We start from the raw sequence: 53666 nt of genomic DNA, 5'->3' as shown, positions 1-53666 counted from the left end.
CCGCGCTTCGGGGACCAACGCAGACCTCATCACTCACGACCGCAACGCTGCGGTCGTCCAACTTCCAAGCGGCGAGGTCAAGCGCCTCGACCCGCAGTGCCGTGCTACCATCGGCGTTGTCGCCGGTGGCGGTCGCACGGAGAAGCCGATGGTCAAGGCAGGGAACAAGTACCACAAGATGAAGGCCCGGGGCACCAAGTGGCCTCGCGTCCGTGGTGTGGCGATGAACGCCGTCGACCACCCGTTCGGTGGCGGTGGCCGCCAGCACCCCGGCAAACCCAAGTCCGTCTCGCGGGACGCCCCGCCGGGACGGAAGGTCGGTGACATCTCGTCCCGACGCACCGGTCGAGGTGGCAACAAATGAGTCAGGAGTACCGAACCGGCCGTGAAGGTGAGTTCACCTACCGCGGCTACACGGTCGAGGAGCTGCAGGACATGGAGCTCGACGAGGTCGTGGAACTGCTGCCCGCACGACAGCGGCGAAGTATCGAACGCGGTCTCTCCGTCGAGAAGCAGAAGCTGCTCGAGGAGGCCCGCAATGCGGACGAGGAAGAGACGGCGAACGCGCCGATCCGAACGCACCTGCGGGATATGCCGATCCTGCCGGAGTTCGTTGATCTGACCTTCGAGGTCTACAACGGACAGTCGTTCGAGCGCGTCCGCGTCGAGCCCGAAATGATCGGCCACTACCTCGGCGAGTTCCGGCTCACCCGGAACTCGGTCGAGCACGGTCAGGCCGGTATCGGCGCGACCCGATCGTCGAAGTTCGTCCCACTGAAGTGATCCACGCATGGGAATCAACTACTCAGTCGACGCCGATCCCGACACGACGGCGAAAGCCATGCTTCGGGAGCGGCAGATGAGCCACAAGCACAGCAAGGAGGTCGCCCGCGAGATCAAAGGCCGCACCGTCGCGGACGCGCAGGCGTACCTTCAGGACGTCATCGACGAAGTCCAGTCGGTTCCGTTCAAGTCCCACAACGCCGGCGCGGGGCACCGCTCCGACGTCGACGGCTGGGACGCTGGCAAGTACCCGGAGAAGGTCTCCGGGGAGTTCCTCGACCTGCTCGAGAACGTCGAAGCCAACGCGGACAGTCAGGGCTTCGACGGCGCGTCCATGGAGATCGCCCACGTCGCTGCCCACAAGGTCGGCGAGTCCGTGGGCCGCAAGCCCCGCGCGATGGGGCGAGCGTCCTCCTGGAACACGCCGCAGGTCGACGTCGAGATCATCGTCGAAGAAGTCGACGAGGACGAAGCAGGTGATAGCTAATGGCTGACGAACACCAATTCATCGAGAACGGCCTCCAGCGGTCTCAGATCGACGAGTTCTTCCAGGAAGAACTCGGCCGCGCAGGCTACGGTGGTATGGACGTCGCCAAGACGCCGATGGGAACCCAGATCGTCCTCAAGGCCGAAAAGCCCGGGATGGTCATCGGCAAAGGCGGCGAGAACATCCGGAAGGTCACGACGGCCCTCGAAGAGCGATTCAACCTCGAGGACCCTCAGATCGACGTCCAGGAGGTCGAAGAACCCGACCTGAACGCACGGATCGTCGCCGACCGACTGGCTAACGCCCTCGAGCGTGGCTGGTACTTCCGGAAGGCCGGTCACACGACGATCGACCGGATCATGGAAGCCGGCGCACTCGGCGCGGAGATCGTCCTCTCTGGGAAGGTCACCGGTGCGCGATCGCGCGTTGAGAAGTTCAACCGCGGCTACATCAAGCACAACGGCGAACCCGCCGAAGAGGTCGTCGACCACGGCCAGGGCGTTGCGGTGATGAAACTCGGCACCATCGGTGTCGACGTCAAGATCATCCCGCCAGGAGCCGAGCTCCCCGACGACTTCCAGATCAACGAGGATCTCGATCCCGAAGAGCTCGTCCCCGATGCCGTCGAGGCCAACGAGGCCGAAGGCGTCGAGGAGCTCCTCGAGGGCGAACCCGAGGAAGCCGAGGCCGCCGAAGCTGGTGCCGAGGCTGCAGCTGAGGAGGCTGCCGAGACCGTCGACGAAGACGTCGTCGAAGAGGTCATCGAAGAGGAAGTCGAGGCCGACGAGGAGTTCGAAGAGGTCGAAGTCCCCGGCGGCGACGAAGACGTCGAAGAAGAGCTCGACGAGCTCGAGGAAGACGTCGAAGCGGAAGCCGAAGAGCTTGTCGAGGAAATGGAAGCGGACGACGACGACGAGGGAGGTGACGCCTGATGGCGATCCTCCACGTCGAAGAGATCCGTGACATGACGCCCGCCGAACGGGCAGAAGAGCTCGACGAACTTGAGACGGAACTGCTGAACCAGAAGTCCGTCCTCGCAGCCGGTGGTGCCCCGGAGAACCCGGGCCGCATCGGCGAACTAAGCCGCACCATCGCGCGGATCAAGACGATCCAGCGCGAGGAAGGCGACCTCGAGGACGAAGCATAAGACAACAATGGCACTGACACCCGAGACCCTGCCGCGACACGAACTCAACGGCCTGCCCGTACGCGTCGTCGAAAGCGACGACGCCTCGCGGGTCGGTCTGGAGGGACGGGTCGTCATCGAGACGACCAACACCCTCTCGGTAGAAGTTCGTGAAGACGGCGAGTCACGGGTGGTGATGGTGCCAAAGTCGGGCTCGACGTTCGAGTTCGCGATCACAGATGACGCCGCCGACTTCGCGAAGGAGTCGGGGACCATGTCCAAACTGGCCGACACTCAACCTGCAGCGACCGAGCAATCGGACGCCGTAGACGGCGCTGGCGAGGATGTGGCCTACGTTACGGTCGATGGATCGCGGCTGCTCTCACGACCCGCCCGACGCACGGAAACGAATGGTGATTCACCATGGCAATAGGACTAGACGTTGAAACCCCTCCGGAACCAGAAAACCCGGAGGAATACGACTACGAGAAGTGTCCGTTCTACGGCGACCTCGCCGTTCGAGGCCAGGTCCTCGAAGGTACCGTCGTCTCGACGGACATGGACAAGACCGTAGTCGTCGAGCGAGAGTACGACGTGGCGGTTCCGAAATATGACCGCCAGATGAAACGTCGCTCGCGCATCCCGGCTCACGTGCCGGGCGTGCTCGAGCCGCTCTCGGTCGGTGACACGGTCAAGATCGCAGAGACCCGACCACTGTCGAAGACGAAATCGCACGTGGTTGTCGAAGTAACTGAAGAAGCGACTGTGGAAGACATCGCCGAGTTGACCCGCGAGGTCGAACCTGAGCAGGAACTCTCGGACGATGACTTCGCCGCAGACGAGGGTGATCAGTGATGGAGGCAATGAAAGCCGACGTCACCCAGGGTCTAAAGAAGGGCTCGCTGGTCACGTGTGCCGACAACACTGGCGCGCGTGAACTCAAGGTCATCAGCGTCTCGGGCTACCACGGCACCAAGAGCCGCCAGCCGAAGGCGGGTATCGGTGACAAGGTGACCGTCTCGGTCACGAAGGGTACCCCCGAGATGCGCCGTCAGGTCCTCGAGGCCGTCGTCGTCCGCCAGCGGAAGTCGATCCGCCGGCCCGACGGCACCCGACTCAAGTTCGAGGACAACGCGGCGGTCATCATCGACGAGAACGAAGAGCCCCGCGGGACGGAGATCAAGGGGCCGATCGCCCGCGAAGTCGCAGAACGCTTCGGAGCAATCGCCAGCACGGCGACGATGATCGTATAGATATGACGGAACAACCACACAAACAGCGAACGCAGACGCGAAACGCGCCGCTGCACAAGCGACAGAAGCAGCTGCACGCGACGCTGTCCGACGAGCTTCGCGAGGAGTACGACACTCGACGCACCCGCGTCAACGCGGGCGACACCGTCGAGGTCATGCGTGGCGACCACGCCGGCGACGAAGGCGAGGTCATCCGCGCCATCCTCGAGGACGGCACGATCCACGTCGAGGACGTCACGATCGAGACGGCCGACGGCGAGGAAGTGCCCCGGCCGCTCGACCCCTCGAACGTCCGCATCACGGAGCTCGACCTCGAGGACGAGCGTCGCGAGGCGCGTCTCGAAGGTGATAACGAATGACGAAACACCAGAAGCGACTATCCGTACCGAAGTCCTGGCCGGTCGAGCGAAAGACCGATACCTTCACCGTGAAGGCCGGTGCCGGCCCGCACGGTGAAGACGGCGTGCCGCTCGTCGTCCTCCTGCGGGACGTGCTCGGCTACGTGGACTCACGCAAGGAAGCCCGCTACGCGCTCTCGGAGGATGCGATCCTCGTCAACGGGACCGCGATCAATGACGAACAGCGCCCGATCGGCATGTTCGACATCGTTGCCTTCCCCGGACGCGAGGAATACTACCGCGTCTTCCCCGACGAGGGCGGTCGGCTCGCACTGACCGCAATCGACGAGGACGCTGCGCAGAGCCGCCTCGGCAAGATCGAGGGCAAACAGCAGGTCCCCGGCGGACAGACTCAGCTGACGCTGCACGACGGGACGAACGTCCTCGTCGAGGACGACGAGTACAACGCGCGTGACTCGATCGTCATCGACAACGACGACAAGTCGATCGTCGCCCACTTCCCCTACGAGGAGGGCGCGCTCGTGACGGCCGTTCGTGGCAACCACGGCGGCAAGATCGGCGAAATCGACGCGATCGATATCACGCCCGGCAGCGGCTCGAACACCGTCGGTGTCTCGACGGACGACGGCGGCTTCGAAACGATCGAAGAGTACGTCGTCGTCATCGACGAGAACTTCACGGGTGATGATGAATGAGCGAAGCTGAGGCAGGCGAGTTCCACGAGATGCGCGAACCGCGCGTCGAAAAAGTCGTCGTCCACATGGGCGTCGGCCAGGGTGGTCGCGAACTCGGCAAAGCAGAAGACATCATCGAGGAGATCACGGAGCAGGAAAGCGTCCGTACGCAGGCAAAGCGGACCGAGCCTGACTTCGGCATCCGTCAGGGCGACCCGATCGGCACGAAGGTTACCCTTCGTGGCGACGACGCCTCCGACTTCCTCGAGAAAGCGCTGCCGCTCGCGGACATCTCCGCGACGCAGTTCGACGACACCGGCAACTTCAGCTTCGGTGTCGAGGAACACACCGACTTCCCGAGCCAGGAGTACGACCCGAACGTCGGGATCTACGGGCTGGACGTCACCGTCAACCTGGTGCGTCCGGGCTACCGCATCGCCAAGCGCGACAAGGCCACCCGCTCGATCCCCTCGAGCCACCGACTGACCCACGAGGACGCCATCGCGTTCCTCGAGGCGAACTTCGACGTCAGCGTGGAGGCCCCAGACGATGAGTGAAAGCGAAACCGAAAACGACCAGACGGGCGAGCACGCCGCAAAGCGGACGGGACAGATCGAGTCCTGTCAGCGCTGTGGCCGCGAGCAGGGACTGGTCGGCAAGTACGACATCAACCTGTGCCGACAGTGCTTCCGCGAGATCGCCCGCGACATGGGATTCAAGAAGTATCGATAACATGACTGGAAACGATCCACTCAGCAACGCGCTCTCGGGACTCGACAACGCCGAGAGTGTGGGTCATCTCACCCACGAGGTAACGCCCGCCTCGAACGAGATCGGCAGCGTGCTCGAGGTCTTCTACGACCGCGGGTACATCGACGGCTTCGAGTACGTCGATGACGGCAAAGCCGGTCAGTTCGAGGTCGAACTGAAAGGAGCGATCAACGAGTGCGGCCCTATCAAGCCCCGCTATGCCGTTGGCGCTGAAGACTTCGAGAAGTGGGAGAAGCGCTATCTCCCCGCTCGAGACTTCGGTGCGCTCGTCGTCACGACGAGCAGTGGCATCATGAGCCACTACGAGGCACGCGAGAAGGGTATTGGGGGCCAGGTGATCGCATACGTCTACTAACCATGCGAGTCGAACTGGAAATCCCCGAAAACGTAACCGTCGAGGTCGATCGATTCGACGTGACCGTCGAAGGTCCCGAAGGCACCGTTTCGCGGCGTCTCTGGTACCCCGACGTGACCGTCGCAGTCGACGACGACCTGGTGGTCATCGAAAGCGACGCCGAGGACGCGAAGACGAACTCGACCGTCGGCACTTTCGAGAGCCACATCAGCAACGCGTTCCACGGCGTGACCGAGGGCTGGGAGTACGAGATGGAGGTCTTCTACTCTCACTTCCCAATGCAGGTCCGCGTGGAAGGCGAGGACGTTGTCATCGAGAACTTCCTCGGCGAAAAGGCACCGCGACGCACGACTATCCACGGTGAGACCGATGTCACCGTCGACGACGAGCAACTCGTCCTGTCCGGCCCCGACAAGGAAGACGTCGGACAGACGGCGGCCGACATCGAGCAGCTGACGAAGGTCAGCGGCAAGGACACCCGTGTCTTCCAGGACGGGGTCTACATCACCAACAAACCCGCCAAAGGAGGTGTCTGATAGATGGCAGACGAGAACGACGAACCACAGGAACTCGAGGACATTAGTGGCGTCGGCGAGAGCAAGGCTGAGGCCCTGCGCGAAGCCGGCTTCGAGTCCATCGAGGACGTCAAGGAGGCCGACCAGGACGACCTGGCCGAGGCCGACGGCATCGGCAACGCACTCGCCGCCCGTATCAAAGCCGACGTCGGTGACCTCGAGGTCACCGAGGAGACGGAGGCCGAGATCGAAGACGAAGGCGTCGAAGAAGAAGCCGAGCCGGAAGAAGAAGTCGAGACGGAACTGCAACCCCGCGGGCTGACTGAGAAGACGCCCGACCTCTCCGAGGACGAGGAGCGACTCCTCAACCGACGCAAGAGCGAAGGGAAGCCGCAGTTCAACCGACAGGACTACCACAAGAAAAAGCGGACGCCGGAATCCTGGCGTCGACCCCGCGGGACGCTGTCCAAGCAGCGCCGCGGTGTCAAGGGCAAGGGCCCGAAGGTCCAGGCCGGCTACCGCACGCCGGAGGCCGTTCGGGGCAAACACCCCAGCGGCTTCGAAGAAGTCTACGTCGAGAACCTCGACGATCTCGAGGGTGTCGACGGCGATCGCGAGGCCGTTCGGATCGCGTCGGCCGTTGGCGCACGCAAGCGCGAACGAATCGAAGAGGAAGCCGAGGAACAGGGCGTCCGCGTCCTGAACCCGACCTACGAGGAAGTCGAGGTGGAAGCAGATGACTGATCTCTCCGCACAGAAGCGACTGGCAGCCGACGTCCTCGACGTCGGAGAGAACCGCGTCTGGCTCGACCCCGAGGCCCAGGGCGACATCGCCGAAGCGATCACCCGCGACGAGATCCGCGAACTCGTCGACGACGGTCGCATTCAGGCCGACGAACCCTCGGGCAACTCCCGTGGCCGCGCCCGCGAGCGCAACGCAAAGCGTTCCTACGGCCACCAGAAAGGCCACGGCAAGCGCCGCGGCAAGAAGGGCGCACGCCAGAACGAGAAAGAGGACTGGCAGAACAAGATCCGCGCACAGCGACGGAAACTACGCGAACTCCGCGACAAGGGCGAGCTGACGCCCACGCAGTACCGCGAGCTTTACAAGAAGGCTGGCGGTGGGGAGTTCCGTAGCGTCCGGTACCTGTTGAACTACATTGACGACAACTACGGTGACCAATAATGGCGACAGGACCACGATACAAAGTGCCGATGCGGCGTCGCCGTGAGGTCCGGACGGACTACCACCAGAGGTTGCGCCTGCTGAAATCGGGTAAGCCCCGCCTCGTCGCTCGCAAGAGCAACAAGCACACTACGGCGCAGCTGATCACTCCCGGACCTCAGGGAGACGAGACGCTCGCAAGCGCACACTCGAGCGATCTGGCGGAGTACGGCTGGGAAGCACCCACGAGCAACATTTCCGCGGCGTACCTGACCGGCCTGCTGGCCGGCACACGGGCCGTCGAGGCGGGTCTCGAGGAGGCAGTCCTCGACATCGGCCTCAACACGGCCACGCCCGGCAACAAGGTGTTCGCAGTCCAGGAAGGCGCAATCGACGCCGGCCTCGAGATTCCGCACAACGATAGCGTACTCGCAGACTGGTCGCGCACTCGCGGCGAGCACATTGCGGAGTACGCCGAACAGCTCGACGAGCCGCTGTACAGCGGTGACTTCGACGCAACCGAGCTCCCAGAACACTTCGACGAGGTACGAGAGGCGATTCTCGAATGAGCGCAAACGACTACAACGACGGCGGTTGGCAGCCCGTCACCCGTCTCGGCCGGATGGTCCAGGAGGGCGAAATCGAGGACATGGAGACCGCCCTCAACTCGGGACTTCCGCTGAAGGAACCCGAACTCGTCGACCAGCTCCTTCCCGGACTGGAAGACGAGGTGCTGGACATCAACATGGTCCAGCGGATGACCGACTCTGGACGACGCGTGAAGTTCCGTTGCGTCGTCGCTGTCGGTAACCGCGACGGCTTTATCGGCTACGCCGAGGGTCGAGACGACCAGGTCGGGTCTGCCATCCAGAAGGCGATCGGTATCGCAAAGCTGAACATGATCAAAGTGCCCCGCGGCTCGGGTTCGTGGGAGGACCGCTCGGACCGGCCGCACTCGCTGACCCGACGGACGACCGGCAAGGCCGGCTCCGTCGAAGTCGAGGTCATCCCCGCCCCCGAAGGGCTGGGTCTGGCCGCAAGCGACACCGTCCGTGCCGTCCTCGAACTAGCCGGCATCGAAAACGCCTGGACCAAGAGCCACGGCAACACCCGGACGACGGTCAACCTGGCGAAGGCGACGTTCAACGCACTCGAGAACGCCTCGCAGTCGCGCCAGCCACGCCGAAACGTCGGTGAGGAACGTGAGGTGGCCGATCAATGAAAGCGATCGTTCAGGTTCGCGGCGAAGTGAACCGACAGGAAGACGTCCAGGACACCCTGGAGATGCTCAACATCCACAGCGTCAACCACTGTGCGCTCGTCCCCGAGACTGACGCGTACAACGGGATGGTCGCCAAGGTCAACGACTACGTTGCCCACGGCGAACCCGAGGCTGACGTACTCGAGACGCTGCTTGCAAAGCGTGCCGAGCCCCTCGAGGGCAAGCAGGCAGACGTCGACGAGGAGTGGCTCGCCGACAACACCGACTACGACGACTTCGGTGCGCTGGCCGAGGCGCTGCTCGCCGAGGAGACGACGCTGCGCGACGAAGGACTGTCGCCGACGCTTCGACTCCACCCGCCACGTGGCGGCCACGAAGGTATCAAGAAACCGACGGCCGAGGGCGGCCAACTCGGAAAGCATACAACGGGAGAGATTAACGACCTCCTAGAATCGATGCGATAACCATGACGAGCAAAAAACGACGCCAGCGCGGCTCGCGAACCCACAGCGGTGGCAGCCACAAGAACCGACGTGGCGCAGGTCATCGTGGTGGCCGCGGCCGTGCCGGGCGGAGCAAACACGAGTTCCACAACTACGAACCGAAGGGCAAACACGGCTTCAAGCGACCGCAGGACATCCGTGAGGACGTCCTCGAGATCGACGTCCAGAAGCTCGACGAGGACGCCATCCTCTACGTCGCTGACGACCTCGCCGAGGAGACCGGCGACGGCTACGAACTTGACGCACGCGATATCGTCGAGGACGGCCACGAAGCCGACGTCGTCAAGGTCCTCGGCTCGGGACAGGTCCGCAACCAGCTGACGGTCACCGCGGACGCCTTCTCGGATGCAGCCGAGGAGAAGCTCGAGGCCGCCGGCGGTGAGGCGGTTCTCTCCGAGCGCGGCGAGGAACGAGCGGCCGAAGACGCTGACGCCGAACAGGACGAGGAATAACTATGGGATGGAAGGAAGCCGCTGAACCGGTCCTGACGAGGATGCCAGCAGTTCGCCGTCCGGAAGGGCACGTCCCCTTCAAAGAGAAGCTGATGTGGACGGCCGGCATCCTCATGTTGTATTTCTTCCTGACGAACATCACGCTGCTCGGCGTGCAGACGGGCCAGGGTGGCGACCTCTTCGGGCAGTTCCGCGCGATCCTTGCGGGCTCTCAGGGGTCGGTGCTGCAGGTCGGTATCGGACCGATCGTCACCGCGAGCATCGTCTTGCAGTTGCTTGGCGGTGCAAACCTGCTCGGGCTCGATACGGACGATCCACGTGATCAGGTCCTCTACCAGGGCCTGCAGAAGTTGCTGGTCGTCGTGATGGTTGCGTTGACCGCGCTCCCGATGGTGTTCGCCGGCGGCTTCCTGCCAGCCCAGCCATCGCTGCAACTCGGTGGACTTGCCCTCGAACAGACGCAGGTCCAGTTGCTCATCTTCGCCCAAATCTTCGTTGGCGGGATCCTCATCCTCTATATGGACGAGGTCGTCAGCAAGTGGGGAGTTGGCAGCGGGATCGGCCTGTTCATCATCGCCGGCGTGAGCCAGCGACTAGTCGCTGGACTCATCCAGCCCACGACTGGCGGGTTCTTCTTCGACTGGTACCGCATTCTAACCGGGCAGGTCGAAGTTGGCTCGCTCGTCTCGGGTGCCGGTCTGCAGACGCTGTTGATCGGCGACGGACACCTCATCGCGTTGCTGACGACGCTGCTGATCTTCGGGATCGTCGTCTACGCGGAGTCGGTCCGTGTCGAGATCCCGCTGAGCCACGCCCGTGTCAAGGGCGCACGCGGTCGCTTCCCCGTGAAGCTCATCTACGCGAGCGTCCTGCCGATGATCCTCGTTCGCGCAGTGCAGGCGAACGTCCAGTTCATGGGTCAGATCCTGAACCGGCAGTGGGCCGGGATGCCTGGCTGGCTCGGCTCCTATTCGGGAGGCCAGCCGGACGGCGGGTTCTTCTACTACGTGTCGCCGATCTACTCGCCACAGGACTGGATGTGGTGGACGGCGAACGTCTCCCAGGAGTGGTGGCAGGTGATGATCCGGATCGGCATCGACGTCACGTTCATGGTCGTCGGTGGCGCGATCTTCGCCATCTTCTGGGTCGAGACGACGGACATGGGTCCTGAGTCGACGGCAAAGCAGATCCAGAACTCCGGGATGCAGATTCCCGGCTTCCGACAGAACGTCGGCGTCATCGAGAAGGTCATGGAGCGGTACATTCCGCAGGTGACCGTCATCGGTGGCGCGCTGGTCGGCCTGCTGGCCGTCTGGGCGAACATGCTCGGCACCATCGGTTCCGTCTCCGGAACGGGGCTGCTGCTGGCTGTCTCCATCACGTACAAGCTCTACGAGGAGATCGCCGAAGAGCAGCTCATGGAGATGCACCCGATGATGCGCCAGATGTTCGGCAACGAGTAACCGCGTTCTCGCCGGTGCGGTTTTCGTTCTTTTTGTCACCCGTGAGCGACTGCACTCCGTCGATACCGTTTCGGTGTCGCCACCCTTGCTACACTATGGACGTGGGCACGGAGAGGGGTTCATTGATTATTGATTGAAACGATCGACAGTCACTACGTTCACTCCGAAAGCCGACGCAGTCTGTTGCTCTCGTGGACGGCTGCAAACTGGCGGGCGACTTCGAGCGGCGTATGTGATCCGACGAGATGTTCCTCGAGCGTTCGGTCGAGTGCAAGCGTTTCTCGGCAGATCGGACACTCGACTGGCGGCTGGAATGGCATGTCTTCCCCGTCTGAGTGCTCGAGGAAAACCGTTATCGGATGCATGTGCATGGACCCACTCGCAGCGAGTCGGTCTCGAGTTGGCGGTGTCGGATAGCAGCCGTGGCTGTGATGTCGCCCTTGACGAAATGTGGTTCGTTGAGACTACCGGATAAGAGTTAGCGCATACTCGATCGCGTCCCGACGGCCATCGCCGTCGGCGACAGCGTCTCGAGTGCGATCGACGTCTGAATCGGTTGGTCCGTAGACGTGGATGATCGACAGCGTGATCGACACGAGAGTAGCTCCTGACTATCAGCGTCCGGCAGATCGCACGATGGCTATGCGATCGGTGTGTAGTGACGTCTCATGACTGATATAAAAGAACGAGAACGGACCAATATGACATGATTTATTCGTACCCATATAGTATCTGGACGAGCTAACGATAGAAAAAAGGTCGATGACAACAACGACAGTGTGATGAGGGGTGACAAACGAATTGGATGAACCGCAGTCGAACGATCGGAGACTGCCGGCACGTGGTGCAGACTCGGCCGGGCGGTTTCCAAATAGATAAGTGCACCCAGAAACCATCGTCCGACGTATAACTGGCCTTCAAAAGAGATGAATACAATTTACAGCGCACTCATTGCCCCGATGCAGCAGACCCGCGTTGACGTGTTCGAGAGTATCTTTACGGTATTTCTCGGGCTCGGAACGCTCGTCGGCATCATCGTAGTCGCGTACACCTTGTACAACGCGTACAAGTATCGTGACAGCGACACGGCTGACGACGACAAGGATCGGCCGTCACTCGGGGAGTTACCGACAGGCGGAAAGGGCGGAAAAAAACTGTTTCTCTCGTTCGGCATCAGCGCCGTCATCGTCATTTCGCTGGTGATCTGGACGTACACGATGCTTCTGTACGTCGAAGATCCCAGTGCCGATGACGGTGGCCAGCAAGAAGCGCTGGAAGTCGATGTGACCGGCGAGGGATTCGCATGGTTCTTCGAGTACGACAACGGGATCGAATCGACGAGTACGCTTCGCGTCCCAGCTGACCAACGAGTTTGGGTCCAAGTAACCTCAGGTGACGTCTGGCATACGTTTGGCATACCCGATCAACGGGTGAAAGCCGACGCGATTCCGGGCGAAGTCGACGAGAGTTGGTTCGAAGCCGAAGAACCCGGCGAGTACAACATCAAGTGTTTCGAACTCTGTGGTGAAGCCCATACCTCGATGGTTGGGACGCTTAATGTCATGCCGTCCGACGAGTTCGACTCGTGGATGGACGACCAACTGACGATGGAGTTCGAGATGGTTGACGGCAACGAGTCCCCCGTGACGGACGGCTACGAGATGACGCTCGAAGGCCAGGAAACTGACTTCGAGCGTACGTACACCGCCGACGACTTCGACGAAAACGGAACGATCACCATCAACGATGTCGATCACGGTGGCAACTACAACGTGACAATCACGTCGACCGACGGTCAGTTCGAAACTGTCGAAGAGCAGTTCGATATGACTGGTCCGGTCAGCGAGACCTACACGCTCGAGATGAACGCAACGGAAAGTGATGCTACTGCAAGCGGTACGAACGACGGAGGTGACGCCTGATGAGTGATCTTCCGCCGATGCGGTCGGTCAAGCGATGGTTGGTGACGACCAACCACAAGGACGTCGGGATTCTGTACCTCGCGACGTCCCTGTTCTTCCTGATCTTCGGCGGCGTCCTCGCGTTGCTGTTCCGAGCACACCTGTGGCAATCGGGTGGCCTCATGCTCGGTGGTGAACCGCTGCTAACGAACGATCAGTACTACCAGTCGGTGACGGGCCATGGCCTGATAATGGTCTTCTGGTTCCTCTCACCGATCGCATCCGGCTTCGCGAACTACTTCGTCCCGCTTCAGATCGGGGCGAAAGACCTCGCGTTCCCACGATTGAACGCCCTGAGTTACTGGTTCTACCTGTTCTCGGGGATTTTGTTCGTTATCTCGTTCTTCCAGGGTGGGTCGTTCTCCGGCGGCTGGACGATGTACGCCCCGCTGAACGTGCCCATGTACACCTCGGTGATGGAAGCAACGGCAGGTGGTAACGCCGCGATCCTCGGCGTCGTCCTGTTTACCTTCTCGGTCACAATCGGGACGGTGAACTTCCTGACGACGATGCACCGCTCCCGTGCCGAAGGCATGGGGATGTGGAACCTGCCGATGTTCTCCTGGTCGTGGCTACTGACGGCCTGGATGATGCTGTTCGCGTTCGCCGCGCTGCTCGCTGCAGTGATGCTGCAGTCGATCGACCGACTGTTCCTCACGCAGTACTTCGCAACCAACGAGGGCTCGAGCCTGCTGTGGGCGCACATCTTCTGGTTCTTCGGTCACCCAGAGGTGTACATCGTCTACTTCCCCGCACTCGGGGTCATGTTCGAGACGTTCCAGACGTTCACCGGACGGCGACTGGTCGGCCGCAAGTGGGTCATGATCGCGATGGTCCTCGTTGCGGTCCAGTCGTTCCTCGTCTGGATGCACCACATGTTCCTGTCGACGATCAACCTCCCGATCAAGACGCTGTTCATGGCGACGACGATCGGGATCTCGTTGCCCTTCGACCTAATGGTGTTTGCGATGATCTACACCATGATCAAGGGCCGCATCCGGTTTACGACGCCGTTCCTGTTCTCGCTGGGGGCACTGCTGTTGTTCATCCTCGGCGGGATTACCGGTGTCTTCCTGGGTGCCGTCGTGCTTGACTACGAGTTCCGTGGCACCTACTGGGTCGTCGCGCACTTCCACTACGTGATGGTCTCCGGTGTCACCGCGCTGATCGGCGGCCTCTACTACTGGTGGCCAAAGATCTCCGGCAAAATGTATTCCGAACGACTCGGGAAACTCAGCTTCGCTGTGTACTTCTTCGGCTTTAATCTGCTGTACTTCCCGATGTTCCTCACCTGGGAGACGCCCCGACGTATCTTCCACTACAACGAAAGCGCACAGATCTACCACCAGCTCGCAACTGCCGGCGCGTTCGTTCTCGGACTCGGCTTCCTGCTCGTGTTCGTGACGCTCGCAAAGAGCTTCATCTCGGGTCCCGACGCACCCGACAACCCGTGGACCCACTCTCGAACCGCCGAATGGGCGATTCCCTCGCCCCCACCGCTCGAGAACTGGCCGGACCGGCCAAGCTACGCCAGTGGGAGCCTCGAGTTCGTCGACGACACCCCGACTGCAACCGACGGTGGTATCGCACAGGGTGCGACTGCGACGGCCACAGCGACCCACGAAGAAGAACACGCCGACCACGCCAGCATCTGGCCGTTCGGCATCGGCGTCGCGACGTTTACGTTCTTCCTTGGCATCAGTGGACTGACACCGTACGTCTACGACTTCGTTCAGTCTAACATCCACAGCGGTGACTTCGTGACCCTGTCCGAGGCACCGCCGAAGAGCGTCGTCTATCCGGCCCTGACCGGACTAGGGATCGTCCTACTCGGTATCACGCTGTTCCAGTTCGGCCGTGAGCAGTTCGAGGCACCTGAGATGGAGGTTGCCGAGCGCTGGCCGTTCGGCGGCATCAACAACGAGAAGCTGGGTGTCTGGTTCTTCCTGGCATCCGACGTCGTCGTCTTCGGTGCAGCGATCGGTGCCTTCGTCTTCATGCGCCTCAACATGGGCTGGAACAACTGGCACCTCGCTTCCATCACCGAAGCAGGACTGTTCAACACCTACGTCCTGTTGACCTCGAGTTTCGCGGTCGTCATCGCACATGTGATGGCAGAACGCGGGAACAAGAAAGGGCTACTCGGCGCGCTCACCACGACAGTCCTGCTTGGCTTCGTGTTCATGGGCGTCAAGGCCTTCGAGTACACCAGCAAGTTCGCTGACGGTCACTACTGGTTCAGTGGCCTCGAGTACTCGATCTACTTCGTGACGACCGGCCTACACGCACTGCACGTCATCCTCGGGCTCCTGATCGCCCTGTTCATGATCTACCGCGTCGTGACCGTCGACGCCTATCTCGAGGATCACATGCCAGTCGAGTACTTCGGACTCTACTGGCACTTCGTCGACATCGTGTGGGTCTTCCTGTTCCCACTGTTCTACCTGATGTAGCGGCCCGCCGCTACACAGGCTATCTTTCGTTTTTCTCACTGCGTTTCTACTCTGTACACGCCGGACAGCGACAGCATCCTTGATGACTCCTGTGACTGTGTCGTGAGCGTCCCTGACTGGACTGTGGCGTTGCAGACCCATATTCAGGGACCGATACGACACTCCTATCGCAGTGTATCAGGTTGATCTAATCGGGAACGCATACTGCTGGATACCACGGATCACACGTCGATCGAACGCGAGACGTAGCCGCTAGCGGTGTCGCTGCGAGTGCTGTAAGCCGACTCGTCGGACGAGTCCGACGGCAACAGGCGTCGAAACACGATCGACCCCTCTCTGACTGGTGTCCGACAGTATCATACTGGGCGACAGTCGGTGCTGTGTCCGAGCGAACAAGTTGCCATCGGACACCGAACGACAGATCAGAACAGCCACTGCGTCCTCGACAGACGTCTTCTCGTCTGAGAGACGCCACGGACAACAAATCCGTCGGCTATCGACTAGCCGGACCAGACCAGCGCGTAAATGAACGTAAAGAGGAAGTAGACCAGAAACACGGAGACGGCCGCCTTGAAGTGAAACGTGAACAGCTCGTACTCCTCGTCGCCGAGTTCCTCCTCGAATGCCTCGCGTTCGTCGTCGGAGCAGACCTCGGCGTGCTCGACGCCGATGTGGAACGTCGCGTATCGCTCGGATCGAAACGGCCGTCCACAGTACGGGCAGGTTGCGGCGGGCGTTTCATCCGGTGGCACCTCGTACTCCCGCTCGAGCGTTCGGTCAGTTACCATTCGATCGGCAGTTACAGGACCGCGAGGAAGTGTTTGCCGGTTCGGTGCGCCGATCGAACACGCGGCGACGACCGCTGTCGGAACGGGCGAACGCGTGTCGGTTCCGGCTCAGCTCGGGACGTACGGCGGGCTCATCGTTCCTTGCGAGACGAGATAGAGGCTCGCCATCGTGAAAACGATCATGACGACGATGAGCGGGTACTGGCTCCTGATCGCCTGAAGTTTGCCGGGGAAGAGTTCGAATGAGACGGTATGTGAGACCCACACCGCGAGGATGTGGCCGACCAGAATGCCGGCGATTTCGATGTACCCGAACCAGCCCGGCACTACGTACTGGGTTGGGTTCGGCGGCGGGGAAAGCGGCGACGCGAGCGCACCGGCGAGCGCCGGCCACAGCGAGATCGCAAAGGCGATGTAGTGGGCGAAGTGGTAGCCGGCCGCGATCGCAAGCAGTGGCGCAGCAAACCGAAGCCCGAGATACTCACGGGAGAGATACGTCTCGGCCCGCTCGCGGGTTCGGTCAATCGCGATCCAGTACACCTTCCAGAACAGGGCAAATCCACCAACGAGCAGGAACAGATAGACGAGCACTGGCGGCACACCGAGTCCGACGAGCGCTTCGACGGTCCCGACTCCAGCCGGCGTGACGATGAACCCACTGTAGGTCAGCTCCCAGACCAGCGCGAGCACGAAGGCCACGAGGGAGGTATCAGTGATCACGTCGTCTTCGCCCAGTTTCGACCCGGGATAGCGCAACTCGAGCCCATCATCAGTCCGCTGAATCGGCGCGACGGCGCTGTAGAGTCGAAACCACAGCGAAAGCGGATCACCGCGTTGGAACCACGTTTCCGGCGAGAACATAACTGCACTCGAGATGGTAAACAGCGAATACATGACGAGCATCAGCGCCAGCACGGTCGTAGAGGTAGTCAGAGGAGCGACGATCTCGAGCCAGACGAACGTCAACAGCGCCACGACGGCGGGCCAGGAGCCAAAGGCCGGCGGGTACGTTTCGAAGTCGTTGGGAAGCGCTGCAGCGATGCGTCGCCATGGGTTGAGCGCCGGCCATGGGTTTCCGACGGTATACGCAAAGATCGTCAGTAGCGCCCGCCCACCGACGAACGTTGCCAGCACCGTCACGCTGACCAGCCCGATAGCTGGGCCGACGAATCCAGCAACGAGGATGATCGCAAGCCCAAGCATACCGATCGCACCGAACAACAGCGAGCCCCCGGTACGGAGGCGATCAATAGTCGCCTCGAGTGTGCGATCGTGGTAGGTTCCGATCATGTCGCGGTCGGTGACGAGCATGGTCAACAGTGCTGATGCGCCGACGGTACCGCCGCCAGTTGCGAGGTACAGCCACGTTGGGATGGTTACATCACCACTGCCCTCCATGAGACCAGAGGCGGTCATACTCGCGGCGACGACACCGCTGCCCACAACGAGTGTTACGAGCGCGAACACGACCCCGATACCGGCTCGGCGAACCAAAGCCGAACGTCTACTCATTGTCGGCAATTCGAACCGGTGTTCCATCTACGTGTCGCTTCTGTGGAGTCACGGACGGACCCGCGTTCGTGCCGGATGGTCCCAAGCGGTCGTATGAGGAAGCTATAAGTATTCGTCTCTCACATTCCCCACCAATGGCGAGTGTTCGGAACTACGCATTGATTTACGTGGCACTGGTACTGCTGGCTACGGGGAAGTTCGTCTTCTTCCACTTCGACTTCTTCACCTACACGATGGCAGTAGGTGGCACGCTGGTGCTGGCAGCTATCAAGGTCGGACTGATCGCGGGGTACTTCCAGCACCTCAAATACGAGCCACGGTCGGTCACCTACACGATGGCCGTTGCGGCGTTTATGGTCGTCCTGCTTACCCTCGCAGCAGGCTATTCGATCCAGTAACGCACCGCGACCATCGGCTGACTGCCGACCTGTTCTCACCTCGTCGATCGATATTCACCGGCCAACGAGCTGCAATCTCATGACGTGGTTGCGATCTGTTTCTCGAAGCGACGTCGCTGTTTGAGCACTCGCCACGTTGCGAGTGGACCGGAACGCGTAGCCGGGATGCACCTGCCAATACAAACTGAAACGAGTGACAGATCGCTCGCACAGCGGTCGTACGATACGATCGGTGTATAACTCGCGTCAGTTGGTACGACGACCAAGTGCTTACACGTCGACGAGCCAGATACGAACCGTCGACGGGAGGTCATACACCTCGAGAAAGACGTCGTCGATGAACTGGGCGATCCGGTTTGCATCCGCCTTCGCGCTGACCCGAACGTTGATCCCAGCAGCGTCTTCGGGCCGCGTCAGGTCGTCGATTTTGAACGCCGGAAAGTCCTCGAGCAGGTCTTTCAGCGCCTCGAGTTCTGCGTCGGTACAGTCGAGATTGACCGTTCCATCACCGAACTGAATCCACGGCACGCCCAACTCCGCGGCGGACTGCTCGGCTGTGTCATCGCGTTCCTCGGAGACGGTGTCGTCTGCCTCGAGCGTCAGAAATCCGCTGGCACGCTCGCGATGGGCGGTAATCGCGTCGACGTACAGTTTCCGCCGCTCGACGGGTGTAGACGCGTCGAAGCGAGTCATACCGAATAGACGTGCTCGATTCTTTAAGCCTTTATGTGATGGGCATGAACGGTGCCATATGGCACAGCCACGAATCCTGATCCTGGGTGCACCCGGGGCAGGGAAGGGGACCCAGAGCGCAAAGATCATCGAGGAATTCGACGTCGATCACATCACCACCGGCGACGCGCTTCGGAACAACAAGGAGATGGACATCTCCGATATGGACACCGAGTACGACACGCCAGGTGAATACATGGATCAGGGCGAGCTCGTCCCCGACGAGGTCGTCAACGCCATCGTCGACGAGGCACTCAGCCAGGCCGACGGCTTCGTTCTCGACGGCTATCCGCGTAACTTAGAGCAGGCCGAGGAACTCGAGGGCATGACCGACCTCGATCTCGCACTGTACCTCGAGGTCGGCGAGGAGGAACTCGTCCACCGCCTGACGGGCCGCCGGATGGACCCCGAGACGGGCGACATCTACCACGTCGAATACAACCCGCCGGAGGACCCCGAAGTCGAGGAGCGACTCGTCCAGCGTGACGACGACACCGAGGAGACGGTCCGCGAACGACTGTCAGTCTTCCACGAGAACACCGAACCGGTCATCGAATATTACGACGAGCAAGGCGACCTCGAGCGTGTCGACGGCGAGCAGGCACCCGACGAGGTCTGGGAAGACGTGAAGGCGACAATCGAAGACGCGGTGTAGGAACGGATATACGAACTCAGTTGATTTTCAGGAGCTCGATGACGTCAACATCAGCCTGTGTTATTGAGAATTACAATTCGAGACTAATTAAACAATTGACTATTTCACTGTCGTTCAATTTGGACTTTATATTCTGCGATATTCAGATAATAGACATCAGGTGATAGTTTATATCCTCTTGGTAATAGGTCAATTAGCTCATCTTGGAACGCATCGTTGTCTTTGATCCCTCCCATACCATTACTCTGGGCGCAAACACCATATGCTACCACGGCTCCGTCGATCGTTACACCGTTTGCCTGGACGAAAGCTTGGCACTTCTCATCTGGATTCCCCTGTTGAATATCATTCCCCCATTTTTTATTTTCTCTAGACATGGCATATATTAGTCCCTCATAGTATCCTCCTTTATTTGGACTGCCGTCTATTGTTGTGTTTGACGTTCCGAAAGTCTGTATATGTTGAGCACCAGACCCATCTTTTGAACCATGATGAACGTCTCCACCAATAGTTATTTTGCTTGCGTTAGTATATATCTTCAAGTCATTATCGCCAGAAACTTCTATTTCACCTAGATCCATCTCACCGGCGACGACAAGAGTTGCATTCCCTCCGCTAAGATCAAACTCAAATTCATCACTCGAGTCTATTCCTTCAATATAATATTTTCCGTCATCTAGTTCATCATACTGTGATTCAGAGGGCGTTTCGTACTCACTACTATTAGAAGCTTTTTTAATAATGTCTTTTATATATTTATCTAGAACTGGTGGATTATCCACTGTCTTACTTTCAATTTGGCAGTTTGAGTTCCCGGGGCCGCCGGTACAAAAGTCATCTTCATAGCCGTTAGGAGCGATAATCGCTCCACCGCTCTCGAATAGGTACTCCCGGCTGATCCGGCCGAGCTCGGCGACTACTCTTCTTTCTTTTCCTTCGTTACAACTCTCTTGGATTGCGTCACCACCTTCCTTTGTCTCCTGTCTAAAGTAATTCTCCCAGCCAACGCAGTACTTGCTTGTAACATTGACTTTTATTGTACTATTTTTAAGCGGAGGAACATCCCTACGATCTGGAGGAATTGTCTGTGAAATCGCAATTTCACCCGAACTTATCTGTGTATCATCAGATACTTCTATGACTGGGAAAGTGAATGTCTCATCGTTTATTCCAGATCCCTTATCATAGTAGATTGGTGGCGCAGACACGACTTGAGTCTCGTTTCCGGTTTCCCGAAAGATGCCTCCTGCTTGATAAGCGATTTTGGTCCCATCATCACCGACATATTCAACCGTGCCGATAGAGATGTTTATTGGTTGATCAAGTTCGTCGCCGGTGCTGGTGATATTGATAGTTCCGGTGTCAGTCTTCACGATCGCACCTTTGTCACCAGCGTCGATAGTCATTGACCGCGACGTGGCACCACTCCTCGAAACTGTTGTCATCTGTTGTTTTAATTCAACGAACGACTGTTCGACGCGTTCGTTCTCAGTTCGTTGTTCCGCATCTTCCATCGCACTTCCGGCAAAGAGAAGGATACCGACGCTGATGCTTGCCACCATCCCAATTAACAGAATGAAACCAAGTATCGCGGACACCCCTCTTTCCGACGGCATCGCTGTGCCGTCATTGCGTCCCAAAGTCATTTCGATCATCCAGTAATTCGGAGATGCATATAATAAAAGGTCCGACCGATCAAACAGTTCATATTGGCTGAAAAATAGCGAATAGTATATCTACCTGTACTCGAGCGGTCGACGACAGCCTCGGTCTCGTGGATACTGTGACTACCGAAGAAAAACACTTGTATACCGGACGACGCCTAGCTTTGGGCAGATGACGCGTACAGCCGAGAAGATCGACGCCCTCGTCCGTGAGGATTCCTCGATGGCGGATGCGCTCGAGGCAATCCGCGAGGAAGCCGACAAGAACGGCGGCGAGGTCCAGTGGGCCGACGTCAGCGACGAGCTGACGAGTGGCCAGTGGGGGCGGCTGATCGAGAAAGGCGTATTAGTCGACGGCGACGAAGGGTTCGCGATCGCCGATCGTGAGGCCTACGACCGGGCCCTCGATGGAAACGGTGACGGTGGCGGGAGCAGTGCCGTGGCCAGCGCCGACGTCGATATCGACGACGAGGAGTCGAGCTGGTCGCAGTGGGACAAGCTGGCTGGGGTCGGTGCGCTCCTGTTGATGCCCGGCTACTGGTTTGACTCGATTCGAAACGTTGTGGGTGGAACGATAGACATCGTTCTCGGACCGCTCGACGCGGCGTTGCCCTTCTATGCCGTGATCCTCTCCGTGGCACTGATCACTGGCCTGTACTCGTCGCTGCTGCAGGCGAACCTGATGAACACGGAGGTCATGGGCAAGTACCAAGAGCGGATGAAAGCCGTCCAGGAAGAGCAAAAAGATCTTCGCAAGCGCAAGAAAGAAGCCGAGGAACGCGGCGCGAGCGAGGCCGAAATCGAACGGCTCGAGAACGAACTCGAGCAGGTCCGTGAAGAGCAGATGGAGGCCATGGCGGACAACCTCGGGATGTTCAAAGAGCAGTTCCGCCCGATGGTCTGGATCATGCTGTTGACGATCCCGCTGTTCCTCTGGATGTACTGGAAGATCCAGTCGGTCGGCCTCAGCGGCGCGGAAGCGACGGCTGTCTTGCCGATCGTCGGCTCGACCGACTGGCAGGCTGGATTGGTGGGTCCGATGCCGGCCTGGATCGTCTGGTACTTCCTGTGCTCGATGGGCTTCTCCCAGATCCTGCGCAAGTCGCTGAACATCGACATGTCGCCGACGGGCACCTGACCGCCAGATTCCCTCAACCATCACGACGCGTCGCCGGTTCGACCACTTGTAAACTGTCGTGTGTGGCCGCTATCGGCGGTCGGGCTCGCGGATTCAAAACCCATTTTACCCGCCCGCTCGCAGATCGATTATGTTACTCACCGTCTCCGGCCCGCCGGGCAGCGGGAAGAGCACGACTGCCGAGTTGCTCGCCGACGCCTTCGAACTCGACCACGTCAGCGGCGGTGACATCTTTCGTGAACTGGCCGACGAACGCGGCTACACCCCCCTCGAGTTCAATAAACTCGCTGAGGAAAACGACGAGATCGATCGCGATCTCGACCGCCGGCTGCGCGAGATCGCCGTCGAGGAAGACGATCTGGTGCTCGAGTCCAGACTCGCCGGCTGGTTGGCTGCCGAGCAGGCTGATTTTCGCTTCTGGCTGGACGCCCCACCACAGGTTCGTGGTGAGCGCATCGCCGAACGCGAAGGAAAAGACCCCGCCCGCGCAACCGAGGAAACGACGGCCCGTGAGGCCAGTGAGGCCCAGCGTTACGAGGAGTACTACGGGATCGATATCCGCGATCTGACGATCTACGATCTCTCGGTGAACACGGCCCGTTGGGAGCCCGAGGCGGTTCTCGATATGCTCGTCACCGCCGTCGAACGCTACGACGCCGACGGTGACGAAGGGAAAGCACCCGTCGACACTACCTACGAGTTCTAATGCCGCTTCGTGGTCCACCCGAGGAACGTTCGCCCACCGAGTTGCTCACCTTCGGCGTCGTCAACCTCGACAAACCACCAGGACCGTCCTCACATCAGGTCAGCGGCTGGCTGCGCGACGCCGTCGATGAGACGCTCGGCCAACGCGGTCGCGACGTCACCATCGACCGCGCCGCCCACGCGGGGACGCTCGATCCCAAAGTAACCGGCTGTCTCCCGATCATGCTCGGCGATGCGACCCGCCTCGCGCCGGTCTTTCTCGAGGGTGCCAAAGAGTACGTCGCCGTCCTCGAGTGTCACGCGCCGGTGCCGGCCGACGCCGAATCGGTCGTCGCCGAGTTCGAGGGGCCGATCTACCAGAAGCCCCCGCGCAAGAGCGCCGTCTCTCGCCGGCTACGCGTGCGCGAGATTTACGATCTCGAAGTCCTTGAGGCCGAAGAGCGACGCCTCCTCGTTCGAATCCGCTGTGAGAGCGGCACCTACGTCCGCAAGCTGTGTCACGACCTGGGACTGGCACTTGGCACCGGCGCTCACATGGGACACCTCCGCCGGACGATGACGGAGCCGTTCGACGACCGAACCCTTCACAGCGCGCATGACTTCCTCGACGCGCTGGCGTTCTGGCTCGAGGACGACGATCCTGACCCGCTGTACGAGGTCGTCGACCCTGCCGAACGGATTCTCGAGGGGATTCCCAGTGTCGTGATCGCCGAAAGCGCCGCCCGCGAAGTAGCTGAGGGCGCACCGGTCTACGCGCCGGGTGTCCTCGACGCCGACGACGACATCGAGCATGACTCACTCGTCGCCTGTTACACGCCAAACGGCGCGGCGGTCTGTCTCGGCACGTTCGTCGGGGACCTCGAGGCCGACAGCGGCCTCGTCGTTGACCTCGAGCGCGTGCTGGTCTGAGGTCGGCTGTGGGTTCGAAACCGGGTGACACACCTCCGGTGAAACGACACCCTTAAACGGCAGACGCCCATCGATCCAAGTACGGGACCGTGGGGTAGTGGTATCCTCTGCGGATGGGGTCCGTAGGACCCGAGTTCAATTCTCGGCGGTCCCATTTTCACGCCGTATCAAACGGAGAGCGATGCGACCACTGTGCCGAGGTGTGAAAATGGACCACGGCACGTTCTCTCAGCAGTGAACTTGTGACTGAAGTACCATTGTCACGAAGCGATATCAAGTGGGGCCGTCCGTGTGGTCATGATTACCCTCGATACGGAGCGTCGTTTATGATACGGAACGAGGCGTCACTACAGGGACAGCCGTTGTGTCTTCGTATTATATAGTGTTAAGAAGTTTTGACATCCTCCACGCCGTGAACGACGTGGAATCCCGACCGCCATTGGGATATTAGGGTTTGCAGTCCATGACCTGTTCTCGCGGGACGAAACGGCCCTCGCTCCGATCGAACAGCTGGACTGAAGGCTGTGCCAACCAGCCGTTACTCCTATCCTGAGATGGACTTGGAGTTACTTTTTGTCGGATGTTCTCTGCACCGTTCACGTCCGCATTCGCGACGGTATCGCACTCCTCGCAGACGTACAACCCACGTTCGACGCGCTGATTGCCGTCTGTCGTCCCACAGGCGGAACACGTCTTTGAGGTATCACGTTCGGACTCAATCAATACATCGATCCCCTCCGTTTCCGCCTTGTAGTCGAGTATCGACGTGAAGCGGTCAAACGCCCACCCGTGAAGATCGAGGTTGCCATGCGAGCCCCAGTTGCGAGACTCGCCGTTCTCGTCATCACGGATCCCTTCGAGATCACCGACTACGATGGTCCCGACACCCCTCTCTACGCACTCCGAAACAATCTGTTTCGAGAGGGTATGGAGGAAGTGGGTTCGACGTTCGGTACGTTTCCGGTCCAACCGAAGGCGCTCGTTCGATCGGCTCTCGTCACACTTCGCTTTCTGCTTCCCGAAGTAGTATTCGTCCTCTTTCAGTGCGTTACCGGGGAAGAGGATCGACTCACTCCCGAACGAAAGTGCGGCGATGTTTGAGATACCGAGATCGACCCCCGCAACACCGTCGCCCGGTGGGTCGGGGTCGATTGACTTTCGGCAGACGAAGTGTAGCCGCCACTCGCCGTACTTATGGACGGCCCGGACCTGCTGGATGTCCCACTCGGAAAGATCTACGTCGGGGCGGAGTTCGTAGTCGCACAGCACGAAGTCCGAACGGTGTTCTTTGAGGTTGCGGCCTTTCGAGAGGCGAACGCGGGTGAACTGTGCATCATGCTTGAAGCCAGCCGCCTTGAACGACACAGTAGAACGTGGGTGGGAATCGCCGCGTTTGCGGTAGCCGGGCGGTCGGGCACGGTCATCACCGTTCCGACGCTTTGCGAACCAGCCGGTGAACGCTTCAGCGAGTTCTTCGAGAACGCGCTGACTGGATTGAGAATGAAGGTCCGTATAGCGGTCGTGGCCTTTGAGTTCGGCTTTGAGTTCCCCGTCATCGGGGATCTCGCCCGTGTCGTCCCACTGTTCTTGTGCGTAGTAGCGACTGACGTTCCAGAGTTTCGATGCGGCCCATCCGAGTTGATCGAGGTCATCACTCACCTGCTGTGGGTTGGCGATTGACGCCTCGAAGGTTCGGACGGTACGCATCTATTTCTGGCTTCATAACCAGTTATGACTCTCAAGAACATGATAGTACTGATCCAGTAGAGAATATCCGGCCATGCAACAGGCGATCGATTGTTGCATCAAGTGACGGCGCGTATCCACGCCCTCAAGGACGTGGTATTGCGCCTGTTCAGCGTATAAGGGATCAAGATCGAGTGGGGAGAGTTCCGAATCGGTTCACACTACCGTTTTGTCCGCCTCTGTGACTGACGTGTGATCTGTGACGTCCACGTCTCCCGTCTCGTCGATCGAGACCATGTAACCGTTGTACGCGAATTTGACCGTGGAGGGGACCTTCTCGCTATCGGTCGACTGGAATAGTGAGTCAAGTGCATCCGTGTCAATAGCGTAGTGAAGCGGCGGCCGAAGTTCTTCCGGCGAAACCCCTTCTCGTTTGGCGATTTCCTCGACAACCGTGAGGCTGATTGAGTGAGTGCTTTGCACAATCACCGCTGCCAGGTACCGATATATAAAATCGCACGTTCCTCTAATGACGTGCGTCAGACAACCCACTGTGAGCAATTTTTCATAGGTGATTTCATAATCCGGGATTCTATGACTGTTGGTTATCAGTTCACGGTAATCAGAGATTGAAGTGGTGAGTCAATGATAAGAATTGTGCCGATTCTCCGTTTCTGAGTCGAGCGGACGGCTGTGGATCCAGTAAGTTGGCGACCACCGGTTCGAAGGTATTCATAGCCGAGATCGACAGTTGCGGTCGAGACCGTCGAGTTGCGGTTTCACTTTCACTGCACTGTCCAAACGCTCTTACACGCCGGTCCCGGAGACGACGGTAATGGACGGGGACGAGCGCCTCGAGCTGCCGGTTGCCGACGATTCGCTGCCGTTCGATCCGGCCGCCGTCACGATCAGGGATGGAGATGTCTTCGACTCTCTCGAGCCGGCAGTTCAAGAATGGTGGCTCGAGGAATTCGGCGAGTTCGTCCCCGAAAATGAAGGGTTCTTCACGCCGCCACAGCGCGGTGCGATCCCGAAAATCGACGCGGGGACGAACACGCTGGTCTGTGCGCCGACGGGGAGCGGCAAGACGATGTCGTCGTTTCTCTCGATTATCAACTCGCTATACCGGCGGGAACGGGATGCTGACGACGTCGACGGGCAGCGCCCGTCTGCCCAGGAGACGGCGTCTCCCGCTGGCGCTGGCCTCGAGAACTCGGTGTACTGCCTCTACATCTCGCCGCTGAAATCTCTCGCGAACGATATTCACCGCAATCTCGAGGTGCCACTCGAGGGCATCAAGGAGATCGCGGCCGAGCGCGACGACGCGTCGATGGGCGAGATCCGCCACGCGATCCGCCACGGCGATACCGACTCTAGCGACCGCCAGCGGATGCTCGAGGAGACGCCCCACATCCTCAATACGACGCCGGAGACGCTCGCGATCTTGCTCAACTCGCCCAAGTTCCGCGAGAAACTCCGCACCGTCGAGTACGTCATCGTCGACGAGATCCACTCGCTGGCGGCGAGCAAGCGGGGGACCCATCTTGCGGTGAGTCTCGAGCGACTCGAGTCGCTGGCAACGGGTGAGATCACGCGCATCGGCTGTTCGGCGACGATCGAGCCGCTGTCCCGTGTCGCGGAGTTTCTGGTGGGCCGCGACGAGCCGGGTGGTGGGCCGCGTGACTACGAGATCGTCGACGCCCGCTTTGCTCGCGAGTTTGACCTGCAACTCGAGTGTCCGACCGCCGATCTGATCAACACGTCCCGCGAGGTCGTCCAGGAGCGGTTCTATCGGCAACTCCACGATCACATTCAGGACCACACGAACACCCTTGTATTCACCAACACGCGCTCGGGCTCGGAGCGAGTCCTCCACAACCTCCGGGAACGCTTCGACGCTTACGACGAGGCCAACTCGGCCTGTCACCACGGGAGCCTCTCAAAGGAGGTCCGCCAGGACGTCGAGGGGCGGCTAAAAGACGGCGATCTCGAGGTCGTCACCACCTCGACGAGCCTCGAGCTGGGAATCGACATGCCCCATATCGATCTCGTGGTGCAGGTCGGCTCGCCCAAAAGCGTCGCCGCTCTGCTCCAGCGGGTCGGCCGGGCAGGCCACCGCGTCGGCCAAACGGTGACAGGACGGGTGATCGCGCTCGACCGGGACGAACTCATCGAGTGTGCGGTCATGCTCAAGACGGCCACGGAGGGGTTCGTCGACTCGGTGTCGATCCCCGAGAACGCTCAGGACGTGGCCGCCCAGCACGTCTACGGGATGGCGATCGCCGAGATCCGGCCCGAGTCCGAACTGAAAGGGATCTTGCGGCGGGCGTACCCCTACCGGAACTACTCGACCGAAGAGTACGAGTCGCTTATGCGATATCTCACCGCCGAGTATGCCGGTCTCGAGGACAAGAACGTCTATGCGAAGGTCTGGCGCGACGAAAACGACCCGCCGGACGGCGAGCACCATCACGAAGCGTACCCGGTCGGCGAGCCGCTGATCGGCAAACGCGGCCGACTCGCGCGGGTCATCTACATGACCAACATCGGGACGATCCCCGACTCGTTTACCTGTGACGTCCACACGCGGGCGAGCGACGAGTGGGTCGGCCAGCTAGACGAGGGGTATCTCGATACCTTGGAGAAAGGCGACGTCTTCGTGCTTGGCGGAGACCACTTCGAGTACCGCTACCGGCGCGGCTCGAAGGTCTACGTCGACCGCACGAGCGCTCGTCCGACCGTTCCCTCGTGGTACTCCGAGCGGCTGCCCCTGTCGTACGATCTTGGCTGCGAGATCCTTGCGTTTCAGCGCGCCCTCCTCGAGCGCTACGACGCGGGTGGGCCGCCGCGGGTTCGCGCGTGGCTCCGGGAGCTTCCGCTGGACGACGACAGCGTCCGCGCGATCGCCCGGCTATTCGACCACCAAGTGCAGTACGCGGGCACGGAGAGCGTGAGCACGCCCGACCGGCTCGCAATCGAGGTCGTCCGCGATCGCGAGGAGTACGAACGCCACTACTACGTCCGCTCGAACTACGGCCGGAAAGTCAACGATGGCCTCTCCCGCCTGCTGGCCTATCGCTGTGCCCAGGAAGCGACGGCAAACGTCCGCGTCGCGGTCGCGGACAACGGCTTTGTCCTCTCGATGCCGCTCAACCGGAAAGTCGATCTCGAGGGGATCGTCGCCGACCTCGAGGCCGGCGATGTCCGCGCGGATCTCCGGGCGGCGCTGTCGGGGACCGACCTGCTCCAGCGCTATTTCAGGATCAACGCGACCCGCTCGCTGATGATCCTCAAACGCTACAAGGGCTACGAGAAGTCCGCCAGCGAACAGCAGGTCTCGAGCGAGATGTTGCTCGGGTTCGCCGAAGATCTTGAGCAGTTCGCCGTAATTGAGGAAACGTATCGCGAAATCTTGGAGGACAAACTCAACGTCGCTGAGATCGAGGCCATCGTCGACGCGATCGACGCGGGCGAGCTTGACTACTTGCGGCAACTCCTCGACTCGCCGACGCCGCGGGCGTTCGGGCTCGCGACGCTGTCGGCCAGCGACGTCGTCCTCGCAGACGACGAAAGCGCCGCCCTCCAGTCGTTTCACGAGCACGTCCTCGAGGAGATCGGCGAGGAGTCGCTGGCGGGGCTCTCGACGACTCGAGACGCCGACTCGCAAAGTCGGTGACGTCACTGCATGCGAACGCACGACGGCCGTCCGATCGATCTAATATCAATCTATATCAGGGCCGCCACGACAGTTGCATTAGCATGAGCAGCGATCCACCGAATTGGGATTTTAAAGATCGGGATATCGCGATTCTCACCGAGCTTGCCGACGATCCACAGCTCTCCTCGCGGGAGCTCACCACGGTCCTCGAGGACAAGTACGACATCGACGTCTCCCACGTCACCGTCAGCGAGTCGATCCGACGGATGCGCGACGAGGGGGTTTTCCGCGAGGCGATAATCCCCAACGAGGAATATTATATCTTTGCGCTGTTCGAGTTCAAGTTCAATACCGAACACTTCGCCGACCACTGGCGGGCCGCGATGGAGGACATCCGAGCGGACAAACATACCCTGTTTTTCTTCCTCGCCGATGGGGAGTACCAGTGGAAGACGATCATGATGTTTCGCGACCGGCAGGAAGTTCCCAAGTGGATCCACGACTGCTACTCGAAACACGGCAAGGTCATCGAGAACGTTCGAAACTCGGCGGTTCATAACGTCCTCAAGTTCCAGACTGATCCCCAGATCTACGAAGACCTCGGCAAGGAACGCAGCGAGCGGTGACGACCCGTTCTATCGCGGTTCGGCTTCGTGTGCGATAGCGGCTCGTCACTGTCAATGAGACGTTTCGTTCGTTCGGCGAGCGCCGATTTTGTCATGCTGTCTCCGGTCGCTCTTCATCGAGGATCTCGAGCACCTCTTCGGGTGTGTCAATACGATAGGAGACGGCGGGACCATCGGCAGCGCCGAACGCCACACCACACATGCCAACCGCGGCAGCCCCTCTCACGTCGTGTGTGTACCGATCACCGATCATCAGCGATCGTCCCGGTTCGGCGTCGGCTTTCTCGAGGGCCGTCTCGAAGATTGCCGGGTCGGGCTTGGTCCGACCGACTTCTTCGGACGTGGTCATCGAGTCGAGGTGCTCACAGACGCCGAACCCCTCAAGTATGGCACGCCCCTCCGCGTCGTCGATATCGCTGACGACGCCGACATGGACGTCCCGGTCGGCCAGTCGCGCGATCGTCTCGGGTGCACCCGAGACCGGCTTGAGTGACGACCGGATAACGTCGTCGACGTGTGGGGCCCACTCGTCTCGGGGCACCTCCTCGCCGACGATCGCCTCGATACCGCGGTGATAGGCCTCGCGAGCAGCGCGGAACTCGGTCCCATCACGCTCACGAAAGTACTCCCCGACGGTCGTCTGCCACGTGTCGATGGCCGCCTCGAGCGTCGTCTCGATGCTGTGGTGCTCGAGAAGGCGTGCGACGAACTCGGCGTGGGCTCGCTGGACGGAGTCGAGCGCAAGGATGACGCCACCGATGTCCCAGAAGACGGCCTCCCAGCCGTCGGTCGACTCGCAGCCACTCATCGATCTCTGACAGCAACCGCGAGCCACTTAACGATATGTTCTCACACAGGTACTGCTAGCTGGGGTTTGCAAGTGAAACGACATCTAGTAACAAATTACCTGCCTGTCGTACCCTGCGTTATTCTTCGTACGGCTGGATGACGACGAACCCGTCCGAGCCGGTGAACTCCATCTGAATACTTTCTCCAGAGGTTTGACCGATCTCGATCGTTTTATTGGTCGCAAACGACGGCGAGAGATTGGTACTCCAGGCGACGGTCGCGTCCGGGTCCGTGACTACCGGCGGTGTCATCACCAGTGGATCGCCGTGCGTCGAGATCGCAACCGAACCGGGACCAGTGAGATAGACGTTCGTCAGACCCCCGGCAGCGACTTCCGAGAGGCTGCTAATCGTGTTGATCTCGTAGTCGATCGTTGATTCGAACGCGAGTACGTCAGTGCCGTTGACCGAAATCGACTGGTCCGCGTCGAGCTCGAGGAGCTGGACCTTCTTTCCCTGATCGGCGACGTAGAGATGCCCCTCCCCTTCGGCTTCCATCACCGGTGTCCCTTCGCTGGACACCGCATCCTTGACGAACCCGGTCAATCCACCTTCGGCGGACGACTTTCCGGTGAACGTCAGCTCGCCGGTGTACCCGATCATCGAGCCGGCTTTTACCATCACCGTTCCATCGACGGCGATGTCGAGCAGTCGTTTATTGGCTTTTTCGAAGCCGCTGTGATCTGCGTCCGGTTCGTTCGAGTGTACGAACTCTTCTAAGTCCATAATGACAGTCCATTAATTTGTACAGTGGTTTGAATGTTTCCTCGAGTTTCATCGCTATCGGACTGGTTAGAAGCTGGTATCCGGGATGGGTGTGCTGTGATAAACGGGAGACAGGTCGTCTCCGGTTTCCATACAGCCAAAAGGCAGTACGCCAACTGTGTATGACGATGACTGACAGAGATGTCCACCTTCCCGTCGCTGCACAGCCGACGATCGACTCGATCGTCGACTATACGCAGGCGGCTGAAGACGCCGACTACGACTGTGCATGGCTCCCCGAGACGTGGGGTCGCGACGCCGTCACCGTCCTTTCGGCGATGGCCGAGCGAACGCAGTCGATCGATGTCGGCTCGAGCATTCTCAACACTTACTCGCGGTCGCCGGCCTTGCTGGGTCAGACGGCGGCGACACTTCAGGAACTCTCGGAGGGCCGGTTCCGGCTGGGACTCGGCCCGAGTGGCCCCGTCGTGATCGAAAACTGGCACGGGATGACGTACGGCAACCCGCTCAAACGAACCCGTGAGACGGTCGAAATCGTCCGACAGGTCCTCTCGGGCGAACCAGTCGACTACGACGGCGACGACTTCGAGCTGTCGGGGTTTCGCCTGCGCTGTGACCCGCCGGAAACGCCCCCACCGATCGAGGTCACCGGCATGGGACCCAAGGCGGTCGAACTCGCGGGTCGCTTTGCCGACGGCTGGCACGGTATCATGCTCACGCCCGAGGGGATCGAAACCCGACTCGAGGACATCGAACGCGGTGCTGCCCTCGGTGATCGTGACTCCGATGACGTCCGGGTCACCGCCGGCGTCACCTGCTGTGTGCTTGACGATCCCCAGGAAGCCCGCGCGCTCGCCCGCCAGCACGTCGCCTTCTATATCGGCGGGATGGGGACGTTCTACCGCGATTCCCTCGAGCGCCAAGGCTACGACGAGGCAGCTGACATCTACGACGCCTGGCAGGCTGGCGACCGCGAGCGCGCGCTCGAGTTGGTCGACGAGGACATTCTCGACGATCTCTGTGCGGTCGGCGATGTGGAGACGGCTCGTGAGCAACTCGCACGTTACGAGGCGATCGACGGGCTCGACGCCATCGCAGTCAGCTTCCCGCGTGGTGCCGACGAGACGGGGATTCGCCGGACGATGGACGCGGTCGCGCCTGACGCCTGAGCGAATCGAGAAGCGAGTTCTTCGACAGCTACAAGCCGCGCATCGACCCAGTTCGTGGTATGCCCGGCAAGGTGAGTCCGGACGACCTGCTCACGCACGTCTTTCAGCGAACGGGGGCGACCGAGACCGACGAGACGGTATTACAGGGCCCGGCCGAGGGCGAGGACGCCGCCGCGATCGACTGGCCCGACGGCGAGGGAACGCTCGTGGTCAGCTCCGATCCGATTTCGCTGGCCGCCTCGCAGGTTGGCCAACTCGGCATCGCCGTCGCTACCAACGACATCGCCGTCTCAGGGGCCGACCCGCGCTGGCTGACCGCCGTCGTATTGCTCCCGACCGGCGTCGACACGGACGTCCTCGAGGAAATCTCTCGTGACCTCGACGCCGCAGCGCGTGAACTCGGCGCGTCGATCGTCGGTGGTCACTCGGAGTACGTCGATCAACTTGAGCGGCCGCTGCTCTCGTTGACGGCGATAGGGGCGACCGAGCGGTACGTTCCGACCGGCGGAGCTGAGCCAGGCGATGCCGTCGTCCTCACCAAAGCAGCAGGTATCGAGGGGTCGGCTATCCTCGCGGCGGACTTCGGCGACGACCTCGATATCGCTCCTGAAATCCGTGAGCGTGCTGCGGGCTATCTCGAGGAGATCAGCGTCGTTCCCGAGGCCCAAATCGTCCGCGAGTACGCGACGGCGATGCACGACCCCACAGAAGGCGGCGTCACGTCGGGCTTGCTCGAGGTGGCCCGCGCCTCGGACGTCCGGCTCGAGGTGGCTCGCGATGCCGTTCCGGTCCGCAAGCCGACGGCGACGCTGTGTGCTGCCGCCGGCGTCGATCCGTTGCGAATCTTCGGCTCCGGCGCGTTGCTCGCGACCGTTCCCGAGGACGCGCTCGAGGCGTGTCTTGCCGATCTCGAGGCTGCGGAGATTGAAGCTGCGGCGATCGGCACCGTCGGCGCGCTCGAGGGTGACAAACCGGAACTCATCCTCGACGATGAGTCCATTACCGAGCCGATCGAGGACGAGCTGTATCCACTCTGGGAGCAGGCGGATCGTGAGGAGTGAGCGGCTCGAGCAAGCGAGTTTTTAGCGCGTCGACGACAATCAGACCGTCTGAGAGGAGGCCGTCTCAGTCGAGTCGGACGGCCGTGCCGTAGGCGATGACTTCCGAGCCGCCGTTTGCGATTTCGGAACTCTCGAGTCGGACGTTGACGACGGCGTCGGCACCCATCGACTCGGCGTCCGCGACCATGCGTGACATCGCCTCGTCGCGCGCGTCGGTCAGCAGTTCCGAGTAGGCTTTGAGCTCACCGCCGGTGATATTACGGATCGACTGTGTGATATCGCGGCCGACGTTTCGCGCTTTGACCGTATTTCCGCGTGCGATGCCAAGCGATTCGTGAACCTCGCGGCCGGGGACCGTTTCAGTGGTGACGAGTTCCATGTATCATCATATAGGGCTGCTAACAATAAGTATTGGTTCGATAGCGTGATCGTCTGCGTGATATTGGACACCAGCGAATCGACGGTGCTACCACCGACCGTCGGACGACGCTCACCGCGACTCGAATGCGTCGACCTCGAGCCGGCCGACGGCGGCCGGCGCGAGGAGGATGCTGGTAACGAGAATCGCGTAGAGCACGACCAGGAGGGGTTCGACCGCTTCGACGGCAGATTCAGCGGCTTGGACGACGGCCACGAATCCTCCACCGACGAGGAGAAGAACGAGTCCCTCGAGCCGGGAACGCAGTTCTGGCAGGGCCGAAAGCCGTTGCGAGCCCAGCAGGCCGCCAATCGAGCCGCCGAGACCGAGCAACGAGTCGGTCGTCCCGCCAGCGATGACGACCGCGGGAACCGAGAGGACGAACGCGGTCGCGAAGCCGATCGTCGGATCGCCACCCGTGAGCCGGTCCATGGCGACGACGAACGCGACCCCGAGGACCGCACCGACGATCACGTCGCCGAGGTAGTGGACACCGAGAACGACCCGCGAAAGCGAGACGAGGACGACGAGCGCCCCGGCAGCAAGCAGCGCCCGTCGGTCCCGAGTCCGGTCGTACGCAGAGACGAGCCCGCCGTAGACGACGGCCGCGGCGAAAGCATGTCCGCTCGGGAAGCCGTATCCGGTGCGTTCGTCCTCGAGTGCAACGAGCATGGCATCTGCTGGCGGCCGCGGCAGCGCAAACAGCGTCTTCAGCGAGAGCATAAGCGCCAGTCCTGCGACCGCGTAACTGATCACGAGCGCGCTTCGACGACGGCTCGACCACCAGAACAGCACTGCGAGCAGGAGCATGAGTGCGGTCGTTCCGCCAAGTTCGGTGATGAAGACGACGATCTCTGCGTACTCGGCGGTGACGGCATCTCGGACGAGCGCACTCTGCTCCTCGAGTCGCATTTCATCGGTCGTTACGCGCAGCGGAAGATAAATGTCGGAGTTTCATGCCGTCCAGACACGTTACCGTCGTGCCCATGCGAGCATGCGCTCGTAGACCGGATCGGATGCAAGTGCCTGCGCGTCGCCGACCAGCACGAGCGCGCGTTTGGGCCGAGTCAACGCGACGTTGATCCGGCGATAATCCTCGAAGATCGGCCCCTCTAACGTATCGGTCGCAGTGAACGAGACGATGATGACCTCTTGACTCGAGCCCTGAAAGCGGTCGACGGTGTCGACGGCGACGTCGTCGGGGACGTGTTTCGATATTTCCGAGACCTGCGCGCGGAAGGGTGCGATGACACCGATCTCGGAGTGCTCGAGGCCGGCGGCCTCGTACGCCTCGATTAGATCGGCGATTCGGGCGGCTTCCTCGCTGTCGGTGTACCGGCTTCGATCACCTTCGACGCCGACGAACGTGACTGGGTCCTGTAACGTTGCGGGCAGCGCCTCACTGGAGACGCCCTCGAGATCGTCGAGCGTCCGCCCTGCGACCGACGGCGTTGCAGGCCGCAGTTGGCCGTCGTAGAATTCGGTAGAGGCGAAGGCCTGAATGCGCTGGTTCATCCGGTACTGACGGTCGAGCATGACGCCGGCATCGGGATACAGATCGACGAGCCGTTCAAATAGCGACTCGGTGAGGTCGTTCTCGGCACGTACGACGGGCGGCAACTGCTCGTGGTCGCCGACGAGAACGAACCGCTCGGCCAGATTGATCGCCGCACAGGTTCCCGGCTCGGTGAGCTGGGCTGCCTCGTCGACCAGCGCCACGTCGAAGGCCTGCTCTTTCATCACCCGCGAGCCACAGGTCGCGGTCGTCGCCGCCACGACCTGTGCGTTCTGCAGTTTCGCAACGCGGTCGTCGGGATCGCCCGCGCGCTCGAGTCGGTGCGATTCCATATCCTCACGAACGCCACTTTCGGAGCCGACGCGGACGACGCGGTCGGTATCGATTACGTTCTCTAACTGCTCGAGGGTGGCCTCGAGTGCGTTGTCGACGGCACGATTGGTAAAGGCCGACAGCAGGACGCGCTCGCCGCGCTCGACCATCGCACGGATGGCCTGGGCGATGGTATAGGTCTTCCCGGTACCCGGCGGGCCGTGGATCAGCGCACAGTCCTGCGCGCCGACGGCTTTCGTCACGGCCTCGTTCTGGCGCTCGTTGTTGTCGATGAACGTCTCGTCGATCGCTTCGAACTCCGGTTCGGAACGGCCGAACAGGATATCCTTGCGTCGCTCGTCGCCTTTCAAGAGCGCGTCGTGCATCGCGACGAGCAGCCGGTCAGTCGTCAGTTCGGACGGATAGACGTCGAGGCGTGTGACTTCGACTGGCTCGTCTGCTGTCAGCACGATCTCGTCGTCTAACCGCTCGATCCGTGCCAACTCGGAGTCGCCCCGAACCGGGTGGCCGTCGCTGGCAAGGACGAGGTCGCCCTCGCGGAGCTTCGACGTCGCCCCGCCCTCGCGGCGCGCTCTGAGTTCCCAGCGGCTGCCCTCGAGCGGACGTTTTTCGACGAACTCGAGGTCGATCAGCGCGCGGTCGTCATCGGCCCGTTCCTCGGCGCTCTGTTCCCAGAGTTTGGCGTACTCGCGGTGGACCTCATGGCGTTCCTCCTCGATCGCCCGGTAGAAGCGCTCGAAGTACTCGCGTTCCGCCTCGGGCAGCGGTTGGCCGATCTGGCCGGCCTTGGATTCCTGATCGAGGCGGCCGGAGACGACCATGCAGGCGTCCTGCTCGAAACAGTATTCACACTTCGCGTCGGCTTCGTAGCCCGTCGGGATGTCGCCCGACATCTCCATCGCCGCGATCTCGTTGCGCAGGCGGACGACGTACTTCAGGAGCCCATCGCCCATCGAGAAATCCTTCGCAGGGGTGAGGTCGCCGGTCTCTTCGTTGCGATCCAGCGCCGAGTTCTTCGTGTAGAGTAAGGTTCCGGTATCGACGTCGCCGCCGTGTTCCTCGAGCAACAGCGCGTAACAGGCGGCCTGGACCTTGTCCTTGAATCGGGGTTCCTTCTTCAGATTTTTCCCTGTCTTGAGTTCGACTGGCGCGCCCCGCCGGATGGCGTCGGCCCGACCACGGATGCCGAACGTTTCGCTGATGAGCAGTTGTTCCGAGCGCCAGTTGTCGTCTTCAGTGAGCCGGCCCTGCTCGAGCCAGCCCTCAATTGCTGTGGCGTTCTCACGAACGTCTTCGGCGACGGCATCGGGCGTCTCGCCCAGCAGGCCGAGTTGGAGACCCCGTTCCTCGATGCGGGCCTCGATCGACTCCTCGAGGTCGCGGCCCCGCAAGAGGTCGCCGAAGACCTCGTGGACGAGCGTCCCCTTGACGACGGGATAGTTCAGCGGGACGCCCGAGAGCTTGTTTAGGTAGTACAGCCGGGGACACTCGACCCAGTTGCGGATCGACGTGACGCTGACCAGAAAGGAGGGTTCGACGACGACATACGAGTCGCCCGTCGTCGCGTACTGCGTCTCTCCCTGATATTCCTCTTCTTTCGCGTTCGTCACGAGCAGTTCCATCCCCGGCTCGAGCAACTCGGCCGACTCGGTCCACTTGTTCCAGAGCGTCACCGTCGTCGTCTCGTCGCCGTCCGTGATGGCCGCCGTTCCACCGTCGCCAAGCGTCGGTGTCGCGTCGCCGGGCGGTTCGATCCCATCGTCGGCTACTCGAAGCGGCACCTCGGCGAGCTCGCTTTCGCCGTAGCTCGTCGACACCGACCGCACGTCGACCTCGTCAGCGACGGTTCCGCGTACGTACACAGGCGACTGTCACGGTCGAACGATCAAAAACGCTATCGGTCGCTCGGCCATGACCAGCGAGATTCGCTGCGGGCCAGTCGCGTTCACCCGTCGATAAGACGTGTTTACTGTCCGTTTCAGTGAGATGCGGAACCGTCTCTGCTATCAATCGAACCGTGATGAGAAGAACGGACGCGGACGCTTTTGCGAGTGAGCGCCAACCGCTGTCTGCTATGAGTGACCCTAACAGCGACGACCGTCGGTCGGGTGGCCCGCCCGAGGACGGCACTGCCGACGGGCCACCCAACCGCACCGAAACGACAGCGGCCGACATCGATTCGGGCACCGGCTTCGGTGATCGAACGGAGACGGGCCGTGACCCACGTGACGACCCGACCCAAGTCGCAGACGAGGAGCGCCGGCGCAAGACGTCGGTCATCAGCCTGCTCGTCGCCGCCCTCGGCGTCTGGGTCGCGCTGTCAACGGTCGTCCTCGAGACGGTGGCGGCACCACTCTGGAACAACGTGCTGGTCGGCCTCGTTATCGGCGTCGCGGCGGGCTACAACTACTACCGTCTGGCCAACGACATCCCGCTTAGTACCGCCATTGCATCGCTGGTCGCCATCCTTGGTATCTGGCTCATCGTCTCGGCAGCATTGCTCGAGATGACTGGCGGCCCGTTCTGGAACACGATCGCGTCCGGGCTGTTGGTCGCCGGACTTGCGGGATACAACGCCTACGAGGCCCGCGACGCGCGGACGGTCGCAACCGAACCCGAGACGGATATTTAGATCCGTTTCGGTCCGTAGTCGGCCTCGAGGCGACGGATGCGGTGTTCGGCAGCGTGGTGGCTCATCGCAACGGCGGCAAATATCACCATTACGGCGGCAAAACCGACCGAGACGGCCGGCGAGACGCCGTTGACGTAGCTATTGCCGAGTTGTCCCAGTGCCAGTGCAAGCGGAGCAAGCGTCAGCAGCGAACTTTTCACCGGCGTGGCACGAAACAGTTCGACAAACGAGAGTGAGTGACGGCCGGACATAGGGAAAGCGTCGGTTACGTTCCCTGTGATGGGAGCTGTCGTATCCCTTTTGGTTCCGTCTCACATCCACGGGCCGCATGGCTCGAATTTGTCGTTGTCTCGTGTAACAGTCGTTTCGGGGCGTCTGTCGAGGTAATCGATACGTTCTTTCTGCCGGCGATCCAACCGGCGCGTATGCGGATACGCGAGTGGCAGGACATACTCGAGGACGTCACGGAGCGAGATGTCGATCCGGAGGACTGGCGCGCCGTCGCCGGTGACCGCGCCGGTGGCGTCGGCGAAGACATGTACCTCGCGCATCCCCGGGCCGGCGTCTTCTTCCTGAAAACATACGCCAAAAATCCCTTCGAGGTCCGCGGCGTCGGCACGCGAGTCGCCCGCAACCTCGATGACGAAATCGGCTCGTTCATGCCCGAACGTGACGCGGGTAGCCGCTTTGCGGTCCAATCCCCGCCCGAAGACGAAGCTCAGGCCGAGACCGTCGGGAAGCGTCTCGAGACCGTTCTCGAGACGCACGCGGACGCGCCGACCCGCCCGCAGGACTTGTTCGATGACGTGATGGAGGCCATCGAGAGTCCCGCCTTCGGGCCGATGGCGTACGATCAGTACGACCGCCCTGACGAACTCGAGGGCCTCGCTGAACGTTTCGAGGAAGCAGACGAGCTATTGAACAGCGAACTCGACGACCTGATCGAGACGGACGAAGTCGATCGGGGCTTCATGTGAGACTGCCGGTCGAGGAGCAATACCCTGCGTTCGCGTCCGGTGGCTCTTTGGGATCGCGCTTCGAGCATAGTGCTATGTCACCGAGCGCCGAGGCCGTCGTCCGCGACTACTACGACGCACTCCGCAACGGCGAGCCGCTCGTTCCGTTTTTCCGTGACGACGCGTCGACCGTCAAGTTCGGTATTAGCGAGTCCCTGTTCGGGAGCGACGAAATCGCGCGGGCACTCGCAGAACAGACCGAAACGACAGACGACTGGGCGGTCAGCAGTCGGCATCTCGTCGTCGACGAGCACGACGAGTTCGCGACGATGGCCGACGAAGTCACGATGGTCTGGACGGACACGACAAGCGGCGATCGACACCGCTTCGATAGCCGCTGGAGTGCCACGCTCGTAAAGCAGGCATCGGCCGGCGACGGTGCGCGCGACTGGCGATTCGTCATGATGCACGTCAGCGCGCCACACGACTTATGAGTCGGGATCGCGGCCCACAGCGTGGACCTTCGCGCTCGAGGACGCAGCCGAACGCGGCCGATCAGCTCAAAATCGTGTTCGTGTTGCTGGTCGGGCTTTCAGGCGGCCTGATTGCCTTTCAGAGTGACGCCTCATTGGTGGTAATCGGCGGCGCGATGCTCGGCGGTATCATCGCCGGTGGCGCGTTGCTGTGGTACCTTGTCTGGATTCTGGCCGACTAGGGGTCACAGAATCGACCTCGAGTGCCCTGTCAGCGATCGACGCGTCGAATCCACAGGTCCGGCGCGTCGAGTTCGTCGTGAGTCGGCAGGTTCTCCGGGTGGTCCCAGACGAGCCCCGCCGTCTCGAGGTCGCGGACGGCGACGATATGTTCGAAGAAGTTCTTCCCGCGCTCGTACTGGCGCTGCTTGAGTCCGAGGCCGAGCAGGCGACGGAGCAGCCGTTGGAGGGGACCGCGGCCCTGTCGGCGCTCGTCGAGTTTCCGCCGCAGGTCCTCGTACTCGTCGTCGAAGGCGTGATCCATCAGGAGTTCGGCGTAGCCCTCGACGACGGTCATCGCGGCGTCGAGGTCGCGGAACGCCTCGCGGTCGAACGACCCTTCCGAGAGGGTGGCGATCCCGTCTTCCATGCGGGCTTCGAGGTGGTCTGAGAGCCACGGTGCGGCCCCAAACTCTGCGGCGTGGGTCACTTCGTGGAAGGCGATCCAGCGACGGAACCGGTTGGCGTCCACGTCGAGCGTGTCGGCTGCGTTGCGGATGTTCGGCCGGACGAAATACAGCGCGTGGTCGTCATCAGGCATATCGGCCAGCAGGAGTGGGTCATACTGCCCCAGGACGTTCCGTCCGAGGAACGAAAGGAGAACGGTCATCGTCCCCGTGTTGATCGTCCGGGCGACGCCGGGGAACGCGCCGGTGTGGGTCTCGAGGGCGCTCATGACCCGCTCGAAGGTGGCGACGTTGGCGTCGATCCAGTGGTGGCGGTTCTGGATCTCGATGGTTTCGGGTACATCGAACTCGACGCCAGAGACCGCTCGCACGGCTGCTCGCGCGTCCCGAACGTCGCGGGCGTAGCCCTCGCGCTCGCCGGGCTCGAGCTCGAGCGTGCCGGGATCGGTCGCTGCCTTGGCGGCGTCGGCGGCCGATCGCCAGTCGATCGCATCGGAACCGGACGCCCCGGCAACGGCCCGGGCGCTACGATAGAGATTCACGACAATGATTAGGGGAAGGAAGCGCAAAAGCGTTCGGCTCGCCTTACGTCGATGTGAACGTGGCGCTGTCGAGACGGGTTCGGATAGCCGTCTTCGACGGCGAGTGGCGGTTACAGCGATTCGAGGAGAACGCCCACGACTGCAGTCGTGGGAGGAGTCACGTAACGATGACGTCGGGTTCTTCTTCAGACTCGAGTTCGTTTTCCTCGTCGCTACCACCACGGAACTTCTTGGCGGCGACGGCGATGCCGACGAGGACGGCGAGTGCGACCAGCGCGCCGACGGCGCTTTTGCCTTTGCCACCGGAGTCGTCGGCTGCAGCTACACCCTCCTCAGATTCGGTCTCAGTTTCGGAGTCCGCCTCCGTTGTCGGTTCCGTGCTCCCGACCGGAAGCGCTTCACCGATCGTTCCCGGTCCGAACTGTGTGTCGCCGTCGAAGTGCAATTCGATGAAAGTGAACTTCTTGTCGCCCATGCGTAGCCGGTCCACGAGCGGACACTTAGCCGTTTGGTTAGGTCCAACCGGTTGACTCGTGGATGGAATATGGCTGTACTGGACTCCGGACCGGTACGATTAAGTGCCCGTCTCCTGCGGTGTTGCGTATGAGTGGACGACCGCTGGACGTCCTTGAGGCGTCGCTCGGTGACCGCGTCACGGTACGACTCAAGAGTGGCGACGAACACGTTGGCGAACTCGCCGGCTATGATCAGCATATGAATCTGGTGCTCGAAGACGTGACGATCCCCGTCGAGGGGAGCGTCGAAGAGGATGCCCCGGTCGAAGACACAACCATTATACGCGGCGACAACGTCGTCTCGATCACTCCATGACTGGTGCAGGAACCCCGACACAAGGCAAGAAAAACAAGACGACCCACACCAAGTGTCGTCGCTGCGGAGAGAAGTCCTACCACACGAAGAAGAAGGTCTGCTCGTCGTGCGGCTTCGGTAAATCGGCCAAACGCCGCGACTACGAGTGGCAGTCGAAAGCCGGCGACAACTGATCTTTCGGGTTTCTCTTTCCATTCCATCGGCTCCGTGACACAGCGGTGCCACCGTCGCGCGCCCGCTGTCGTACACTGTCGGAATTGGACCACCGATGGACAGCCCTTAGTTCCGAGCCGCTAACACTCCCGTATGGAAACCACAGACGCCTTTACCGGTCTCGAGTGTGTCGACTGCGGGGCCACCGTCGACGCCGCTGCGGAGTCTCACCGCTGTCCGGACTGTGACGGCACGCTCGACCCAACCTACGAGTACGACGCGATCGACCTCGACCGCGAGACGCTCGCCGCTCGGCCGTTCGACGGGCAGTGGCGCTACGCGGAGTTGCTCCCGTTTTCGCGTGAGTCTGCAGTAACGACTCAAGAGGGCGCGACTGCACTGGTCGACTGCCCCGATCTGGCCACCGAACTCGGCGTCGAGCGCGTGCTGATCAAAGACGAGGGCCGGAATCCAACGGGCTCGAGGACGGACCGCGGCGCATCGGTCGCCGTCACGGCGGCAGCCCAACACGGCGCGACCGATGTCGCACTGCCCTCGACTGGCAACAGCGGGCAGGCTGTCGCGGCCTACGCAGCCCGTGCAGGACTCGAGGCACACGCGTATCTCCCCTCGCGGTCGGGCTTTACGAACAAGGCGATGGTCAACGTCCATGGCGGCGACATGAACGTCGTCGGCGGCCGCTTCGGCGACGCCGTCGGAGCCTTCGAGGAGGGACTGGGCGAACACGATGACTGGTACTCCCTCCGATCGTTCGAGACTCCCTATCGCCACGAGGGCGCGAAGACGCTGTTTTACGAACTCGTCGAACAGCTCGAGTGGGAGGTCCCCGACGTGGTCTGTTTCCCCACCGGGGACGGCGTCGGCCTCGTCGGTGCGGCCAAAGGCGCAGCCGAGTTCCGCGAACTCGGGCTGACCGACGAGACGCCCGCGCTGTATGCGACACAGGCTACAGGCTGTGCCCCGATCGTCGAGGCGTTCGACGCCGACCGCGACGACCACGAACCGGTCGAACACCCGGACACGATCTGTGGCGAACTCGAGATTCCCGACCCTGTCGCAAGCCCGCGCGTCCTCGAGGCCGTCCGCGAGACCGATGGCGGTGCGGTCGCGACCGACGATCCGGACATCCTCGAGGCCGCCGTGCGAGTCGCACAGTCGACCGGACTCGAGCCGATCCCGAGCGCCGCGGCAGCCGCAAGCGGGGCGTGGGAACTCGCCGAGCGCGGTGCGTTCGACGGCGACGAGACGGTCGTCATCGTCAACACCGGCGCGGGGAACAAGGAAGCCGACGTGTTGCGCAGCCACCTGATGAGTCAGGGAATCTGACCGGTTTCTGGACCAGTACTAGTACTCGGTGATATCGACCCCGAAAGCCGCTCAAAACCGATAGCAGCCGGTCAGGTCCTCGTTCTGGGATCGATGACGACCACCGACAGTGTCTTGACTGCGAGACGAGTAGACGAAACGAGTACCAATGTGTGAACATTCACCAGAGTGTTCGAACGGGGACATGTGCCAGCTCGTCCTCAAGAACGGACAGACTGGCCTCGAGACCGCTGAATACTACTGCAAGGCTCACCTCGTGCTGCGGATCTGGGAGGTCGAAAACGACAGCACGCTACAGGCTGTCAGCGCCGAGCAGCTGTAATTCAGGGCGCACACGAGGGCACTCGCGCGTCGGAAGGGGTTGCGGGCCGTCAGGACTCGAGTGCGGGACTGACCACGGCAGTCTCGCCAGGTGACACGTGGACGCTCGAGACGGGGGCGTTCCGTAGCGCTTTTGCTGGTTGTCTGGCAACGGGGCGGTATGACTACCCCCTGGGACGACTGGAATCACGTTCTCAAGATCGATCCGGACAAGGAGTTACCCGAGGGTGTGACCTACGGCGATCTCTGTGCGACCGGGACTGATGCGATCGAAGTCGGCGGGACGATGGGCATCACCGAGGAGAACATGGGTGCCGTCATCGACGCCTGCGCTGAACACGACGTCCCGCTCTATCAGGAACCCTCGAACCCGCAGGTCGTCCTCGAGGACGACGCGCTCGACGGCTATCTTATCCCGACGGTGTTCAACGCCGGCTCGCCGTTCTGGATTACTGAGGCCCACAAGGAATGGGTCCGACTCGACGACGACCTCGACTGGGAGCGGACGACGACGGAAGCCTACATCGTCATGAACCCCGAGGCCGACGTGGCGACGCTGACGGAGGCCAATTGCGACCTCGATGCCGACGACGTCGCCGCCTACGCGACGGTCGCCGAACGGATGTTCGGCCAGGAGATCGTCTACGTCGAGTATTCGGGCATGCTCGGTGACGAAGGCGTCGTCGATGCCGCAACCAACGCAGTCGACGACGCGACGCTGTTCTACGGTGGTGGCATCCACGACTACGACTCCGCGTACTCGATGGCCCAGTACGCCGATGTCATCGTCGTCGGCGACCTCGCACACGACGAGGGTATCGAAGCCGTTCAGGAAACGGTCGAAGCGGCCAACGACGCGTAGACGCGACTGTCTCTCGTCTCCCTCGAGCAGGACAGCTCTCTCCCCACATACCGATCCGTTGTGGATTTCACGACCCAGTGAGTACAGGTCGTGCAGTCACCGCACGTGCGGGGGAGTGGCGCTAAAGACGAGTCGTCTCGGAGCACTCAAGAGACTCGTTCTCTTAGGAGCGCCTAATGGGTCAGGAGCTCCTTGACGTATTGTTTGGCGATCCATTTGCGGTGATGAACACGATCGGGTTGATCGCGTTCGCCCTTGTCGGATCGTCGAAGGCGATCCGTGAGGAATTCGACTTGCTCGGTATTACGATCGTTGGCCTGGCGATGGCATTTGCTGGTGGCGCGACGCGCGATATTCTCGTAAGACGGGTTCCATTAGCGCTGCAGTCCCCGATCGAAATCAGTCTGGGGCTGCTTGGAGTCGGGTTAGCGATCGCACTGAGTGTCGTCCTCACCTCTCCAGAGACGCATCCAATAACGCTTGTCTCAGATGCGATCGGGCTCGCTGCCTTTACAACAGCTGGTGCGATCGTCGCGACCGAGGCGGGTGTGTCAGTATTTGGTGTCGTTACGATCGCAACGATCAACGCCGTCGGTGGTGGTGCGTTTGCAGATATCCTTCTCGACCGTTCCCCGTTCATCCTCTTCGAAGATTTCTATGCCAGTTGTGCAGTCCTCGGCGGGAGTGGATACTGGCTCGTGGGAACGGTCGGCGCAACTGGGCGTACGGCCGCTGTGGTGTGTGCGGTCGTGACCGTCGTGACTCGGCTCGCTGCAGTTACGTACAACTGGGATCTCCCGACAGTGCAGAATTTAGAGCTCCTCCGGAATTGATCGACACAACAGTCAGCAACGTGGCCCACAGCGCCGTTGCCGAACTGCTACTGCCGCCCGTTACTCGGCGACGAGCTCTCGCAGCCGCGGCAAGACGGTTGTCACGTCCTCGCGATAGACGATGTCGGCGAGGCTGTCACACGGCGTCGAGTCGAGGTTGACGATCCCAACCGTCGCGCCGGTTTCCGCGGCTTGCCGCGGGAGCGAAGCGGCGGGCTGGACGCTCAGCGAGGAGCCGATCGCAAGGAAGACGTCGCTCTCGCGAGCGAGCGATCGCGCACGCTGGATCGCCGCACCCGGCAACTGTTCGCCGAAGAGGACGACGTCAGGCTTGAAGACGCCACCACAGTCACAGGTCGGCGGCAAGTCGCCGGCGGCTGCACGCTCGAGGATTGGCTCGCTGTCACGGCGGCTCCCACAGTCCTGACAGCGAACTCGCTGGGCGTTTCCGTGGAGTTCGAGGATCGTCGTGGTGGCTGTAGCCGGTTCGGCGGCTTCAGCCGTGACCGTGTCGGCCGCCACACCGTGTAGCCCGTCCGTATTCTGGGTGCAGATCGCCTCGAGGGCACCCGCACGTCCCATCGCGGCCAGCGCTTCGTGGGCCGCGTTCGGGTCGGGATCGTCGCCGAACAGCTCCCGCTGGAGGTCGACACGATCGTCCCAGAAGCCCGCGGGATCGCGCTGAAATCGGCCGTAGGCGAACTGTCCCTCGTCGAACCGATCCCAGACACCGTCGTCACCGCGGAACGTCGGCACGCCCGATGGTGCCGAGATGCCCGCGCCAGTCAGGGCCACGACGGTGTCTGCACGCCGGATGTCGTCGGCGAGTCGCTCGAGGTCGTCCATATCGAGAGAGCGACGGTCGATCGATAAAAGCGAGACGGATCGGTCGCTCGATTATCACAGTGCCGATGTGTGCCTGGCGGCCAGCGTCGCTTCGATCCGCTGGAGGTGTTCGCTGACGGTTCCCGTCGCGAGATCGAGTTTCGCGGCCAGTTCCCGGTGGGTCGTCTCGCGTGGCACCTCGTAGTAGCCCTCGCTGACGGCGAGTTCGAACAGTTCCCGCTGGCGGGCAGTCAGCGTCGGCGAGGACTGGCCACCACCGGGGTCGTACTCACCCAGCCGCTGGAGATCGAGGTCGATCCCGTCGGGAAGCGCCGCGGCAGCGTGCTGGATCGCCCGGCTCGTCCCGAGTGCCGTCACCTCGGGCCCGCGAGCGGCGTCGGTGTCGACGTAGGTCATCGGCCAGTCGAGGACGATTTCGTGCTCGCGGAGGATCGACAGCAACTCGTCGACGGGTTCGACGATCCGACACTGTACGTAGGCGACGCCACGGTCGTCCGTGCCGGCAACGTCGTACTCGAGCGCCTCTGGACAGTCGGCGAGCAACGCGCGGGCCCGCTCGAGGTCGCCACGAAGCTCGAGGAGTTCGACGTATCGCTGTTCGTGGACCGGGTTCAGGTAGCGGATCGCCTCGATCGCGACCGCGTCGCTGCGGCTGAAACGGTCGTCGATCGCGTTGAGCCGACCGTCAGCCCACGTCAGTACCATCGTGGCGTATCTCATCGCAGATCACCGTCAACGGCGTCGTCAGCCGGCGCGTTTGCGATCGGAACGACGGACGCACTCATGGCGGTCCGTATCGCCCCTCGAGTTAAAAACACCTAGCATGCTCGGCCATACAGCAAGGTGGCCGCAGGTCCTTTGTCCGGCTACGAATGCGCCACGATACGGCTGCGACCGCTGACCGCTATCCACCAGGCCCGGACGGGCTCCCGCTGCTCGGCAATCAGGTCGCGTTCCTCCGCGATCCATACGGCTTTATGACGCAAACGGCCCGCGAGTACGGCGATATCGCCTCCTGGAAGGATCCCGAGGGCCGGGTCTACCAGCTCAACCATCCTGACTATATCGAGCACGTCCTCGTCCAGCACAACGAGAACTACGTCAAAGGCAAGCGGTTCCAGAGCGTTCTCGGGCCGCTCACCGGAAACGGCATCCTCAACAGCGAAGGTGCAGTCTGGCGGCGCAACCGCCACCTGATCCAGCCCGCGTTCCACCCTGACCGGATTCAGGAGTACGCGACGATGATGACGGAGTTCACTGAAACAGCCCTCGAGTCGTGGGACGACGGTCAAACGCGGCTCGTCCACGAGGACATGATGGAAGTGACGCTGAAAATCGTCGCCCGGGCGCTGTTCGGCGTCGACGTCGACGAGCACGTCGACACGATCGGCTCGGCACTCGAACAGTTCATGGAAGCCTCCGAGAGCCTCTCGAACTACGTCCTGCCCCCGACCGTCCCGACGCCGGCCAGACGGCGAATCCAGCGCGCTCGTGAGGACCTCGACGAGGTCGTCTACCGGCTGATCGAGCAACGGCGGACCAACCCGACGGATCACGACGTTATCTCGAAACTGCTCGAGGCGACCGACGATCGCGGCACTGGGATGTCGAACGAACAGATCCGGGACGAAGTGGTTACACTGTTGCTTGCCGGCCACGAGACGACGGCACTGTCGTTGACGCTGACGATGTATCTCCTCTCAAAGAACCCGCAAGTCGAGCAACGGCTCGTCGCCGAGCTCGAGGACGTTCTCGGTGACCGAACGCCGACCATGGAGGACCTATCGGACCTGACGTACACCGAACGCGTCGTCAAAGAGTCGATGCGACTATACCCACCCGTGCCGGGGATCGTCCGCGAACCGGTCAAACCCGACGTCGTCGACGGCTACGAGATCGAACCGGGATCGACCGTCCGGATGCACCAGTGGGTCGTCCACCGCGACCCCCGGTGGTACGACGATCCGCTCGCGTTCCGTCCTGACCGCTGGACCGACGACTTCGAGAACGACCTCCCGAAACTGGCGTACTTCCCGTTCGCGGCGGGTCCACGTCGCTGTATCGGCGACCGCTTTGCGATGCTCGAGGCCCGGCTCATCCTCGCGACGATCTACCGTGACTACCACCTCGAGCTTGTCCCCGGGACCGATCTAGATCTGATGGCAACGGTGACTGCGCGGCCGAAACACGAGATTCCGATGACCGTCCACGAGCGCTAGCGGCGTTCGTCGCTCGAGAACCCATGCCACAGACAGCGTCGATCGACGGGTCCGAACGGCTGCGTTTAAGTTCCGCCTGCGTGAATCAGGTGGTATGCAGGACAGAACCTACACTGCCGACGCCGAGCCGGGCGACGACGTCACCGTCGCTGGCTGGGTCCACGAGATCCGCGATCTCGGTGGCATCGCCTTCCTGATTCTCCGAGACACCTCGGGCAAGATCCAGATCAAGTTCGAGAAAGACGAGATGGACGAGGATCTCGTCGAGACCGGACTGGGCGTCTCCCGCGAGAGCGTCGTCAAAGTATCTGGCGCAGTCGAAGAAGAGCCACGTGCGCCAACCGGCGTCGAGGTCACGCCCGAGTCCGTCGAGGTCGTCGCGCCCGCCGACCCCGAACTGCCGCTTGACCCCTCCGGCAAGGTCGACGCCGATCTCTCGACGCGACTGGACAACCGCACCCTCGACCTGCGCAAGGACGAGGTTCAGGCCATCTTCGAGATCCGCTCGGAGATTCTGCGCGCGGTCCGCGACCAATTCCGCGAGTACCGCTGTACGGAGATCACCACGCCGAAGATCGTCGCGACCGGGACCGAAGGCGGCACCGAACTCTTCCCGATCACCTACTTCGGCGAAGAAGCGTTCATGAACCAGTCGCCCCAGCTGTTCAAGCAGCTGATCGCCGGCTCGAACGTCGAGCGCGTCTTCGAGATCGGCCCGATCTTCCGCGCCGAGGAACACAACACGCCACGGCACCTCAACGAGGCCACCTCGATCGACTTCGAGGGCGCGTTCTGTGACCAGAACGACGCCATGGACGTCGTCGAAGGCGTCGTCAAAGCAGCCTACGAGGCCATCGATGAGAACTGTGCCGACGAACTCGAGGCGCTTGGTCTCGAGGACGAGTTCGAGGCCCCCGACGGAGACTTCCCGCGTATCAGCTACGAGGACGCCATCGAGCGCATCAACGCGACGGGCGAACTCGACGAACAACTCGTCTGGGGCGACGACCTCTCGACGGAGGCCGAGAAGGCACTCGGCGACGACGTCGGTGGCCACTACTTCATCACGGACTGGCCGAGCGAGATCAAGCCGTTCTACATCAAGGACCACGACGACGATCCCGACCTCTCGACCGGCTTCGACCTGATGCACCCGCGCATGGAACTGGTCTCCGGCGGTCAGCGTGAACACCGCCACGAGAAGCTCATCGAAGGCTTCGAACAGCAGGGCCTCGACCCTGACCAGTTCGAGTACTACACGAAGATGTTCAAGTACGGCATGCCGCCTCACGCCGGCTTCGGCCTCGGTGGCGAGCGCTTGATCATGACGATCCTCGGGCTGGACAACATCCGAGAGGCTGTGTTGTTCCCGAGAGACCGACAGCGACTCTCGCCGTAGGCGAGGTCGCTGTTCGTCGATCGGGAACAGAGAGGTGCTTTGCTCCGACCGTGTTCCCACGCGACCGTCAGCGGCTGTCGCCGTAGGCGGCAAACCTGGGAGCCAGCGAGACGACCGACGGACGTCTCGCCAGACCGGCAGCGGCTATCGCCGTAAGCGACGGCACAACTCCGAAACGCGCTTTTTTGAGTGACCGCTCGAGGGAGACAGCTACCAAAAAGCGAGCGATCGCTGTCGGATCTCAGAAACCGGAGAGAGCGGCAGGATCAGACGACGAACGCCCACGCGAGTGCGACCGCCGTTCCACCGAGGGTCGCGCTCAGTGCGGCGTGAGTGCGGAGCCGATCCCGGTGGAAGTGACTGTCGCCGTCGGCGGGGCACGTTTCACTGCCAGTGGTACACTCCGGGAGCAGGTCAACGGCGACGTGGAGGAACACGCCAGCCGCGATGCCAAAGAGCAGTCCCCGCAGCGTACTCGCCGGTGCGAATCCGACGATGCCGACCGGGAGGGCAACGAGCCCGACAGCCGCCGCTGGCAACAGCAGCGGTAGCACGGATCGTCCCTGCTCTGCCAGTCGTCGCGCTGCCGCGTATCCAGCAGGTGCCTTGTGCGAGATCAGTGCAACACCGAGAATCGACGACAGCGACGGCATTGCGGTGTAGATCGCACCGATGATGGCACCTGCAGAGAGCGCGTGGACGGTCAACTCGGCTGCGGTGCTGTCGATCGGCAGATTCAGGTGCGTAAACCGGTGGCCGACCGTGTGCCCGACGTACCCACCGAGGAATCCGATCGCGATTCCGAGACTTCCGAGACGGCCGTGCTGGCCCAGCGCTTGCGGAACGAGAAAGAGCGCAGCGCTCGTGACCATCGCACCGCTTGCGAGTCCGTACCCCCAGATCGGCTCGAGCGGATGTTCGGACTGTACTGCACGCGCCCCAAGCGGTGCGCCGATCGCCATTGCCGCAAACGCCGTCCAAGAGATCGCGACGAGTTTCCAGTTGACGCCAGCGAGTGTTGCGACTCCCGAGAGGACGATCAGTGCGAGCAGTCCCCCACCCCCGACCATCCGATCGGAGTCGGAACGAATGCGATGCCAGCGCTCCGTGACGGATTGTAGCTTGCTGGTTTGCACTATTGTCTATTAATAACTATACTCTATAGCTTATTAACTCTTATGGTGGCACACATACTATCTCTCTCCGCGGGACCGACGACGTCGATACCGACATCCACGACTTCGATCTTCCTCCCCCTGCAGCCGCGTCGTCTGCTATCGATCGGACCAGTTCCCTCGTGTCGACTCGAGACGCATCCGGTCTGCTGTCCCGCTGTCCCGGGGCGACCGCAGGACGGTCGCGGCCGGCCAGCACTGACTGACAGGAATCCGTCTCAGCCCCCACTGGGCAGGGAAGCGCGGAATCTTCAACGTTATATCGCTCCGGTCGAAAGCGGAGGCGTGATGCGCGAGGAGGCGACGGCGTTCGTTCCCGGACACGTTACGGGCTTTTTCAGCGCCCATCCCGACGAGGACCCGACGAAAGCCGGCTCACGGGGTGCGGGACTGACGCTGACCGACGGTGTCGAGGTAACGGTCGAACCGGCGACGGAGACGACCGTCGTGCTCGACGGCGACGAACTCGAGATCGATCCAGTGACAACCGTCCTCGAGACGCTCGATGTGACCGCCCGCGTCGACGCTGACGCCGACCTGCCACTCGGTGCCGGATTCGGTGTCTCAGGTGCGATGGCCCTCGGGACGGCGCTTGCGGCAAACCGCGTGTTCGCGTGCAAGCTCTCGATGAACGAACTCGTCACGATCGCCCACGGGGCCGAGGTCCAGGCCGGAACCGGTCTGGGAGACGTGGTTGCCCAGGCCCACGGGGGCGTCCCGATCCGTCTCGAGCCCGGGAGCCCACAAGAGAACGTCCTCGATACGATTCCCGCTCGCGCCCGCGTCGAGTACGTCTCCTTTGGCGAACTCTCGACGGCCGACGTGCTCTCTGGGGATACCGAGACGCTGACCGCTGCCGGACAGGACGCGCTCTCCCGCGTCGTCGAAGAGCCGACGCTACTGTCGTTTATGTACGCCTCACGGCGGTTCGCACGCGACGCAGAATTGCTGACAGCGCAAGTGCGAGAGGCGATCGCCGATGTCTCGGCGGTCGACGGACAGGCCTCGATGGCCATGCTCGGCAACACCGTCTTTGCGCTCGGGACGGGCCTGTCCGATGCGGGCTACGAGCCGTCGGTCTGTGCCACCCATCCAGCCGGTGCCATGTTGCGGTGATGGCAGGCAGACCGCGTCCGTGACAGCCCTTGCTCGAGAATGCACGAAGACGAGAACGTGTGACACAGCCAGGCGTGCACTCCGGAGTGCTATCCTAAGGAGAAAACACTTATATGATGGGTTAGAAGTCGGCGATCAGCGAAGCTGATCGCCATACCTGCCGCCCACGCCCCATCGACGACTGCGACTGACGGTGATATGGCGACGGCCGCGTCGCTTCGCGGACGTATCCAATCACATCTCGGAATCGACCTGCGGGCGCTGGGCGCGTTTCGGATCGGAGTCGGCCTCGTCATCATCGCCGATCTCCTCGTCCTTCGGGCTCCTCAACTGGCGACGTTCTACACGGACGACGGAGTCTTGCCTCGAGCGACACTCGCTGAGGTGGCCCCGACGCTCGCTCGGTGGTCGCTGTACGCCATCTCCGGCTCCCTGTGGGTGCAAGCCCTGTTGCTTGGCCTCACAGTCGTCCTCACCGCGTGCCTGCTCGTCGGCTACCGCCCCCGATTCGCAGCAGTTGGAACTGCAGTGTTGCTTGCGTCACTGCATGCTCGCAACCCATACTTGGTCAATGGTGGTGATACCATTCTCATCTCGGTACTGTTCCTCGCGGCGTTTCTGCCACTCGACGCGCGGTGGTCGCTGCGCCACCGTCCTCGAGCGGACGACGACCGGCTCCTCTCAGTGGCGACTGCCACGACACTCCTTCACATTGTCGTGATTTATGCGATCAACGCAATCCTCAAGTTCCAAAGCGAGGCCTGGACGAGCGGCGTGGCCGTCCAGCGGATCTTCCAACTCGAAGACTTCGCGTACCTGCTGGGGCCGACCCTCGCGGAGTATCCCGCCGTCCTCACCGGAATCAACTGGCTCTGGACCGCTGTGCTATCCGCATCGGTGCTGCTCGTAGCCGCAACCGGCTGGCTCCGAACCGCGACGGTCGTCACGTTCATCGGCGCACACCTCTCGATGGCCGCGACGATGCGACTCGGGGCCTTTCCGTTCGTCATGTGTGCCGTCTTGTTGCTGTTTCTCCCATCGCGACTCTGGGACGCCATCGATCGGCTCGTCACGAAACGCGACATCCCGTCCCATCTCGAGCCCATCCGCCGAGAGATCAGCGACTCGACGCCGTCGGGGATGAGACTGCTCGTTCGGCGTGGACTGCGAGTGACTGGGACGGGCCTTCTG

At 61.7% G+C, this 53666-nt stretch carries 65 protein-coding genes and 1 tRNA gene (2 of these 66 only partly in view); 47 read left to right on the top strand and 19 right to left on the bottom strand.

The window, feature by feature from the left end:
* The 21 genes in view from BSG09_RS02335 to secY are tightly spaced (at most 7 nt apart) and all read left to right on the top strand, a layout consistent with a single transcriptional unit that may run on beyond the window.
* Positions 1 to 364, top strand: the 3' portion of a protein-coding gene (locus tag BSG09_RS02335) for a 50S ribosomal protein L2 (protein ID WP_092929696.1). It extends 359 nt beyond the left edge of the window; 364 of the gene's 723 nt are visible here — the last part of the coding sequence; its start codon lies beyond the left edge, outside the window; the stop codon is at positions 362 to 364.
* The gene (locus BSG09_RS02330; protein ID WP_092929694.1) at positions 361 to 783 is read left to right on the top strand and encodes a 30S ribosomal protein S19; all 423 of its coding nucleotides are present in this window, start codon (positions 361 to 363) and stop codon (positions 781 to 783) included. Before BSG09_RS02335 ends, BSG09_RS02330 begins: the two co-directional genes overlap by 4 nt.
* A gap of 7 nt (positions 784 to 790) precedes the next feature.
* On the top strand, positions 791 to 1270 hold the full coding sequence (locus BSG09_RS02325; RefSeq protein WP_092929692.1) for a 50S ribosomal protein L22: 480 nt from the start codon (positions 791 to 793) through the stop codon (positions 1268 to 1270).
* Positions 1270 to 2202 carry a 30S ribosomal protein S3 gene (locus BSG09_RS02320; RefSeq protein WP_092929690.1) on the top strand — a complete coding sequence of 311 codons (933 nt, stop codon included), beginning with the start codon at positions 1270 to 1272 and terminating at the stop codon, positions 2200 to 2202. The genes BSG09_RS02325 and BSG09_RS02320 overlap by 1 nt, the downstream gene beginning before the upstream one ends.
* Entirely contained in the window at positions 2202 to 2417 is a 216-nt protein-coding gene (rpmC, locus tag BSG09_RS02315) for a 50S ribosomal protein L29 (RefSeq protein ID WP_092929688.1), read from the top strand. The genes BSG09_RS02320 and rpmC overlap by 1 nt, the downstream gene beginning before the upstream one ends.
* 7 nt (positions 2418 to 2424) lie before the next feature.
* Positions 2425 to 2829 carry a ribonuclease P protein component 1 gene (locus tag BSG09_RS02310; protein WP_092929686.1) on the top strand — a complete coding sequence of 135 codons (405 nt, stop codon included), beginning with the start codon at positions 2425 to 2427 and terminating at the stop codon, positions 2827 to 2829.
* Positions 2820 to 3251 (top strand): 30S ribosomal protein S17, encoded by a 432-nt coding sequence (locus tag BSG09_RS02305; protein WP_092929684.1) that lies wholly within the window; start codon positions 2820 to 2822, stop codon positions 3249 to 3251. Before BSG09_RS02310 ends, BSG09_RS02305 begins: the two co-directional genes overlap by 10 nt.
* Positions 3251 to 3649: a 50S ribosomal protein L14 gene (locus BSG09_RS02300; RefSeq protein ID WP_092929682.1), complete on the top strand. Its 399-nt coding sequence runs from the start codon at positions 3251 to 3253 to the stop codon at positions 3647 to 3649. Before BSG09_RS02305 ends, BSG09_RS02300 begins: the two co-directional genes overlap by 1 nt.
* A 2-nt stretch (positions 3650 to 3651) precedes the next feature.
* Complete coding sequence (rplX, locus tag BSG09_RS02295; protein ID WP_092929680.1) at positions 3652 to 4008, top strand: 50S ribosomal protein L24; 357 nt, start codon at positions 3652 to 3654, stop codon at positions 4006 to 4008.
* Entirely contained in the window at positions 4005 to 4703 is a 699-nt protein-coding gene (locus BSG09_RS02290) for a 30S ribosomal protein S4e (protein ID WP_092929678.1), read from the top strand. Before rplX ends, BSG09_RS02290 begins: the two co-directional genes overlap by 4 nt.
* Complete coding sequence (locus BSG09_RS02285) at positions 4700 to 5239, top strand: 50S ribosomal protein L5 (protein WP_092929676.1); 540 nt, start codon at positions 4700 to 4702, stop codon at positions 5237 to 5239. The genes BSG09_RS02290 and BSG09_RS02285 overlap by 4 nt, the downstream gene beginning before the upstream one ends.
* Complete coding sequence (locus tag BSG09_RS02280) at positions 5232 to 5414, top strand: 30S ribosomal protein S14 (RefSeq protein WP_008011519.1); 183 nt, start codon at positions 5232 to 5234, stop codon at positions 5412 to 5414. Before BSG09_RS02285 ends, BSG09_RS02280 begins: the two co-directional genes overlap by 8 nt.
* Position 5415: 1 nt before the next feature.
* Positions 5416 to 5808: a 30S ribosomal protein S8 gene (locus tag BSG09_RS02275; RefSeq protein WP_008011522.1), complete on the top strand. Its 393-nt coding sequence runs from the start codon at positions 5416 to 5418 to the stop codon at positions 5806 to 5808.
* A 2-nt stretch (positions 5809 to 5810) separates the two neighbouring features.
* Complete coding sequence (locus tag BSG09_RS02270; protein WP_092929674.1) at positions 5811 to 6344, top strand: 50S ribosomal protein L6; 534 nt, start codon at positions 5811 to 5813, stop codon at positions 6342 to 6344.
* A 3-nt stretch (positions 6345 to 6347) separates the two neighbouring features.
* Positions 6348 to 7067, top strand: a complete 720-nt coding sequence (locus BSG09_RS02265; RefSeq protein WP_092929672.1) for a 50S ribosomal protein L32e — start codon at positions 6348 to 6350, stop codon at positions 7065 to 7067.
* On the top strand, positions 7060 to 7509 hold the full coding sequence (locus BSG09_RS02260; RefSeq protein ID WP_008011527.1) for a 50S ribosomal protein L19e: 450 nt from the start codon (positions 7060 to 7062) through the stop codon (positions 7507 to 7509). The genes BSG09_RS02265 and BSG09_RS02260 overlap by 8 nt, the downstream gene beginning before the upstream one ends.
* Positions 7509 to 8057, top strand: a complete 549-nt coding sequence (locus BSG09_RS02255; protein WP_008011529.1) for a 50S ribosomal protein L18 — start codon at positions 7509 to 7511, stop codon at positions 8055 to 8057. Before BSG09_RS02260 ends, BSG09_RS02255 begins: the two co-directional genes overlap by 1 nt.
* Positions 8054 to 8710 carry a 30S ribosomal protein S5 gene (locus tag BSG09_RS02250; RefSeq protein WP_092929670.1) on the top strand — a complete coding sequence of 219 codons (657 nt, stop codon included), beginning with the start codon at positions 8054 to 8056 and terminating at the stop codon, positions 8708 to 8710. The genes BSG09_RS02255 and BSG09_RS02250 overlap by 4 nt, the downstream gene beginning before the upstream one ends.
* A complete protein-coding gene (locus tag BSG09_RS02245) occupies positions 8707 to 9174 on the top strand; it encodes a 50S ribosomal protein L30 (RefSeq protein ID WP_092929668.1) in 468 nt (155 codons plus the stop codon). Before BSG09_RS02250 ends, BSG09_RS02245 begins: the two co-directional genes overlap by 4 nt.
* 2 nt (positions 9175 to 9176) lie before the next feature.
* Positions 9177 to 9665, top strand: a complete 489-nt coding sequence (locus BSG09_RS02240; RefSeq protein ID WP_092929666.1) for an uL15m family ribosomal protein — start codon at positions 9177 to 9179, stop codon at positions 9663 to 9665.
* Positions 9666 to 9667: 2 nt separating this feature from the next.
* Positions 9668 to 11128, top strand: a complete 1461-nt coding sequence (gene secY / locus BSG09_RS02235; RefSeq protein WP_092929664.1) for a preprotein translocase subunit SecY — start codon at positions 9668 to 9670, stop codon at positions 11126 to 11128.
* 158 nt (positions 11129 to 11286) lie between these two features.
* On the opposite strand, the gene BSG09_RS20610 is transcribed toward secY, so the two are convergent.
* Both BSG09_RS20610 and BSG09_RS21515 read right to left on the bottom strand, forming a co-directional pair.
* Positions 11287 to 11448 (bottom strand): hypothetical protein, encoded by a 162-nt coding sequence (locus BSG09_RS20610; RefSeq protein WP_175542125.1) that lies wholly within the window; start codon positions 11446 to 11448, stop codon positions 11287 to 11289.
* 144 nt (positions 11449 to 11592) lie between these two features.
* Complete coding sequence (locus BSG09_RS21515; RefSeq protein WP_262488503.1) at positions 11593 to 11724, bottom strand: hypothetical protein; 132 nt, start codon at positions 11722 to 11724, stop codon at positions 11593 to 11595.
* A gap of 330 nt (positions 11725 to 12054) precedes the next feature.
* Between BSG09_RS21515 and coxB the strand changes: the two genes are divergently transcribed.
* Positions 12055 to 13050: a cytochrome c oxidase subunit II gene (gene coxB, locus BSG09_RS02225; RefSeq protein ID WP_092929660.1), complete on the top strand. Its 996-nt coding sequence runs from the start codon at positions 12055 to 12057 to the stop codon at positions 13048 to 13050.
* Positions 13050 to 15542 (top strand): cbb3-type cytochrome c oxidase subunit I, encoded by a 2493-nt coding sequence (locus BSG09_RS02220; protein ID WP_092929658.1) that lies wholly within the window; start codon positions 13050 to 13052, stop codon positions 15540 to 15542. Before coxB ends, BSG09_RS02220 begins: the two co-directional genes overlap by 1 nt.
* A 500-nt stretch (positions 15543 to 16042) precedes the next feature.
* On the opposite strand, the gene BSG09_RS02215 is transcribed toward BSG09_RS02220, so the two are convergent.
* Both BSG09_RS02215 and BSG09_RS02210 read right to left on the bottom strand, forming a co-directional pair.
* Entirely contained in the window at positions 16043 to 16330 is a 288-nt protein-coding gene (locus BSG09_RS02215; protein ID WP_092929656.1) for a DUF7410 domain-containing protein, read from the bottom strand.
* A gap of 108 nt (positions 16331 to 16438) precedes the next feature.
* Entirely contained in the window at positions 16439 to 17842 is a 1404-nt protein-coding gene (locus tag BSG09_RS02210; protein ID WP_092930131.1) for a hypothetical protein, read from the bottom strand.
* 134 nt (positions 17843 to 17976) lie between these two features.
* Here BSG09_RS02210 and BSG09_RS02205 point away from each other — a divergent pair, with 134 nt between their 5' ends.
* The gene (locus tag BSG09_RS02205; protein WP_092929654.1) at positions 17977 to 18240 is read left to right on the top strand and encodes a cytochrome C oxidase subunit IV family protein; all 264 of its coding nucleotides are present in this window, start codon (positions 17977 to 17979) and stop codon (positions 18238 to 18240) included.
* A gap of 270 nt (positions 18241 to 18510) precedes the next feature.
* Here BSG09_RS02205 and BSG09_RS02200 read toward each other — a convergent pair whose 3' ends face one another.
* A complete protein-coding gene (locus BSG09_RS02200) occupies positions 18511 to 18933 on the bottom strand; it encodes a hypothetical protein (RefSeq protein WP_092929652.1) in 423 nt (140 codons plus the stop codon).
* A gap of 58 nt (positions 18934 to 18991) precedes the next feature.
* Between BSG09_RS02200 and BSG09_RS02195 the strand changes: the two genes are divergently transcribed.
* Positions 18992 to 19627, top strand: coding sequence for an adenylate kinase (locus tag BSG09_RS02195; protein ID WP_092929650.1), 636 nt, complete (start codon positions 18992 to 18994; stop codon positions 19625 to 19627).
* 104 nt (positions 19628 to 19731) lie between these two features.
* Here the strand turns inward: BSG09_RS02195 and BSG09_RS02190 are convergent, their stop codons facing one another.
* Complete coding sequence (locus BSG09_RS02190; RefSeq protein WP_463508174.1) at positions 19732 to 21243, bottom strand: DUF7289 family protein; 1512 nt, start codon at positions 21241 to 21243, stop codon at positions 19732 to 19734.
* Positions 21244 to 21463: 220 nt separating this feature from the next.
* Here BSG09_RS02190 and BSG09_RS02185 point away from each other — a divergent pair, with 220 nt between their 5' ends.
* The 4 genes from BSG09_RS02185 (at position 21464) to BSG09_RS02170 (ending at position 24197) form a co-directional block, all read left to right on the top strand.
* Complete coding sequence (locus BSG09_RS02185) at positions 21464 to 22429, top strand: DUF106 domain-containing protein (protein WP_092929646.1); 966 nt, start codon at positions 21464 to 21466, stop codon at positions 22427 to 22429.
* A 130-nt stretch (positions 22430 to 22559) separates the two neighbouring features.
* Complete coding sequence (cmk, locus tag BSG09_RS02180; RefSeq protein ID WP_092929644.1) at positions 22560 to 23135, top strand: (d)CMP kinase; 576 nt, start codon at positions 22560 to 22562, stop codon at positions 23133 to 23135.
* Positions 23135 to 24043: an RNA-guided pseudouridylation complex pseudouridine synthase subunit Cbf5 gene (locus BSG09_RS02175; protein WP_092929642.1), complete on the top strand. Its 909-nt coding sequence runs from the start codon at positions 23135 to 23137 to the stop codon at positions 24041 to 24043. The genes cmk and BSG09_RS02175 overlap by 1 nt, the downstream gene beginning before the upstream one ends.
* 83 nt (positions 24044 to 24126) lie before the next feature.
* Positions 24127 to 24197: transfer RNA gene (locus tag BSG09_RS02170), tRNA-Pro, on the top strand.
* 293 nt (positions 24198 to 24490) lie between these two features.
* Here BSG09_RS02170 and BSG09_RS02165 read toward each other — a convergent pair.
* Complete coding sequence (locus BSG09_RS02165) at positions 24491 to 25750, bottom strand: RNA-guided endonuclease InsQ/TnpB family protein (RefSeq protein WP_092929640.1); 1260 nt, start codon at positions 25748 to 25750, stop codon at positions 24491 to 24493.
* A 195-nt stretch (positions 25751 to 25945) separates the two neighbouring features.
* Positions 25946 to 26212 (bottom strand): HalOD1 output domain-containing protein, encoded by a 267-nt coding sequence (locus BSG09_RS02160; RefSeq protein ID WP_092930128.1) that lies wholly within the window; start codon positions 26210 to 26212, stop codon positions 25946 to 25948.
* A gap of 352 nt (positions 26213 to 26564) precedes the next feature.
* On the opposite strand from BSG09_RS02160, the gene BSG09_RS02155 reads away from it, so the two are divergent.
* Both BSG09_RS02155 and BSG09_RS02150 read left to right on the top strand, forming a co-directional pair.
* Positions 26565 to 29405 (top strand): ATP-dependent helicase, encoded by a 2841-nt coding sequence (locus BSG09_RS02155; RefSeq protein ID WP_092929638.1) that lies wholly within the window; start codon positions 26565 to 26567, stop codon positions 29403 to 29405.
* 83 nt (positions 29406 to 29488) lie between these two features.
* Positions 29489 to 30013, top strand: coding sequence for an Lrp/AsnC family transcriptional regulator (locus BSG09_RS02150; protein WP_092929636.1), 525 nt, complete (start codon positions 29489 to 29491; stop codon positions 30011 to 30013).
* A gap of 91 nt (positions 30014 to 30104) precedes the next feature.
* Here the strand turns inward: BSG09_RS02150 and BSG09_RS02145 are convergent, their stop codons facing one another.
* Positions 30105 to 30821 carry an HAD family hydrolase gene (locus BSG09_RS02145; RefSeq protein ID WP_092929634.1) on the bottom strand — a complete coding sequence of 239 codons (717 nt, stop codon included), beginning with the start codon at positions 30819 to 30821 and terminating at the stop codon, positions 30105 to 30107.
* 118 nt (positions 30822 to 30939) lie between these two features.
* Positions 30940 to 31587 carry an AIM24 family protein gene (locus tag BSG09_RS02140; RefSeq protein WP_092929632.1) on the bottom strand — a complete coding sequence of 216 codons (648 nt, stop codon included), beginning with the start codon at positions 31585 to 31587 and terminating at the stop codon, positions 30940 to 30942.
* Positions 31588 to 31754: 167 nt separating this feature from the next.
* On the opposite strand from BSG09_RS02140, the gene BSG09_RS02135 reads away from it, so the two are divergent.
* Both BSG09_RS02135 and BSG09_RS02130 read left to right on the top strand, forming a co-directional pair.
* On the top strand, positions 31755 to 32756 hold the full coding sequence (locus BSG09_RS02135) for a TIGR04024 family LLM class F420-dependent oxidoreductase (RefSeq protein ID WP_092930126.1): 1002 nt from the start codon (positions 31755 to 31757) through the stop codon (positions 32754 to 32756).
* 59 nt (positions 32757 to 32815) lie between these two features.
* Positions 32816 to 33817 carry an AIR synthase family protein gene (locus tag BSG09_RS02130; protein ID WP_092929629.1) on the top strand — a complete coding sequence of 334 codons (1002 nt, stop codon included), beginning with the start codon at positions 32816 to 32818 and terminating at the stop codon, positions 33815 to 33817.
* 64 nt (positions 33818 to 33881) lie between these two features.
* Here the strand turns inward: BSG09_RS02130 and BSG09_RS02125 are convergent, their stop codons facing one another.
* From BSG09_RS02125 to BSG09_RS02115, 3 genes are all read right to left on the bottom strand, one after another.
* Positions 33882 to 34196 carry a YbjQ family protein gene (locus tag BSG09_RS02125; RefSeq protein ID WP_092929627.1) on the bottom strand — a complete coding sequence of 105 codons (315 nt, stop codon included), beginning with the start codon at positions 34194 to 34196 and terminating at the stop codon, positions 33882 to 33884.
* Positions 34197 to 34307: 111 nt separating this feature from the next.
* Positions 34308 to 35147 (bottom strand): phosphatase PAP2 family protein, encoded by an 840-nt coding sequence (locus BSG09_RS02120; protein WP_175542124.1) that lies wholly within the window; start codon positions 35145 to 35147, stop codon positions 34308 to 34310.
* 60 nt (positions 35148 to 35207) lie between these two features.
* Positions 35208 to 37946 (bottom strand): AAA domain-containing protein, encoded by a 2739-nt coding sequence (locus BSG09_RS02115; protein WP_092929625.1) that lies wholly within the window; start codon positions 37944 to 37946, stop codon positions 35208 to 35210.
* Between the two features lie 212 nt (positions 37947 to 38158).
* Between BSG09_RS02115 and BSG09_RS02110 the strand changes: the two genes are divergently transcribed.
* Positions 38159 to 38716: an SPW repeat domain-containing protein gene (locus tag BSG09_RS02110; protein WP_092929623.1), complete on the top strand. Its 558-nt coding sequence runs from the start codon at positions 38159 to 38161 to the stop codon at positions 38714 to 38716.
* Here the strand turns inward: BSG09_RS02110 and BSG09_RS02105 are convergent.
* On the bottom strand, positions 38713 to 38967 hold the full coding sequence (locus BSG09_RS02105) for a hypothetical protein (protein WP_092929621.1): 255 nt from the start codon (positions 38965 to 38967) through the stop codon (positions 38713 to 38715). The genes BSG09_RS02110 and BSG09_RS02105 overlap by 4 nt on opposite strands.
* Before the next feature lie 174 nt (positions 38968 to 39141).
* Between BSG09_RS02105 and BSG09_RS02100 the strand changes: the two genes are divergently transcribed.
* The 3 genes from BSG09_RS02100 (at position 39142) to BSG09_RS02090 (ending at position 40387) form a co-directional block, all read left to right on the top strand.
* Complete coding sequence (locus BSG09_RS02100; protein ID WP_092929619.1) at positions 39142 to 39693, top strand: hypothetical protein; 552 nt, start codon at positions 39142 to 39144, stop codon at positions 39691 to 39693.
* Between the two features lie 74 nt (positions 39694 to 39767).
* The gene (locus BSG09_RS02095; RefSeq protein WP_092929617.1) at positions 39768 to 40166 is read left to right on the top strand and encodes a nuclear transport factor 2 family protein; all 399 of its coding nucleotides are present in this window, start codon (positions 39768 to 39770) and stop codon (positions 40164 to 40166) included.
* Positions 40163 to 40387: a hypothetical protein gene (locus BSG09_RS02090; RefSeq protein ID WP_092929615.1), complete on the top strand. Its 225-nt coding sequence runs from the start codon at positions 40163 to 40165 to the stop codon at positions 40385 to 40387. The genes BSG09_RS02095 and BSG09_RS02090 overlap by 4 nt, the downstream gene beginning before the upstream one ends.
* A 29-nt stretch (positions 40388 to 40416) precedes the next feature.
* On the opposite strand, the gene BSG09_RS02085 is transcribed toward BSG09_RS02090, so the two are convergent.
* Both BSG09_RS02085 and BSG09_RS02080 read right to left on the bottom strand, forming a co-directional pair.
* Positions 40417 to 41373: a zinc-dependent metalloprotease gene (locus BSG09_RS02085; RefSeq protein ID WP_092929613.1), complete on the bottom strand. Its 957-nt coding sequence runs from the start codon at positions 41371 to 41373 to the stop codon at positions 40417 to 40419.
* 157 nt (positions 41374 to 41530) lie between these two features.
* Positions 41531 to 41848, bottom strand: a complete 318-nt coding sequence (locus BSG09_RS02080; RefSeq protein ID WP_092929611.1) for a hypothetical protein — start codon at positions 41846 to 41848, stop codon at positions 41531 to 41533.
* Between the two features lie 128 nt (positions 41849 to 41976).
* Between BSG09_RS02080 and BSG09_RS02075 the strand changes: the two genes are divergently transcribed.
* The 6 genes from BSG09_RS02075 (at position 41977) to BSG09_RS02055 (ending at position 45720) form a co-directional block, all read left to right on the top strand.
* Entirely contained in the window at positions 41977 to 42204 is a 228-nt protein-coding gene (locus BSG09_RS02075) for an LSM domain-containing protein (protein ID WP_008011591.1), read from the top strand.
* Complete coding sequence (locus BSG09_RS02070) at positions 42201 to 42377, top strand: 50S ribosomal protein L37e (RefSeq protein ID WP_092929608.1); 177 nt, start codon at positions 42201 to 42203, stop codon at positions 42375 to 42377. Before BSG09_RS02075 ends, BSG09_RS02070 begins: the two co-directional genes overlap by 4 nt.
* A 133-nt stretch (positions 42378 to 42510) precedes the next feature.
* Entirely contained in the window at positions 42511 to 43704 is a 1194-nt protein-coding gene (locus tag BSG09_RS02065; protein WP_092929606.1) for a threonine synthase, read from the top strand.
* Positions 43705 to 43852: 148 nt separating this feature from the next.
* Complete coding sequence (locus tag BSG09_RS20605) at positions 43853 to 44026, top strand: hypothetical protein (protein ID WP_165396959.1); 174 nt, start codon at positions 43853 to 43855, stop codon at positions 44024 to 44026.
* 159 nt (positions 44027 to 44185) lie between these two features.
* Entirely contained in the window at positions 44186 to 44887 is a 702-nt protein-coding gene (locus BSG09_RS02060) for a phosphoglycerol geranylgeranyltransferase (RefSeq protein ID WP_092929604.1), read from the top strand.
* Positions 44888 to 45063: 176 nt separating this feature from the next.
* Positions 45064 to 45720 (top strand): trimeric intracellular cation channel family protein, encoded by a 657-nt coding sequence (locus BSG09_RS02055; RefSeq protein WP_092929602.1) that lies wholly within the window; start codon positions 45064 to 45066, stop codon positions 45718 to 45720.
* Between the two features lie 60 nt (positions 45721 to 45780).
* Here BSG09_RS02055 and BSG09_RS02050 read toward each other — a convergent pair whose 3' ends face one another.
* On the bottom strand, positions 45781 to 46566 hold the full coding sequence (locus tag BSG09_RS02050) for an SIR2 family NAD-dependent protein deacylase (RefSeq protein ID WP_092929600.1): 786 nt from the start codon (positions 46564 to 46566) through the stop codon (positions 45781 to 45783).
* 54 nt (positions 46567 to 46620) lie between these two features.
* Complete coding sequence (locus BSG09_RS02045; protein WP_092929598.1) at positions 46621 to 47286, bottom strand: helix-turn-helix domain-containing protein; 666 nt, start codon at positions 47284 to 47286, stop codon at positions 46621 to 46623.
* A gap of 152 nt (positions 47287 to 47438) precedes the next feature.
* Between BSG09_RS02045 and BSG09_RS02040 the strand changes: the two genes are divergently transcribed.
* Complete coding sequence (locus BSG09_RS02040) at positions 47439 to 48785, top strand: cytochrome P450 (RefSeq protein ID WP_092929596.1); 1347 nt, start codon at positions 47439 to 47441, stop codon at positions 48783 to 48785.
* 94 nt (positions 48786 to 48879) lie between these two features.
* Entirely contained in the window at positions 48880 to 50184 is a 1305-nt protein-coding gene (aspS, locus tag BSG09_RS02035; RefSeq protein ID WP_092929594.1) for an aspartate--tRNA(Asn) ligase, read from the top strand.
* A 266-nt stretch (positions 50185 to 50450) separates the two neighbouring features.
* Here aspS and BSG09_RS02030 read toward each other — a convergent pair whose 3' ends face one another.
* Positions 50451 to 51254: a ZIP family metal transporter gene (locus tag BSG09_RS02030; protein ID WP_092929592.1), complete on the bottom strand. Its 804-nt coding sequence runs from the start codon at positions 51252 to 51254 to the stop codon at positions 50451 to 50453.
* A 393-nt stretch (positions 51255 to 51647) separates the two neighbouring features.
* Between BSG09_RS02030 and BSG09_RS02025 the strand changes: the two genes are divergently transcribed.
* Both BSG09_RS02025 and BSG09_RS02020 read left to right on the top strand, forming a co-directional pair.
* Positions 51648 to 52475 carry a pantoate kinase gene (locus BSG09_RS02025; RefSeq protein ID WP_092929590.1) on the top strand — a complete coding sequence of 276 codons (828 nt, stop codon included), beginning with the start codon at positions 51648 to 51650 and terminating at the stop codon, positions 52473 to 52475.
* 198 nt (positions 52476 to 52673) lie between these two features.
* A protein-coding gene (locus BSG09_RS02020; protein ID WP_092929588.1) for an HTTM domain-containing protein crosses the window boundary here: on the top strand, positions 52674 to 53666 show its 5' portion. The gene runs 441 nt beyond the window's last position; the window shows 993 of its 1434 coding nt (coding positions 1-993); the start codon lies at positions 52674 to 52676; the stop codon falls past the right edge of the window.

The organism is Natrinema hispanicum (genome assembly GCF_900111485.1).
In the GTDB taxonomy this organism is placed as follows: domain Archaea; phylum Halobacteriota; class Halobacteria; order Halobacteriales; family Natrialbaceae; genus Natrinema; species Natrinema hispanicum_A.
This window is presented reverse-complemented; position numbering and strand designations above follow the sequence as displayed.

Excerpts from the sequence above, each read along its gene's own strand:
- BSG09_RS02330 (WP_092929694.1), top strand. The coding sequence starts at position 361 with ATGAGTCAGGAGTACCGAACCGGCCGTGAAGGTGAGTTCACCTACCGC.
- BSG09_RS02325 (WP_092929692.1), top strand. The coding sequence starts at position 791 with ATGGGAATCAACTACTCAGTCGACGCCGATCCCGACACGACGGCGAAA.
- BSG09_RS02320 (WP_092929690.1), top strand. The coding sequence starts at position 1,270 with ATGGCTGACGAACACCAATTCATCGAGAACGGCCTCCAGCGGTCTCAG.
- rpmC (WP_092929688.1), top strand. The coding sequence starts at position 2,202 with ATGGCGATCCTCCACGTCGAAGAGATCCGTGACATGACGCCCGCCGAA.
- BSG09_RS02310 (WP_092929686.1), top strand. The coding sequence starts at position 2,425 with ATGGCACTGACACCCGAGACCCTGCCGCGACACGAACTCAACGGCCTG.
- BSG09_RS02305 (WP_092929684.1), top strand. The coding sequence starts at position 2,820 with ATGGCAATAGGACTAGACGTTGAAACCCCTCCGGAACCAGAAAACCCG.
- BSG09_RS02300 (WP_092929682.1), top strand. The coding sequence starts at position 3,251 with ATGGAGGCAATGAAAGCCGACGTCACCCAGGGTCTAAAGAAGGGCTCG.
- rplX (WP_092929680.1), top strand. The coding sequence starts at position 3,652 with ATGACGGAACAACCACACAAACAGCGAACGCAGACGCGAAACGCGCCG.
- BSG09_RS02290 (WP_092929678.1), top strand. The coding sequence starts at position 4,005 with ATGACGAAACACCAGAAGCGACTATCCGTACCGAAGTCCTGGCCGGTC.
- BSG09_RS02285 (WP_092929676.1), top strand. The coding sequence starts at position 4,700 with ATGAGCGAAGCTGAGGCAGGCGAGTTCCACGAGATGCGCGAACCGCGC.
- BSG09_RS02280 (WP_008011519.1), top strand. The coding sequence starts at position 5,232 with ATGAGTGAAAGCGAAACCGAAAACGACCAGACGGGCGAGCACGCCGCA.
- BSG09_RS02275 (WP_008011522.1), top strand. The coding sequence starts at position 5,416 with ATGACTGGAAACGATCCACTCAGCAACGCGCTCTCGGGACTCGACAAC.
- BSG09_RS02270 (WP_092929674.1), top strand. The coding sequence starts at position 5,811 with ATGCGAGTCGAACTGGAAATCCCCGAAAACGTAACCGTCGAGGTCGAT.
- BSG09_RS02265 (WP_092929672.1), top strand. The coding sequence starts at position 6,348 with ATGGCAGACGAGAACGACGAACCACAGGAACTCGAGGACATTAGTGGC.
- BSG09_RS02260 (WP_008011527.1), top strand. The coding sequence starts at position 7,060 with ATGACTGATCTCTCCGCACAGAAGCGACTGGCAGCCGACGTCCTCGAC.
- BSG09_RS02255 (WP_008011529.1), top strand. The coding sequence starts at position 7,509 with ATGGCGACAGGACCACGATACAAAGTGCCGATGCGGCGTCGCCGTGAG.
- BSG09_RS02250 (WP_092929670.1), top strand. The coding sequence starts at position 8,054 with ATGAGCGCAAACGACTACAACGACGGCGGTTGGCAGCCCGTCACCCGT.
- BSG09_RS02245 (WP_092929668.1), top strand. The coding sequence starts at position 8,707 with ATGAAAGCGATCGTTCAGGTTCGCGGCGAAGTGAACCGACAGGAAGAC.
- BSG09_RS02240 (WP_092929666.1), top strand. The coding sequence starts at position 9,177 with ATGACGAGCAAAAAACGACGCCAGCGCGGCTCGCGAACCCACAGCGGT.
- secY (WP_092929664.1), top strand. The coding sequence starts at position 9,668 with ATGGGATGGAAGGAAGCCGCTGAACCGGTCCTGACGAGGATGCCAGCA.
- BSG09_RS20610 (WP_175542125.1), bottom strand. The coding sequence starts at position 11,448 with ATGCCATTCCAGCCGCCAGTCGAGTGTCCGATCTGCCGAGAAACGCTT.
- coxB (WP_092929660.1), top strand. The coding sequence starts at position 12,055 with ATGAATACAATTTACAGCGCACTCATTGCCCCGATGCAGCAGACCCGC.
- BSG09_RS02220 (WP_092929658.1), top strand. The coding sequence starts at position 13,050 with ATGAGTGATCTTCCGCCGATGCGGTCGGTCAAGCGATGGTTGGTGACG.
- BSG09_RS02215 (WP_092929656.1), bottom strand. The coding sequence starts at position 16,330 with ATGGTAACTGACCGAACGCTCGAGCGGGAGTACGAGGTGCCACCGGAT.
- BSG09_RS02210 (WP_092930131.1), bottom strand. The coding sequence starts at position 17,842 with ATGAGTAGACGTTCGGCTTTGGTTCGCCGAGCCGGTATCGGGGTCGTG.
- BSG09_RS02205 (WP_092929654.1), top strand. The coding sequence starts at position 17,977 with ATGGCGAGTGTTCGGAACTACGCATTGATTTACGTGGCACTGGTACTG.
- BSG09_RS02200 (WP_092929652.1), bottom strand. The coding sequence starts at position 18,933 with ATGACTCGCTTCGACGCGTCTACACCCGTCGAGCGGCGGAAACTGTAC.
- BSG09_RS02195 (WP_092929650.1), top strand. The coding sequence starts at position 18,992 with ATGGCACAGCCACGAATCCTGATCCTGGGTGCACCCGGGGCAGGGAAG.
- BSG09_RS02190 (WP_463508174.1), bottom strand. The coding sequence starts at position 21,243 with ATGCCGTCGGAAAGAGGGGTGTCCGCGATACTTGGTTTCATTCTGTTA.
- BSG09_RS02185 (WP_092929646.1), top strand. The coding sequence starts at position 21,464 with ATGACGCGTACAGCCGAGAAGATCGACGCCCTCGTCCGTGAGGATTCC.
- cmk (WP_092929644.1), top strand. The coding sequence starts at position 22,560 with ATGTTACTCACCGTCTCCGGCCCGCCGGGCAGCGGGAAGAGCACGACT.
- BSG09_RS02175 (WP_092929642.1), top strand. The coding sequence starts at position 23,135 with ATGCCGCTTCGTGGTCCACCCGAGGAACGTTCGCCCACCGAGTTGCTC.
- BSG09_RS02165 (WP_092929640.1), bottom strand. The coding sequence starts at position 25,750 with ATGCGTACCGTCCGAACCTTCGAGGCGTCAATCGCCAACCCACAGCAG.
- BSG09_RS02155 (WP_092929638.1), top strand. The coding sequence starts at position 26,565 with ATGGACGGGGACGAGCGCCTCGAGCTGCCGGTTGCCGACGATTCGCTG.
- BSG09_RS02150 (WP_092929636.1), top strand. The coding sequence starts at position 29,489 with ATGAGCAGCGATCCACCGAATTGGGATTTTAAAGATCGGGATATCGCG.
- BSG09_RS02145 (WP_092929634.1), bottom strand. The coding sequence starts at position 30,821 with ATGAGTGGCTGCGAGTCGACCGACGGCTGGGAGGCCGTCTTCTGGGAC.
- BSG09_RS02140 (WP_092929632.1), bottom strand. The coding sequence starts at position 31,587 with ATGGACTTAGAAGAGTTCGTACACTCGAACGAACCGGACGCAGATCAC.
- BSG09_RS02135 (WP_092930126.1), top strand. The coding sequence starts at position 31,755 with ATGACTGACAGAGATGTCCACCTTCCCGTCGCTGCACAGCCGACGATC.
- BSG09_RS02130 (WP_092929629.1), top strand. The coding sequence starts at position 32,816 with ATGCCCGGCAAGGTGAGTCCGGACGACCTGCTCACGCACGTCTTTCAG.
- BSG09_RS02125 (WP_092929627.1), bottom strand. The coding sequence starts at position 34,196 with ATGGAACTCGTCACCACTGAAACGGTCCCCGGCCGCGAGGTTCACGAA.
- BSG09_RS02120 (WP_175542124.1), bottom strand. The coding sequence starts at position 35,147 with ATGCGACTCGAGGAGCAGAGTGCGCTCGTCCGAGATGCCGTCACCGCC.
- BSG09_RS02110 (WP_092929623.1), top strand. The coding sequence starts at position 38,159 with ATGAGTGACCCTAACAGCGACGACCGTCGGTCGGGTGGCCCGCCCGAG.
- BSG09_RS02105 (WP_092929621.1), bottom strand. The coding sequence starts at position 38,967 with ATGTCCGGCCGTCACTCACTCTCGTTTGTCGAACTGTTTCGTGCCACG.
- BSG09_RS02100 (WP_092929619.1), top strand. The coding sequence starts at position 39,142 with ATGCGGATACGCGAGTGGCAGGACATACTCGAGGACGTCACGGAGCGA.
- BSG09_RS02095 (WP_092929617.1), top strand. The coding sequence starts at position 39,768 with ATGTCACCGAGCGCCGAGGCCGTCGTCCGCGACTACTACGACGCACTC.
- BSG09_RS02090 (WP_092929615.1), top strand. The coding sequence starts at position 40,163 with ATGAGTCGGGATCGCGGCCCACAGCGTGGACCTTCGCGCTCGAGGACG.
- BSG09_RS02080 (WP_092929611.1), bottom strand. The coding sequence starts at position 41,848 with ATGGGCGACAAGAAGTTCACTTTCATCGAATTGCACTTCGACGGCGAC.
- BSG09_RS02075 (WP_008011591.1), top strand. The coding sequence starts at position 41,977 with ATGAGTGGACGACCGCTGGACGTCCTTGAGGCGTCGCTCGGTGACCGC.
- BSG09_RS02070 (WP_092929608.1), top strand. The coding sequence starts at position 42,201 with ATGACTGGTGCAGGAACCCCGACACAAGGCAAGAAAAACAAGACGACC.
- BSG09_RS02065 (WP_092929606.1), top strand. The coding sequence starts at position 42,511 with ATGGAAACCACAGACGCCTTTACCGGTCTCGAGTGTGTCGACTGCGGG.
- BSG09_RS20605 (WP_165396959.1), top strand. The coding sequence starts at position 43,853 with ATGTGTGAACATTCACCAGAGTGTTCGAACGGGGACATGTGCCAGCTC.
- BSG09_RS02060 (WP_092929604.1), top strand. The coding sequence starts at position 44,186 with ATGACTACCCCCTGGGACGACTGGAATCACGTTCTCAAGATCGATCCG.
- BSG09_RS02055 (WP_092929602.1), top strand. The coding sequence starts at position 45,064 with ATGGGTCAGGAGCTCCTTGACGTATTGTTTGGCGATCCATTTGCGGTG.
- BSG09_RS02050 (WP_092929600.1), bottom strand. The coding sequence starts at position 46,566 with ATGGACGACCTCGAGCGACTCGCCGACGACATCCGGCGTGCAGACACC.
- BSG09_RS02045 (WP_092929598.1), bottom strand. The coding sequence starts at position 47,286 with ATGAGATACGCCACGATGGTACTGACGTGGGCTGACGGTCGGCTCAAC.
- BSG09_RS02040 (WP_092929596.1), top strand. The coding sequence starts at position 47,439 with ATGCGCCACGATACGGCTGCGACCGCTGACCGCTATCCACCAGGCCCG.
- aspS (WP_092929594.1), top strand. The coding sequence starts at position 48,880 with ATGCAGGACAGAACCTACACTGCCGACGCCGAGCCGGGCGACGACGTC.
- BSG09_RS02030 (WP_092929592.1), bottom strand. The coding sequence starts at position 51,254 with ATGGTCGGGGGTGGGGGACTGCTCGCACTGATCGTCCTCTCGGGAGTC.
- BSG09_RS02025 (WP_092929590.1), top strand. The coding sequence starts at position 51,648 with ATGCGCGAGGAGGCGACGGCGTTCGTTCCCGGACACGTTACGGGCTTT.